52 protein-coding genes, 1 tRNA gene and 1 riboswitch are annotated in these 47,158 nt (G+C 42.9%); of the genes, 20 read left to right on the top strand and 33 right to left on the bottom strand.

Annotated features, from left to right (window positions below; translation table 11 throughout):
* The 3 genes from VM640_RS01125 to VM640_RS01115 all read right to left on the bottom strand — a co-directional run bounded on the left by VM640_RS01125 (position 1) and on the right by VM640_RS01115 (position 2,364).
* Positions 1-75, bottom strand: a tRNA-Thr gene (locus VM640_RS01125).
* A gap of 292 nt (positions 76-367) precedes the next feature.
* On the bottom strand, positions 368-1,081 hold the full coding sequence (locus VM640_RS01120) for an alpha/beta fold hydrolase (protein ID WP_325389052.1): 714 nt from the start codon (positions 1,079-1,081) through the stop codon (positions 368-370).
* A 104-nt stretch (positions 1,082-1,185) separates the two neighbouring features.
* Positions 1,186-2,364 (bottom strand): thiolase family protein, encoded by a 1,179-nt coding sequence (locus tag VM640_RS01115; protein ID WP_325389050.1) that lies wholly within the window; start codon positions 2,362-2,364, stop codon positions 1,186-1,188.
* Between the two features lie 686 nt (positions 2,365-3,050).
* On the opposite strand from VM640_RS01115, the gene VM640_RS01110 reads away from it, so the two are divergent.
* Both VM640_RS01110 and VM640_RS01105 read left to right on the top strand, forming a co-directional pair.
* Positions 3,051-3,743: a response regulator transcription factor gene (locus tag VM640_RS01110; RefSeq protein WP_325389048.1), complete on the top strand. Its 693-nt coding sequence runs from the start codon at positions 3,051-3,053 to the stop codon at positions 3,741-3,743.
* Between the two features lies 1 nt (position 3,744).
* Positions 3,745-5,124, top strand: coding sequence for a sensor histidine kinase (locus VM640_RS01105; RefSeq protein ID WP_325389046.1), 1,380 nt, complete (start codon positions 3,745-3,747; stop codon positions 5,122-5,124).
* 21 nt (positions 5,125-5,145) lie between these two features.
* Here VM640_RS01105 and VM640_RS01100 read toward each other — a convergent pair whose 3' ends face one another.
* The 5 genes from VM640_RS01100 to VM640_RS01080 all read right to left on the bottom strand — a co-directional run bounded on the left by VM640_RS01100 (position 5,146) and on the right by VM640_RS01080 (position 9,110).
* Positions 5,146-5,424, bottom strand: a complete 279-nt coding sequence (locus VM640_RS01100) for a metal-sensitive transcriptional regulator (RefSeq protein ID WP_325389044.1) — start codon at positions 5,422-5,424, stop codon at positions 5,146-5,148.
* Between the two features lie 85 nt (positions 5,425-5,509).
* On the bottom strand, positions 5,510-6,646 hold the full coding sequence (locus VM640_RS01095) for an ABC transporter permease (RefSeq protein WP_325389042.1): 1,137 nt from the start codon (positions 6,644-6,646) through the stop codon (positions 5,510-5,512).
* A gap of 9 nt (positions 6,647-6,655) precedes the next feature.
* On the bottom strand, positions 6,656-7,819 hold the full coding sequence (locus VM640_RS01090; protein WP_325389040.1) for an ABC transporter permease: 1,164 nt from the start codon (positions 7,817-7,819) through the stop codon (positions 6,656-6,658).
* 17 nt (positions 7,820-7,836) lie between these two features.
* The gene (locus tag VM640_RS01085) at positions 7,837-8,511 is read right to left on the bottom strand and encodes an ABC transporter ATP-binding protein (protein WP_325389038.1); all 675 of its coding nucleotides are present in this window, start codon (positions 8,509-8,511) and stop codon (positions 7,837-7,839) included.
* 2 nt (positions 8,512-8,513) lie between these two features.
* Positions 8,514-9,110 (bottom strand): DUF2318 domain-containing protein, encoded by a 597-nt coding sequence (locus tag VM640_RS01080; RefSeq protein ID WP_325389037.1) that lies wholly within the window; start codon positions 9,108-9,110, stop codon positions 8,514-8,516.
* Positions 9,111-9,533: 423 nt separating this feature from the next.
* Between VM640_RS01080 and VM640_RS01075 the strand changes: the two genes are divergently transcribed.
* The 3 genes from VM640_RS01075 to VM640_RS01065 are packed head-to-tail and all read left to right on the top strand — an operon-like array spanning position 9,534 to position 12,275.
* On the top strand, positions 9,534-10,166 hold the full coding sequence (locus VM640_RS01075) for a methyltransferase family protein (protein WP_325389036.1): 633 nt from the start codon (positions 9,534-9,536) through the stop codon (positions 10,164-10,166).
* 21 nt (positions 10,167-10,187) lie between these two features.
* Complete coding sequence (locus VM640_RS01070) at positions 10,188-10,880, top strand: response regulator transcription factor (protein ID WP_325389034.1); 693 nt, start codon at positions 10,188-10,190, stop codon at positions 10,878-10,880.
* Entirely contained in the window at positions 10,881-12,275 is a 1,395-nt protein-coding gene (locus tag VM640_RS01065) for a sensor histidine kinase (protein ID WP_325389032.1), read from the top strand.
* A gap of 83 nt (positions 12,276-12,358) precedes the next feature.
* Here VM640_RS01065 and VM640_RS01060 read toward each other — a convergent pair whose 3' ends face one another.
* The 18 genes from VM640_RS01060 to VM640_RS00975 form a co-directional block, all read right to left on the bottom strand.
* A complete protein-coding gene (locus VM640_RS01060) occupies positions 12,359-12,670 on the bottom strand; it encodes a hypothetical protein (RefSeq protein WP_325389030.1) in 312 nt (103 codons plus the stop codon).
* A gap of 30 nt (positions 12,671-12,700) precedes the next feature.
* Positions 12,701-13,435: a C40 family peptidase gene (locus VM640_RS01055; protein ID WP_325389028.1), complete on the bottom strand. Its 735-nt coding sequence runs from the start codon at positions 13,433-13,435 to the stop codon at positions 12,701-12,703.
* A 6-nt stretch (positions 13,436-13,441) separates the two neighbouring features.
* A riboswitch (cyclic di-AMP (ydaO/yuaA leader) is annotated at positions 13,442-13,579 on the bottom strand.
* 74 nt (positions 13,580-13,653) lie between these two features.
* Positions 13,654-14,406, bottom strand: a complete 753-nt coding sequence (locus VM640_RS01050; protein WP_325389026.1) for a cytochrome c biogenesis CcdA family protein — start codon at positions 14,404-14,406, stop codon at positions 13,654-13,656.
* A gap of 28 nt (positions 14,407-14,434) precedes the next feature.
* A complete protein-coding gene (locus VM640_RS01045) occupies positions 14,435-14,941 on the bottom strand; it encodes a hypothetical protein (protein ID WP_325389024.1) in 507 nt (168 codons plus the stop codon).
* A gap of 62 nt (positions 14,942-15,003) precedes the next feature.
* The gene (locus tag VM640_RS01040) at positions 15,004-15,498 is read right to left on the bottom strand and encodes a 4Fe-4S dicluster domain-containing protein (RefSeq protein ID WP_325389022.1); all 495 of its coding nucleotides are present in this window, start codon (positions 15,496-15,498) and stop codon (positions 15,004-15,006) included.
* Between the two features lie 305 nt (positions 15,499-15,803).
* Positions 15,804-16,022 (bottom strand): hypothetical protein, encoded by a 219-nt coding sequence (locus VM640_RS01035; RefSeq protein WP_325389020.1) that lies wholly within the window; start codon positions 16,020-16,022, stop codon positions 15,804-15,806.
* Between the two features lie 20 nt (positions 16,023-16,042).
* Complete coding sequence (locus VM640_RS01030) at positions 16,043-18,622, bottom strand: heavy metal translocating P-type ATPase (protein ID WP_325389018.1); 2,580 nt, start codon at positions 18,620-18,622, stop codon at positions 16,043-16,045.
* A gap of 51 nt (positions 18,623-18,673) precedes the next feature.
* A complete protein-coding gene (locus tag VM640_RS01025) occupies positions 18,674-19,009 on the bottom strand; it encodes a metal-sensitive transcriptional regulator (protein WP_325389017.1) in 336 nt (111 codons plus the stop codon).
* Between the two features lie 93 nt (positions 19,010-19,102).
* Positions 19,103-19,282 (bottom strand): hypothetical protein, encoded by a 180-nt coding sequence (locus VM640_RS01020; protein WP_325389015.1) that lies wholly within the window; start codon positions 19,280-19,282, stop codon positions 19,103-19,105.
* Positions 19,283-19,304: 22 nt separating this feature from the next.
* Positions 19,305-19,520: a CopZ family metallochaperone gene (locus tag VM640_RS01015; protein WP_325389013.1), complete on the bottom strand. Its 216-nt coding sequence runs from the start codon at positions 19,518-19,520 to the stop codon at positions 19,305-19,307.
* A gap of 211 nt (positions 19,521-19,731) precedes the next feature.
* A complete protein-coding gene (locus VM640_RS01010) occupies positions 19,732-20,331 on the bottom strand; it encodes a class I SAM-dependent methyltransferase (RefSeq protein WP_325389011.1) in 600 nt (199 codons plus the stop codon).
* Between the two features lie 62 nt (positions 20,332-20,393).
* Entirely contained in the window at positions 20,394-20,885 is a 492-nt protein-coding gene (locus tag VM640_RS01005; RefSeq protein WP_325389009.1) for a hypothetical protein, read from the bottom strand.
* A 113-nt stretch (positions 20,886-20,998) separates the two neighbouring features.
* Positions 20,999-21,781 carry a prolipoprotein diacylglyceryl transferase gene (gene lgt, locus VM640_RS01000; protein ID WP_325389007.1) on the bottom strand — a complete coding sequence of 261 codons (783 nt, stop codon included), beginning with the start codon at positions 21,779-21,781 and terminating at the stop codon, positions 20,999-21,001.
* A gap of 277 nt (positions 21,782-22,058) precedes the next feature.
* The gene (locus VM640_RS00995; protein WP_325389005.1) at positions 22,059-23,450 is read right to left on the bottom strand and encodes a 4Fe-4S binding protein; all 1,392 of its coding nucleotides are present in this window, start codon (positions 23,448-23,450) and stop codon (positions 22,059-22,061) included.
* A gap of 13 nt (positions 23,451-23,463) precedes the next feature.
* Positions 23,464-23,826 (bottom strand): hypothetical protein, encoded by a 363-nt coding sequence (locus tag VM640_RS00990; protein ID WP_325389003.1) that lies wholly within the window; start codon positions 23,824-23,826, stop codon positions 23,464-23,466.
* A 316-nt stretch (positions 23,827-24,142) separates the two neighbouring features.
* Positions 24,143-24,436 (bottom strand): SHOCT domain-containing protein, encoded by a 294-nt coding sequence (locus VM640_RS00985; RefSeq protein ID WP_325389001.1) that lies wholly within the window; start codon positions 24,434-24,436, stop codon positions 24,143-24,145.
* Positions 24,433-25,248, bottom strand: a complete 816-nt coding sequence (locus tag VM640_RS00980) for a PepSY domain-containing protein (RefSeq protein ID WP_325388999.1) — start codon at positions 25,246-25,248, stop codon at positions 24,433-24,435. Before VM640_RS00980 ends, VM640_RS00985 begins: the two co-directional genes overlap by 4 nt.
* A 44-nt stretch (positions 25,249-25,292) precedes the next feature.
* Positions 25,293-25,499: an SHOCT domain-containing protein gene (locus VM640_RS00975; protein ID WP_325388997.1), complete on the bottom strand. Its 207-nt coding sequence runs from the start codon at positions 25,497-25,499 to the stop codon at positions 25,293-25,295.
* A 310-nt stretch (positions 25,500-25,809) separates the two neighbouring features.
* On the opposite strand from VM640_RS00975, the gene VM640_RS00970 reads away from it, so the two are divergent.
* From VM640_RS00970 to VM640_RS00900, 15 genes are all read left to right on the top strand, one after another.
* Complete coding sequence (locus tag VM640_RS00970) at positions 25,810-26,226, top strand: BlaI/MecI/CopY family transcriptional regulator (RefSeq protein ID WP_325388995.1); 417 nt, start codon at positions 25,810-25,812, stop codon at positions 26,224-26,226.
* A 224-nt stretch (positions 26,227-26,450) separates the two neighbouring features.
* On the top strand, positions 26,451-27,452 hold the full coding sequence (locus VM640_RS00965; protein WP_325388993.1) for a hypothetical protein: 1,002 nt from the start codon (positions 26,451-26,453) through the stop codon (positions 27,450-27,452).
* Entirely contained in the window at positions 27,445-27,912 is a 468-nt protein-coding gene (locus tag VM640_RS00960) for a cytochrome c maturation protein CcmE (protein ID WP_325388991.1), read from the top strand. The genes VM640_RS00965 and VM640_RS00960 overlap by 8 nt, the downstream gene beginning before the upstream one ends.
* Before the next feature lie 28 nt (positions 27,913-27,940).
* Positions 27,941-29,962, top strand: coding sequence for a heme lyase CcmF/NrfE family subunit (locus VM640_RS00955; RefSeq protein WP_325388989.1), 2,022 nt, complete (start codon positions 27,941-27,943; stop codon positions 29,960-29,962).
* Entirely contained in the window at positions 29,959-30,435 is a 477-nt protein-coding gene (locus VM640_RS00950; RefSeq protein WP_325388987.1) for a cytochrome c-type biogenesis protein, read from the top strand. Before VM640_RS00955 ends, VM640_RS00950 begins: the two co-directional genes overlap by 4 nt.
* A gap of 15 nt (positions 30,436-30,450) precedes the next feature.
* The gene (locus VM640_RS00945; protein WP_325388985.1) at positions 30,451-30,870 is read left to right on the top strand and encodes a hypothetical protein; all 420 of its coding nucleotides are present in this window, start codon (positions 30,451-30,453) and stop codon (positions 30,868-30,870) included.
* A gap of 24 nt (positions 30,871-30,894) precedes the next feature.
* Entirely contained in the window at positions 30,895-31,926 is a 1,032-nt protein-coding gene (locus VM640_RS00940) for a hypothetical protein (RefSeq protein ID WP_325388983.1), read from the top strand.
* Entirely contained in the window at positions 31,923-32,627 is a 705-nt protein-coding gene (gene ccmA, locus VM640_RS00935) for a heme ABC exporter ATP-binding protein CcmA (RefSeq protein ID WP_325388981.1), read from the top strand. The genes VM640_RS00940 and ccmA overlap by 4 nt, the downstream gene beginning before the upstream one ends.
* Complete coding sequence (locus tag VM640_RS00930; RefSeq protein ID WP_325388979.1) at positions 32,624-33,298, top strand: heme exporter protein CcmB; 675 nt, start codon at positions 32,624-32,626, stop codon at positions 33,296-33,298. The genes ccmA and VM640_RS00930 overlap by 4 nt, the downstream gene beginning before the upstream one ends.
* A gap of 5 nt (positions 33,299-33,303) precedes the next feature.
* A complete protein-coding gene (locus tag VM640_RS00925) occupies positions 33,304-33,999 on the top strand; it encodes a cytochrome c biogenesis protein (protein WP_325388977.1) in 696 nt (231 codons plus the stop codon).
* Between the two features lie 54 nt (positions 34,000-34,053).
* The gene (locus VM640_RS00920) at positions 34,054-34,209 is read left to right on the top strand and encodes a CcmD family protein (RefSeq protein ID WP_325388975.1); all 156 of its coding nucleotides are present in this window, start codon (positions 34,054-34,056) and stop codon (positions 34,207-34,209) included.
* Between the two features lies 1 nt (position 34,210).
* Positions 34,211-34,822 (top strand): hypothetical protein, encoded by a 612-nt coding sequence (locus VM640_RS00915; protein WP_325388974.1) that lies wholly within the window; start codon positions 34,211-34,213, stop codon positions 34,820-34,822.
* 37 nt (positions 34,823-34,859) lie between these two features.
* A complete protein-coding gene (locus VM640_RS00910; RefSeq protein WP_325388972.1) occupies positions 34,860-35,495 on the top strand; it encodes a Fe-S-containing protein in 636 nt (211 codons plus the stop codon).
* Between the two features lie 100 nt (positions 35,496-35,595).
* Positions 35,596-36,369 carry a helix-turn-helix domain-containing protein gene (locus tag VM640_RS00905; protein ID WP_325388970.1) on the top strand — a complete coding sequence of 258 codons (774 nt, stop codon included), beginning with the start codon at positions 35,596-35,598 and terminating at the stop codon, positions 36,367-36,369.
* 309 nt (positions 36,370-36,678) lie between these two features.
* On the top strand, positions 36,679-39,384 hold the full coding sequence (locus tag VM640_RS00900) for an FAD-binding and (Fe-S)-binding domain-containing protein (RefSeq protein WP_325388968.1): 2,706 nt from the start codon (positions 36,679-36,681) through the stop codon (positions 39,382-39,384).
* Positions 39,385-39,495: 111 nt separating this feature from the next.
* Here the strand turns inward: VM640_RS00900 and VM640_RS00895 are convergent, their stop codons facing one another.
* The 7 genes from VM640_RS00895 to VM640_RS00860 all read right to left on the bottom strand — a co-directional run.
* Positions 39,496-40,212, bottom strand: coding sequence for a cytochrome c biogenesis CcdA family protein (locus VM640_RS00895; RefSeq protein WP_325388966.1), 717 nt, complete (start codon positions 40,210-40,212; stop codon positions 39,496-39,498).
* 63 nt (positions 40,213-40,275) lie between these two features.
* Positions 40,276-41,184: a M56 family metallopeptidase gene (locus VM640_RS00890; RefSeq protein WP_325388964.1), complete on the bottom strand. Its 909-nt coding sequence runs from the start codon at positions 41,182-41,184 to the stop codon at positions 40,276-40,278.
* Positions 41,185-41,555: 371 nt separating this feature from the next.
* Positions 41,556-42,014 (bottom strand): ferritin-like domain-containing protein, encoded by a 459-nt coding sequence (locus tag VM640_RS00880; RefSeq protein ID WP_325388960.1) that lies wholly within the window; start codon positions 42,012-42,014, stop codon positions 41,556-41,558.
* A 203-nt stretch (positions 42,015-42,217) separates the two neighbouring features.
* Positions 42,218-43,516, bottom strand: a complete 1,299-nt coding sequence (locus VM640_RS00875) for an aminotransferase class I/II-fold pyridoxal phosphate-dependent enzyme (RefSeq protein ID WP_325388958.1) — start codon at positions 43,514-43,516, stop codon at positions 42,218-42,220.
* 25 nt (positions 43,517-43,541) lie between these two features.
* The gene (locus tag VM640_RS00870) at positions 43,542-44,918 is read right to left on the bottom strand and encodes an aminotransferase class V-fold PLP-dependent enzyme (RefSeq protein WP_325388956.1); all 1,377 of its coding nucleotides are present in this window, start codon (positions 44,916-44,918) and stop codon (positions 43,542-43,544) included.
* Positions 44,919-45,531: 613 nt separating this feature from the next.
* On the bottom strand, positions 45,532-46,290 hold the full coding sequence (locus tag VM640_RS00865; protein ID WP_325388954.1) for an MBL fold metallo-hydrolase: 759 nt from the start codon (positions 46,288-46,290) through the stop codon (positions 45,532-45,534).
* Between the two features lie 55 nt (positions 46,291-46,345).
* On the bottom strand, positions 46,346-47,158 hold an 813-nt coding region (locus tag VM640_RS00860; RefSeq protein WP_325388952.1), incomplete at its 5' end, for a radical SAM protein.

The following is a 47,158-nucleotide window of genomic DNA, read 5'->3' as shown; positions in this document are numbered from 1 at the left end:
TGGAGCCGATGGTCAGAGTCGAACTGACGACCTGCTCATTACGAGTGAGCTGCTCTACCACTGAGCCACATCGGCATTTGAGACGAATCTTATTCTACTGTATTTAATCTTGAAAGTCAACAGACCGATTAGGAATTACTCAATCGAGAATCGGATTTTTTCAGCTAGGTTCCAACAAACTTTCAGTAAACCTCAGATATATTTCAGATTCAAAGGATAGAATAACATCGTAGTTAACACGCAACTGGAAAGGAGAATTCGTATAAGTTGGACGGGTCGATAAAGGGAACCAGTAAAAGAAGCGTTCCAGAAATATACTTTCGAAACGCTTCTTTACTGGCTTAGGTCTTTTTAATTTAAGCGAATTTCAAACCTTAATTAAAAACTCCGCAATTGCCCTATTGACGTCCTCTGGGTTTTCTTGCATACTCATATGTCCTGCTTTGGAGATAATCTTTAGTTCAGAGTTTGGAAGAACTTCATGAAGAGTGGTTGAGTACTTAGGGGGGGTCATACGGTCATCCTCTCCACAAATTATACAAGCCCGAATATTGAGATCCTGCAGGTCTTTACTCCGATCAAAGGCATCACACGCTTGGAAATCAGCTAGGTAGACTTTGGTTGAAATACCCTTCATTTCCTCTAAGGCCTGCCTAAGAACCTCCGGCTCAGTCTTCTGGCGATAGAGGTAAGGAATGATCTCATAGGGTAAACTCCCCTGTCTCAGTTGCTCGAGAGTTTCTTTTTTTACCCGAAGACGCGCTCCTGTATCCATGAGGATCATTCCCCGGAGCCATTCGGGATGAGCTAGAGCACATTCCAAAACAATTCCACCACCCATCGAATGGCCCACGAGAATTACAGAATGGAGATTTTGGGTTTGAATGAAATCGGCGATAAAATGACTATTTTCATTGATATTACTTGCGGGACTTCCTTCCGAGTGAGCATGCCCAGGTAAGTCCAACGCTAATAAACGATAACCCTCAATCGGGGAAAGCTGGTTTAACCAAACTTCGCTTGAACCTCCGGCGCCATGAATAAATAGCACCACTTTATCCTCAAGCTTTCCACCTGCCATGGAGCTCTCACGATAAAAGATCTTCTTTCCTTGAACTTGACAGGTCTCAGTTTTGATATGAATCCCTTCTTTTCAAAATGTTCTTATCTGCCTTAGGTATTTTTTTAAAGAAGTTCAACCACAGTAGCAACGGCAGGTCCACCACCGGCACAAAGGGATGCACAGCCGTATCGCGCTCCGCGACGTCGCATTTCGTGCAGCAGACTAACAATTAAGCGTGCGCCAGAATTCCCGACGGGGTGCCCCAAGGAAATCCCAGAACCATTCGCATTTACTTTTTCCATACTTATTTTTAATTCGCGATTCACTGCCAGGAATTGGGCAGCAAACGCTTCATTCAGTTCCCAATAATCAATATCATCCAGACTTAATTGGGCGAACTTTAAAGCCCTCTTTACAGCAGGTACAACACCAATACCCATGATTTTGGGATCTACTGCCGCGGAAGCAGTAGAAAGAATTTTTGCTAAGGGCTTAATCCCAAGCTCAGCCGCCTTTTCCGCAGACATTAAGATTAATGCTGAACCTCCATCATTTAGGCTGGAAGCGTTCCCTGCGGTGACAGTTCCATTTTTCTTGAACGCAGGCTTAAGCTTTGCTAAAATCTCACGACTCGTTGCAGCGTTAGGGTGCTCATCTGTATCAATCATTACAATTCCCTTTTTGGTCTTGACTTCAACTGGCACGATTTCTTCAGTGAATCTTCCTGTTTTTATAGCCTGAAGTGCTCGTTGGTGGCTTAAGAACGCCAATTCGTCCTGTTCCTCACGAGAAATTCCATACTGCTCCGCTAAGTTCTCCGCTGTCATACCCATATGATAGTCATAGAACGCGTCAAACAAGCCATCATTCAGCATAGCATCAATGATTTCGCCATTCCCCATACGATAGCCGCTCCGGGCCTTCGGTAAAAGGTAGGGAATGTTTGACATGCTTTCCATACCGACTGCAGCGCCGATATCCACCTTGCCTAAGGCGATCTCCTGACTTAGAATTTCTGTGGCACGCATTGATGATGGACATAATTGATTAATCGTAACGGCAACCGTTTCCAAGGAACAACCTGCTTTGAGGGCAACCTGGCGTGCGGGGTTTCCTTTTAACCCTGCCTGAAAAACATTACCTGCTACCACTTCTTCAATCTGAAAAGCATCCAAGCCCGTTTTCTCCAGCGCTGCTTCTAAAGCAATCACCCCAAGTTCGATCGCCGAAACATCTTTTAAACTACCCAGATAATCTCCGATTGGTGTACGCTGAGCACTTACAATGACAACCTCTTGCATTATTATTTCTCCTCTCTAACTGTGGCATTTTGAGCTTTAATTTTTCTCGAATTCAAACTTTCCCATTCCCCAAATAACTGGCACTAACCTTCTGTTTAAGCAAAAGACTTCCATCGTCCCAGTGCCTAAAACACTAATTTTACTAAGACCACGAAATTCTCTCCATCTTCTCACATTCTTACTCCGATTAAAAACCGTTTCTCTGCGAATTTAGTCTTTATCCACCTCAATCCACCTAGAAGATATAAATATTTGTTGCAAGAATCGAACCAATATTCTGAAAAGCACCCATAATTTTTAAATTTGTGAGAAAGTGCCTGGGCACTAGGCATTTCCCCAGGTCGAACCTTTTGTTCAGCTTCGCAGAAAATAGTACATTGTGAAACCCTGTCTCCTATTAGAGACAGTTAATCTCATTTCTTTTTATAATTAACCCGCCGCCTCTTAGCACGATAGGCCTTGTGAATTTAACCAATTATGTTTACTTTTGGAGACAGCAAATTCTTTATTTAGCGACACATCTCGTCGCTATCGCGGTAAAAGAGAAACTAAACCGCATTCACGATCAGTAAATAGGGATTTATTGCTAAAGCCTTTTATTAAGATGTTATTAAGCATCAAAAATAAAGTATAATATATGTAAAAAGGTTGACCCGATAACGATCGTTAGAAGGAGTTTAATAACCATGCGTATTCTCTTAGTCGATGATGAAAAAAACATCTTGAAGGTTCTCAAAGCGTATCTTCAGCAAGAAGGGTATAGCGTTACGACAGCAACCAATGGACTTGTGGCATTAACTATTTTTAAAGAAAATAAATTTGACCTTGTCATCTTAGATTTGATGCTTCCAGGTCTTTCCGGAGAGGAGATATGTCAAGAAATCCGTAGGATTTCTCCGACCCCAATTATCATGCTAACGGCCAAGGACGAGGAAGACCAAAAAATCCAAGGGTTAACCCTTGGGGCAGATGATTATATTACAAAGCCCTTTAGTCCAAGAGAGGTTGTCGCACGCGTACGCACAGTATTACGTCGCGCAGGTTCTGAAAATTTTCCTTTCGCTGACGTCGTTTCTTATAACAATGGCTTGATGATCGATAATGTTAAACATGAGGTTCGTCTTAATAAGCAAATCATCTCACTTACAGCCACGGAATTCAAACTTTTAGGAGCACTTGCTCAATATCCAGAAAGGGTGTTTAGCCGTAGCCAACTTATCGAGATCGTACAAGGCTACGACTTTAATGGAGATGATCGAGTGATCGATGCCCATATTAAGAAATTACGCCAGAAAATCGAAAGCACTCCTGAAAAACCCAAAATCCTGCTTACTGTCTATGGCGTAGGGTATAAATTTAACCCGAATTTGGAGGCTTAGGATGCGTCGAAAATTATTCTTATCCACTTTTGCCGTCATATTAGTCACTTTAATCCTCAGTATGATCTCCGTAAATTTAGTCTTTAAGAGCCAATTTACGAATTACGTGACGAAAACTGCGGAATCCTCTCTTTCCCAATTACCCGAACAATTAAGCAGTATCTACAGCAATAGCGGGCATTGGGATGCAGCGAGTCTCAATGCGATGAGCCACTATCTACCGATGGGAACTCAAGTTACCCTTAAAGATCCTCAAGGACAAGTCATCACCACTTTAACCAACCCAATGGATGAAATGATGCAGAAAAGTATGATGGGAATGGGGATGAACTATTCCATAAGCGAGTGGAAAACCCAAACCTTAACTATCACCGGAGCACAAGGCGTCATCGCAACCGCTGAAATTCGCTATCCTTCAAACGCTCGAGTTCTTAATCCTGAGGATTTATCCTTCGTCACTGCCGTATATCGTTCTTTACTTGGAGCGGGAGTGCTCGCTTTGGTTATTGGTTTTCTACTCAGTCTCTGGACAAGCAATCAACTCGTTAAGCCACTTCAAAATCTAACTAAGGCCGTAAAAAGGGTTGGACTAGGGCACTTAGACGAGAAAGTCATGATTTCGAGTCAAGATGAAGTAGGCGAACTTGCCAAAGCTTTCAACTCCATGGCAGACGACCTCAAATCACAAGAAACGCTGCGTAAACAGTTTACTGCCGATATCGTCCACGAATTACGAACACCTCTGACTTCGCTCCGCAGTTACATCGAAGCCTTTCAGGACGGAATTCTCCCTCCAAATCAAGAGAACCTCTCTGCTTTAAGTGAAGAGATTGATCGGCTCGTCTCCTTATCCAGCGATCTCAAAGACTTAAACATTGCTGAAATCGGAAAGCTTCAACCTCAACTTCAACCTGTTAATCTTACTTCCGTATTAGAAAAAGTCATTCACAATCTTTCCCCTTTAATTCAAGAAAAGGACATCGAACTGACGGCACTTTTATCTCCAGAAAATGTTAGCATCATGGCGGATGAACGACTCCTCACGCGTTTATTTTATAATCTGATCCACAATGCCTATAAATACACGGGACAAGAGGGGAAAATCAAGATTGAACTTACAGTTCAGCCGAATTCGGTCGACATCAACATCAGTGACACAGGAATCGGAATTCCCGAGGCGGATCTTCCTTTCATTTTTGAACGCTTTTATCGTGCCGAAAAATCAAGGGCAAGAGAAACCGGGGGCACGGGAATAGGGCTTGCCTTAGTTAAACAAATTCTCCTTCTTCATCAAGGAACCATCGACGTTGAAAGTGTTGTCGGCAAAGGAACAACGTTTCTCGTCAACCTTCCTTTGGAAACGGAAACAGAGTCCCTTTGATAAACTAAACCATCCCTCAGCTCACTGGTTTAATTTCATCAATGTTTCAATCGCTTTATTCATAACTTCCTGCTGATTCTCCCCTTTTTCCAATGCTTCAATCAGACAGATATTCGTATAACGCTGAGCAATAACAACGGAGACCTTTTGAACCGCAGAACGAATCGCAAGCAGTTGATGCAGAACCTCATCACAATCCTTTCCTTCTTCAATCATCCGTTCAACAGCCGCTACATGGCCTCTAACAGTTTTAAGACGAATCAGTATTTTTTGCGTCTCTTCTGGATCGATATTATTCATATTCATTTATGTCCCTACTTTCTCCTAATCTCTTCTTAATCTTCTATGCCTTTATAGAACTCCACTTCGGATGCTCTTTCTCACATTACATTAAATGCAAAGCCTCTTGAGGATCGAGCTTGGTCACTCTCCACGCTGGATAGATCATAGCCATTAATCCAATGAGCATTGCCCCGAGAATGCAAAGGATACCTAATAAAGCAGAAGCATGTAGAGGCATCGTTTTCTGAAAAAGAAGGGGCCCCAAGGCAAAGGGTAAAAAGATACCTAAAAGATAGCCGAGCAAGCTTCCGATGAAACTTATAATTAAAGCTTCCTGTCCCAGTAAGCTTAGGACATGGGACTGTCGAAACCCGATCGCTCGAAAAATACCTAATTCCCTTGCCCTGTCGTTAACGTTTCCGGCTAATGCAGAAATAATCACAAAAGCGCCGATCACAACTAAGACTATCGAGATGGATACCGAAAAGTTCGTAAAACGTTCTACATTTTCTTGGGTGCTTTGAACTAGTTGCGAGACTTGGGCTATTTTGGCCTCCGGCAGTTCCTTGGTAATTGAAGGGAGGATCTTTTGGAGTTCAGCCACATTTAATTCAATCATGGACCAATCGTTTTGGATTCCAGTTAAATCCCTTGCCGTCTGAAAATCAGTAAATACCGCATTATCCTCAGATCCCCCAGTCTCATGCATTACTCCCACGACTTCCAAGCCCTGATTATCGATCCTCAGCAGATCACCGATTTTGAGACTGTTTTGAGTAGCAAGCGAGGACCCAACGACAACTTCTTTAGTCTTCGGAGCTTGACCTTCAATTTTCCACCAGGGCTTCATCTGAAGTTCTTGGGCAAAATCTACGCCGACAATAAGAAACGTTTGCTCAGTTTCCTTAGCACTACCGACTATCTTTGGAGCAACGACATCACCAGGAGCAATAACTTGCTGTAACTTCTCGATTATTCCTGCATCAAGATTTTTGACCTCATAATCAACTCCAGAAACAGCCAATCCCCCGTAGCTTAGAGCCAAATGTTCAGACTTAGGGGTGATGATGATATTAGCTCCATATTGACTCAGACTTTGTTGCAAATCCTGCTTCATATTCGAAGAAAGTATATTTAATGTCGTAATCGTTCCCACAACTAATAAAATGGTTAAAACGAGAAAAAGAGTTTTACCTTTACGTCGTCGCAAATTTTGTAGAGCAATCTGAGTTAGCGTCATAATTTCCTCCTAGAAATACCGGAGCGCCTCGATCGGATCAAGTTTTGCAGCTTTCCAAGCGGGATAAACACTGGCCAAAACACTAATCAATACTGCACCTAAGGTTGCATACACTCCTAGAATAGGCTGCCAGGGAAGGGTGATTGCCATCTTAGCAATCGTCGGTCCGTAGGCTACGGCTAAACCCATGCCTAGGAGATAACCGGCTAGTCCTCCAACAAAGCTGACCAAAGTAACCTCAAGAAAAATAGTTTGCAAAATGTGGCGTTTTCTAAAGCCAATGGCACCTAACACCCCAATATCTCGTGTTCGTTCACGGACTGAAGAGATCATGGAAATTGCCACAACTAAGGCACTCGTAATCAGTAAGATAATTGAAGTAGCAATGGAGAACATGCTGAACTTCTTAACCGTCTGATCTCTCGACTCGAGCGTTGCCCGCAAGGCAGTCACTTTCGTCCCAGGGAGCTTTTCTCTAAGTTGCTTCGTCATTTCCTCAATCGGACAGGTATAGCAAAAAGCGGCAGCTTCGATCATGCTCAAGGAATTGGGCTTATTCTCTATTCCCTGCAGCGTTTTGAGATCGATGAAAATGGCTTGATCGTCTTCGACTGAACCGGTCGGTTGGGTGATCCCTTTGATTAAAAACGACTGACCCTTAACGTCAACGCTTTTTCCTAGGGTAAGTCCTAGAATCCTAGCGACATCACTACCCACGACGATTTCATTCTTTTCGGGCAATTGCCCAAAATTTAAGCCTTCGATTTTCCACCATTTTTTAAGCCTGAGTTCTTTTTCAAAATCAACACCCACGAGCAAAACCTTTTGACCATTAATCTCCGCATCCGCTAAAAGTTTCGGTGAAATGGTCGCCAGATTCTCCTTGTTTTTAATGGTTTGCATCTGTTCGACCATAGACATATTCAGTTCCTCGGCTTGGCCTGTGACCCCAACAGTAATTCCACCAAAGGTTAAAGCTTCACCTGAATCGGGGAGAATTAATATGTTCGATCCATACTGATCGAGTTTATCGGCAACATCCTTTTCCATCGCCTGAGTGGTTATAAAAAGGAAGGTGCTGGACGCGATTCCGATGATAATACTGAACATCATTAAAAATGTCCTGGACTTGCGCCGTCGAAGGTTCTGAATACTAATATGTGTTAACCTCATCTTGTCCTCCTTCGACTTTAGGTTGCCGCGCAAAGTTGCCCGTCCCGAATCGATATGGAACGGGATACCCAAGCCAAGTTTTCTACATTATGAGTAACCATAATTATAGTTAAGCCATCTTTATTCAATGCTTGAAAAAGGTCCAATATTTCCTTGGCTGTCTTACTATCCAGACTACCCGTTGGCTCATCCGCGAAGATAAGTGCCGGTTCGTTAACAATTGCTCTCGCAATTGCAACTCTGTTTTGTTCCCCACCCGATAACTGGTTGGGTAAGCGCATAGATTTTTGACCAAGACCTACTTTTTCCAATACCGTCTGAGCCATTTCCCGTTGTTCCTTGTCAGAACGTTTACTAATCGCCAAGGGTAACATGACATTTTCCAAGGCAGTTAGGTAAGGGATAAGTTGATATTGCTGGAAGACGAAGCCAATGTATTCATGCCTGAAATCCGCTCTCCGCTCACTGTCCAGATCGTAGATGGAAATGCCATCGATTAATACTTGACCCGAGGTAGGCGGATTGAGCGCTCCGAGGATACTCAGAAGGGTGCTTTTGCCTGAACCAGAGGGACCAAGTAGCGCTAGGAATTGACCTTCCTCTATTTCCAAATTGATGTTTTTTAAAACTTCAACCAGCCCCTCGCCTCCGACATACGTTTTCGATACATTTTCAATCTTAATTAAACTCATGGCTAAACTCTTGGTTTCCAGGCATCGAGTTTGGCTTGGTCAATTTCTAAGTTATCTCCATTTTGAGTATATGGGAGTATTTCAGGTGGATACTGTTGACAGCCCCCACTTAGGCCTTTAAAGCTTTCTAGATCCCAGGTCGTCCCGCATACATTACAGATTATCTTATTCCCACTAATGTGGAAGCTTTCACCATTACAGGGTTCACATACACTCACCGCAACAACAACCTTGCCACTGGGCTCGGCAATCGCCGTTAACGGAACTCTTTTTCCATTCGCCTTATACTCTGTCCAGATAAACTTATTCTGTTTTAAATCGGTAAGTGAGGTCACTGAAACTTTTCCATTCTCAACTTTGCTGGCAACTTTGGTCTGTTGAAGTTTGTCATTTGCATTATAGGTAACCGCTTGCCCAATGCTGGCCGTCTCCTTTGACGCTACCCCTGAATTTTTATTACCGAAGAAATAGAAACCACCCACTGCTAAGACAACGACGGCAACCCCTGTAAATACAAAAAAAGGAACGTTATTCTTTTTCTTGGGTTGAGTAAACTTGTCACGTTTATTATTGTTTTTGTTAATTTGCCCTTTCACCATTGTCAACCTCCTAGAATTTAATTTGGTTAAAACTTGTAAAAAAAAACACAATGTAAAATTTGTAGGACTTGGCATCTTTAATATTAGCCACAAGATTGGAATATCTCATGAATTTTTTGTGAACTTCTTGTGAAAATTCCTGGTTATAACTATGAATTAAAGCGTCCTATTTTTTCTTGCAGTTCCTGAATCAACCTTGTGAAATCATATGATTTGAATTATCTTTTGTCCCCGAAAATCATAATAACTCGAGGAATTTCGAAGAAAGAAATCTTTATTCATAGGAAGTTCATAAGATTTTCACGAGTTATGCTTATATATAAGTTAGATTTTAAATAACAGAATAAATTTTATAAGCAATTTTTTGATTGTATGATATGAAATATCAGCTAAATAATAACGGAGAAAAGGTGAGGAATAAACATGTATGATTATGGTAATTGGAATGTCGTTCTGATAAACTCATTGATTTTCATTATCTTTGCTTTTAGTTTTGTCAGACCCAAAAATCTAACGGACTGGCGTGTTTTCGGAACCTTCTCCGCCTTTATCGTGGCCTTATTCACAGAAATGTACGGGTTTCCGCTTACAATTTACTTTCTTTCGGGATGGTTAAGTAAAATGTTCCCTCAATTAACATTGTTTTCCCATAATTCAGGTCACATTTGGTATGATCTGTTTGGATTAAGCGGAGACCCGCACAACAGTCCTATTCATGTTGCAAGCACCTGGCTAATAAACGGTGGACTATTCTTTTTAGCCGTAACCTGGATATTTTTGTATAAGGCACAACGCAAAGGAGTCGTTGCCAAGACAGGTCCATATTTTCTGATACGCCACCCTCAATATGCTGCTTTTATTGTTATCATGTTTGGTTTCTTATTACAATGGCCAACCTTATTAACAGTGATCATGTTCCCCATCTTAGTGGTAATGTATATTAAATTGGCAAAGATAGAAGAAAGCGAATCCATTAAAGCCTTTGGTGAAGAATACATAGCCTATGCTAATAAAACAGGACGTTTTATTCCAAGAGTATTTAGACAGAAGAAGTAAAAACGTTAGGGAGAAGAAAAAATGAAAATATTATTAGTCGATGATGAAAAAAAGATAACGACCGTCCTTAAGGCTTATTTACAACAAGAAGGGTATAGTGTTACGACCGCTGCCAATGGATTGATGGCTTTAGCTTTATTCAAAGAAAATTCATATGATTTAGTACTCCTTGATTTAATGCTACCTGGGCTTTCCGGTGAAGAGATTTGCCGGGAAATACGTAAAATTTCCGCTACCCCCGTCATAATGCTGACAGCAAAGGTTGAGGAAGAGGAACGAATTTTCGGACTGGGATTGGGGGCAGACGACTATATCACTAAACCATTTAGTCCAAGAGAAGTGGTAGCAAGGGTGCGGGCTGTCCTGCGTCGAACAAATACGGATCTCGGCCCCGTTGCCGATACTGTAACTTTTGATAATGGCGTTTCTATAAACACGATCCAGCATGAAGTCCGGTATAATGGAGAAGTAATTCCCTTAACTCCCATGGAATTTAGACTACTTTCCGTCATGGCTAAACATCCGGGACGAGTATACTCGCGTACTCAACTTGTAGGAATGGTTCAAGGTTATGATTTTCATGGTGACGAACGGATAGTTGACGCACATATTAAGAAAATCCGTCAAAAAATAGAGGAAATCCCCGCGGAGCCTAAAATTATCATTACGGTTTATGGGATAGGGTATAAGTTTAATCCAAATGCGGAGGCCTAAATGCGGAGAAAACTTTTTTTATCAACTTTAGCAATCGTACTCCTAACCCTAGCTTTAAGCATGTTTTCAGTGAATTTCGTGTATAAGAAGGAATTTGGTAATTATTTAACCCATACAACTGAAGCTGCCCTCGAACCGCTCCCCCAGCGTTTACTTTCAGCCTATAAAAATACATCCTGGGATCAGATTACGCTCGATAAAATTGGCGAATCACTTCCCTTGGGTACCCAGGTCACACTGCAGGATCCAAATGGCAATGTTATCGCTATACTCAAGAACTCCATGGACTCCATGCACGAGAATATGAGCGATACTCATCTAGAAAATGCTACAGTAGCAGACATGATGAACATGCCTTACTCGGTACAGGGTTGGAAAACCAGAACGATAACTATCGCCAAGGAGCAGAAAACACTGGCTACCGCTCTTCTTCGTTATCCCACTAGCGCAAGAATCCTTAACCCAGCGGATACTTCTTTTATGACCTCTGTTTTTTATTCTCTTATTATGGCTAGTGGATTAGCATTATTGATCGGGATCTTGCTTATCTACTTTACCAGCAAGCAGTTGGTTGCTCCGCTACAAAAGCTAACTCAAGCCGCTTTTCGCATTGGACAAGGTTACTTGGAAGAACGTGTATCCTCATCAACCAAAGACGAAGTAGGACAACTCGCCGAAGCCTTTAACACGATGGCTGATAATCTTAAGCACCAAGAAGAACTACGCAAGCAGTTTACAGCAGATATCGCCCATGAATTACGAACACCGCTAACTTCAATCCGCAGTTACATTGAAGCATTTCAAGATGGTGTCCTTCCGGCTAACTCCGAAAATTTCTCTGCCTTAAACGAAGAAATTGACCGTCTTGTCGGCCTCTCCAGTGACTTAAAAGATTTGAATATTGCCGAGATTGGAGTTCTCAGGGTGAACCCCCTTCCGGTGAATTTAAACGATATTATTGATAAGGTGACACACAATTTATATCCTCTTCTAAAGGAAAAAGAACTTAACTTATCCTGGGCTCCGCTACCCCAACCCACCAATATCTTAGGTGACGAGCGACTTTTGACCCGACTATTCTATAACTTAATCCACAATGCTTATAAGTTCACAGAATCTGGTGGAACAATACAGATTACGATGCAGGCTGGACAAGATAATATCGATGTCCAGGTTAGGGATACTGGCATTGGTATACCTGAAAATGATCTTCCCTACGTCTTTGAACGATTTTACCGAACCGATAAATCCAGGGCCCGTGAAACTGGTGGTAGTGGCATAGGCTTAGCCCTTGTCCGTCAAATTGTCCTCCTTCATAACGGCAAAATATCGATTGAAAGCACAGTAGGCCTAGGTACTACGTTTAAGGTAACATTGCCAAGGAAAAATGGCTAAACTAATATAAATTTTAAAAACAGGTTGGTATAAATAGCCAACCTGTTTTTATTCGATTTATAATCTGAAAAAGCCTTTCTGCCCTACTTTTCTGTTACATTTTCACTTTCCTTGAGTTCACGAGGATTATGCTCCGCTTGCTTATCTTTATTTCCCTTCATCATCATCGGCATCATGAACACCATCATTATAGGGCAAATAAACGGAACTATAGTTATCAAGAGATTCCTTACATTAGGAGATACATTAGTACTAATAACTGGTAAGAAAAGCAAAATTAAAAGGGGTGCACCACAGCATAGTATCATCATCAGCATGTGGGGCATATGGCCCTTATGCTTTTTCTCCTGTTGACTATTATTCTCGCTCTTATCCTCATTATCACAGCAATTCATCTTTTTACCCCTTCCGAAATTAGGATAGGATTACAAAATCCTGCGTGCTCCCACGTAACGACTGGACCAATAACTTTCAGATAGACTATGGATCGCGACTCCATCTCTGGCGGAGCCAATTGTACGTCCACCGCCAATATATATTCGTACATCAGATGCTCCAGAGTTATAAGTACTAAAAAACACGAGATCGCCTGGTTTAAGTTGATCTCTGCTCACGGGTGTTCCTACTTTATACTGTTCAAAGGAAGACCTGGGGAGGGAAACTCCTGAAGCCTTAAATACATACTGAACAAAACCTGAACAATCAAAGCCGGCTCTTGTCGTACCACCCCAGAGATAAGGGATTCCCTGTAAACTCGTAGCCCGCTTAATTAAATTATCCACTTCCGAACTCCCTCTGGATACCTGAGACGAAGCCTTTGGCTCGGTAGAACTACTTGCAACGGATACGTTTTTGGTGTCAGTCCTATTTATAACTTTGGAAGGACTTTCCTCTTCGATTTGGCTTGCTACCTGTGTTGGGTTACTTTTTTTTTCGGGTTCTTCACTTTGCAAACGATTCTCTGGGGTCTTCGTTTGCTCCGATATATTATCCTTAACAAACATTGAGGAAATCTGGGTTTCGCTACGATTTAAACTTTGGACACTCTCTTGCTGCTTAACGAAGGCTTGGGAGGGAACCGTTTGAACAGAAAGGCCTAATACCCATACCATTCCGGATAGAGTCAAAACACTAACCCATTTTGTTTGCGCTGTGCTCACTGATAGTAATCCACCTTTCTTGCTTACGAGGTTAGTTGACGAGTTCGGACTAGGTGTAAGCCCTACACGTAAAAGTACGTGATTCACCCCAAAAAATATCTCCCCCGCTCTGAGTTTCGGACTCAGATTCAGCATCTGTATACTCTTGTAAATCTTACTTTAGTGTACAACCTCAATATGAATTTAGAATGAATAAAACATGAATTTTCGATGAATTGCTACATGCCAAGTGGCAAACGTGGCAGGATTCGCGACAAATAGCCGGTTAAAACAGTTAATTGATTGGTATAAATCAGATAAGCCATATAAAGCATGAGCAAGCCGGCGAGGCGTTCAATAATGCGTTGTTTTTTACGGAGACGTTTAAGTACCTTGATCACCCGGTTAAATGCTAATCCTGTGAGGATATAAGGTATAGCCAACCCTAGGCTGAACATAAGCATAACGAGCATACCATTTGTCGTACTCCGTGTCGCCCCGGCGACAGCAATGATTGAATATAACGTTGGTGCGATACAGTGGGAGCAGGCAATTGAAAACAACAGACCAACCATGAAAGCTGACCAAGGACTACGCGTTGCCTTGGTCCTAAGTTTTTTAAAGAAGGCCGGTTCCCAGGCGATTTTAGCTAAGAAAGGTAAAGCAAATACGCCAAGCAATTTAAGGGCGAGTACGAGGATTACGGTTCCGCCAAGGATATTAAGGAAGCCCTGCCATTTTTCCAGAATTGCTCCTAATTCACCGGCTAAAGCTCCAGCGGCAACAAAAACCAAACTAAAACCAACAACGAAGGCTAACGTATTTTTAAAGACCCGTACACGGATCTCCTGATTCAGCTGGGCTTCTTTAAGTTCGGAAATCGTCTGACCGGTTATAAGCGAAAAATAAACACCGAGCATGGGGATGATACAGGGTGACACAAAAGAGAGAACCCCTGCCGCAAAAGCAATAATCAGTACCGTTGTGCTCACGCATTATCCTTCTTCCTTATAGCCTTTCTTAATAGACAAAGTTAAATTTCCTTTCTGGCGTATCACCCAACTTATTTACTTTTAGTGTAATTTTATCACCTGGTTGTAGCTTTGCTAGAGCTGGGGTTTCAATGCTAATCTCTGAGGACGCGTGGTGTCCGCCGCCCCCACGGTTCAGCACCTTGACTACTGCATTATTCTTTTTCCCTGCGATTTCTAGTTGAATGTTCTGAGCAAAGTCATAATCATCTAAATTCACACTGTGATTGTTAATCTCAATTTGAAATTTTTGGAGAGCTGATGAAGCCTGTTTCTCCCAGATAACTCCCACTTGAATCCCACCTTGATCGTCAATAACTGGCTGAGTTTTCTTCGAGGTATTCGTCGTATTCTCCACTGGAACCGATTGGGAACTGCTTTCCTGAGTAATGTTACTCGACTTGTCTGTTTGGTTAGCCCGAACGTTATCGAGTCCTTTCCATACGCCTAAAATTGCGACCAAAGCAAGGACAAGGACTATAACTTTAACCCTCATGTTATCCTTCTCCTTTCCCTTTTGGTTTAACTGAATATCTTCTTCTAAATTTTACTGAAATGTTACGCTTTCTTAGCATCTTTCGGAATAATGACCAGGTTTGGTTCGCTATATGACGGGGCATGGTAAGGGCAAGCATATAAACAGTATTTACAACCGACACATTTTTCCCTGTCCTGGATAACAATACCGTCTTTTTCGCGCTTTGTGTACGCCTTCACCGGGCAAACTTTCACGCAAGCCGGGTCTTCGCAATGATTACAACTCACGGATAAATTATGTTGCTCACCAATAATAAGCTTACGCCACTCAGTTCCCGCCTCCCATTTCCAGGTCGCTTTACAAGCTCGAACGCAGGCCCCGCATAAAATGCATTTTTCTTCATCATAACTAAAGCCAAGTTGTTTTTTTCCCGCTGAAGCAGTTTCATTTGTAGTTTTAGGACCAGCCAGAACTACTTTTGCTGGAACGATCCCTAGAGCCAGCGTACCTCCCATGAACAGACTGGCTTTTATGAGATTTCTTCGTGTTAATCGGATTTGTTTCACCTTGTCCATCAATGAACAACTCCTTCCAGCTTTCCTTCATTAACTCCTTCCAGTTATTTAAGTACTTAACACTTAAGAATAGTATACTAAGGACTTTTGAAATACTCTTGAAATAAATATGAAGATCCTATGAATACTCAAAGACTTCATAACATCAAAGAAATAGGACGCAAAAAAAATCAGAGGGCAGAAAACCCCTTATGAGTGTTTCTACCCCCTGGCTTTTACTCAAAGCTCGCTAATGTCCGCCTTCGCAATGAGCAACGGCCCGAAGCATCCATTGTTTTCTAAGCATCATTACACCTCCCTTCACATTACCCTACAACTCTTTTCTTCACTGCCGGAATGATGATCGGCATGGAGACAATCATACTTAGGACGAAAATCCAAATCATACCGCCAATTCTTGCAACAAGATTATAGCTCTCGCCGGTAACGAACGTTAAACCCAAGAATAGAAAAGTTATAACCAGTGATATTGCTGTATAAATTAGCGAAGCCTGTCTTGCCGCCTTTGTTTCCAATTCGTTCATGGCTAAAAACCTCCTCTCACTTAACGCGCCGACTGTGCCATGTGCACAGGCATTGTTTCGGATTTGTTCTTATCCTTTTTAAAGGAAGGCTGGAAGCGTTTCAAGAGCAGTGTGTTCATCGTAACCGAGAAAGAACTTAGGGCCATAAAGAAGGAAGCCAGTTCTGGGCTAACGAGTAAGCCTGTAACAGGATAAAGGATACCTGCCGCTAACGGAATTCCTGTGATGTTATAGACGAAAGCCCAGATAAGATTTTGCTTAATCTTACGCATGGTCGCCCGCCCGATTTCAATGGCTCCGACAACATCACGAATGTCATCTTTAATAAGGATGACATCTCCTGTTTCTTTAGCGACATCTGTTCCCGATCCAATAGCGATCCCCACTTCGGCTTGGGCTAAAGCAGGAGCATCATTAATCCCGTCTCCCACCATCGCTACTTTATACCCTTTTGCTTGTAGTTTTTTCACTTCTTCAGCCTTATCCTGGGGAAGAACTTCCGCAAGCACTGTTTTTATTCCCACTTGTCGGGCAATCGCTTCCGCTGTCCGGCGGTTGTCTCCGGTGATCATCGCCACCTCGACCCCCATATGATATAAACGTTCTACCGCTACTTTAGCATTTTCCTTCAAGGTATCCGCCACCGCAATTATACCGGCTGCCTGACCATCGATGGCCATGAGCATGGCCGTTTTACCTTCTTCTTCGAACTGTTCCATTTTCGCATTCAGGTTTCCGATAGCAATCTTTTCCTGTTTCATCAAGCGCCGATTCCCCAAAAGAATCTCTTGCCCCTGATAGCTCGCCCTTATGCCATAACCAGGGATGGCCTCGAAACGCTCGACATCATCAATGTTCAAACCTTTATCTTTGGCTCCACGTACAATCGCTTCCCCCAAAGGATGTTCAGATGGTTTTTCCGACATTGCTGCCAACCTGAGGATGTCATTATGAACAAAGCCTGGACTCACAAATACATCCGTAACCGAAGGTTCTCCTTTGGTGAGTGTCCCCGTTTTATCAAACACAACAGCATTAAGTTTACTGCTTGCTTCAACTGCATCGGCCCCCTTAAAGAGGATTCCATTTTCTGCGCCTTTACCTGTACCCGCCATGATTGCACTCGGCGTAGCTAGACCTAGCGCGCAAGGGCAGGAGATAATTAGCGTCGTGACTGACAACAGAAGAGCGAATCCAAAGACACCGACTTCAGCTAAGCTATAAGGGGAGAGAATAAACTGACTATCGGGTGAAAAGAAGGCATTATAGCCGAAAAAGAACCATATAAAGAAGACAATCAAAGCAAGAACGTGAACCCCGGCGATGAAATGACCGGCGACAAGATCAGCTAGTTTTTGAATGGGTGCTTTAGTTGCCTGGGCATCTTCTACCATCTTAATAATTTGTGCTAACGCTGTTTCACTGCCCACCTTGGTTGCTTTGAATTTAAAAGACCCTGTCTTGTTAATAGTCGCTCCAATTACCGAGGAACCGGCACGTTTTTCAACCGGTATACTTTCTCCGGTGATCATCGCTTCATCTACTGAGGAATATCCTTCGACAACTTCCCCGTCTACCGGTATGCTTTCCCCAGGACGCACAACCACGATATCTCCTATTTCCACCTCGTCGGTGGCGATATCCACTTCCTGACCGTTCCGGATCACGCGAGCTGTTCTCGCCTGTAAACTCATCAGTTTCCGGATTGCCTCAGAGGTTTTCCCGCGGGTAATCGCTTCAAGATAGCGACCTAAGACAATAAACGTGGTAAGCAAAGCAACCGATTCAAAAAATGTAGCTCCCCTACCCCCGAACCCGGCATCTGGCCAGAATGTATTAATCGTAGCAATGATATAGGCTGCTCCAATCCCTGTCGCATAGAGCAGATTCATATCTGTCGCACCCCGTTTGAGGCCGTTCCAGCTATGCTTGAAAAACTGCGCGCCCGGTATGAAGGCGATCGGTGTTGATATGGCCCATAGGACATAAGGGTTTCCTAAAAATTCAGGTACAAAATAGGGGAAGATCCACATATCTCGGAACATACCCACCATAACTATAACCGCCAGAGGCCAGGCAATCCACATGTTGCGGGTCTGATAACGCAGTTCTTTCTGGCGGGCTTCCTTTTCGCTGTCCAATGCGGCCTGACCGGATAGCTTTTCCGAAGCCTCATAGCCAAGAGCTTTGATCTCTTTTTTAATACGGCTTTTGTCGACCGCTCCCGGGTAAAACTTCACCTTGGTAGACTCAGCCGGTAGATTCACGACTACGGAAGTTACCCCCGGTAGACCTTTGACTCCCTTCTCGATTTTAGCAACGCACGCCGCACAACTCATACCACGAACCGTAAGCAAGACTTCTTCTTCCGGCACAACGTACCCAACATCTTGGATGGCCTTGACCATCTGAGGAACTCCAGCTTTATCCGGCATATAGGAAACGGATACTTTACCCGACATCAAATTAACATTGACTTTCTGAACCCCAGTGATACTTTTTAAAGTTTTTTCCACTTTCGCCACACAGGCTGCGCAAGTCATACCTTGCACAGGCAGACTAACCTGTTCGACATTTTCCTTTTCCATTTCTGAATTCATATCCTCACCTCCATGAGAAACTATTGCTAATTAACCTAAGTCTATTAGGCTCTACCTCATCATGCGGAATACTGTATGCAGAACTTCATCAACCACTTGGGTATCGCCGCTATCCAACCTCTCTTTAACGCATGATTTCATGTGCTTGGTCAAAAGTATTTTAGCAACCCCATCGAGAGCAGATTGAGCAGAAGAAATCTGATTTAAAACATCATCACAATAAACGTGCCGTTCTATCATTCCCTTCACACCCCGAATTTGGCCTTCGATCCGATTTAGACGATTGCTAAGCTCTTGTATCGTTTTTTCATCATGATGACTGCTCCGTTCCGATTCAGCATCTTCCGATAGTGGGAAGTTATCAGATTTTACTCCGAGTATTTCCATCTTTTTCCCTCCCTTTGCGCAATATAGGATAGGATCCTACCCTATATTGCGCTTAAAAAAAAACTTTACCTACTAAAGTTGCTTTCTTGAGAACTATTTAGGGTCGTGACCACTGTTATTACTGACACCTCGAAGATTTTCGTCCTGCAAATCCTTCCGTTGACCATGTTCTCGTTCTCCACCGCAACAACCCGCTCCCCCCGAACGGTGCATAACAAACATCATTGCAACGAAGAAAAGGATCCACCAGTTTTGACTGATAAACTCCCACATACCTAACCCTCCTCGATATAACTCATTCACCAACTACCCTATAGCCCGCTTCTTCCACCGCTCGGGCTAACTTTTCACGGTCGACAGACCCTTTGACAACTGCCTCCTTACGATCTAAATTGACTCGAGCCTCTGTTACTCCACTTACACCGATAAGTGCTTTTTCCACAGAAGCTTGGCAATGTCCACAGGTCATGCCCTCGATTTTAAGAACTGTCGTTTGAGAAACATCACACATTATTAATCCAACTCCTTTATTTTTACTTAACCTCTATTCTCAGTATACTAAGAACTTATGAATTCCCCTTGAAAGGATGATGAATAACCTATGAAAATACATAAAACTTTACACCACTATGAGAACACAAAAAGCAGGCGGCAAAAGTGCTTGGTTAAGCGTTTTCTACCCCTGACTTTTAGATTACTGATGACCTCCGTCGCAAGCTATTTTACGCCTCAGCCACAATTAACTTCATGATCTTAAAATAATGGTCTTCCACGTTTTTGATTTTGATCCCGGCAGTTCGAATATTCTCTACGGTTCTCCGGTTGATGTGGGGTCCCATATGCACAGTTAAGGGATCCAAAATATCCATAATCACCCCTAGAATAGGGTTATCGCTCCGAACATGTTCCAAAAGGATGACTTTAGAGTTTGGTTTACATACCCTCTTAATCTCTTGCAGTCCCTTGATAGGATCCGGTATAGAACAAAAGACACACGTTGCGATGACTGTATCGAAGGTATTGTCCGCAAACTTGATATTCTGGGCATCCATTTCCATAAGTTGAACAGGAACTTTGGCCTCCCTGACTCTTCCCTTAGCCTTTTCTAACATTCCCGGACTGAGGTCAATAGCGGTGACTTCACAACCCGGCAGATAGTAAGCAAGATTGCTTCCGGTTCCGACTCCTATCTCTAAGACTTTTCCTGAAGCCTGTCGAATTGCTTTGGTACGCAATTCCGGATTAATCATTCGATCCATCAAGTCGTAAAAGTGGGAGGTCCGGTTATAACGTTTTCGAGTCAATTCAGTTTCTTTATTCATAGTGCGTTTCTTGTTTAACTCCCTTCGGGTTTAGCAGCGCTCCCTTGACCCAAAGTAAGGTATTATTGCCAATTCACTGTGTTACGAGCACCAGAACCCATCATGCTACTACCTTGAGCACCAGAACCGTGCATCGCATTGATATTCACATTACTCATCATTTCATTCATTGAGTTGACCGTATCCTCGCCGAGTTGGGCTTTAATCTCGGGAGAATTCATAGCATCCTTCATTTTATTAGTATCTCCAGAATTCATTGCTTCTTGCATGGCAGTTGAATCATGCATGCTTTGCATGTTTTCAGCACTAATAGAATTACTACCATTAGGATCATTTGGGGTTGCTTGAGTATTTGGAGTATTTTGGTCTAACTTAGGATTGGCAGGGGTATCAGCTACAGTTTTGATGTTCTGGCTTGTAACAGTCACAGGCGGTACATTAACTTGGATCTCTGTTTTCGAGTCAGTACCAGCGAGAACTGGAACAGCCAAAATTCCAAGAGCTAAGACGACACCGCTAATGACTAACCCCGTTTTTTTGTTAATTTTCTTCATTGTTTTTCCTCCTTTAATTCACAATTATTTGAGATATATTTCCTTGATGATTTTAATTATAACAATCGAATTTGATGATATGATGAATCAGCGATGAATAACTCATGAAGTTTTTATTTAGCATTAGTTTGGGCAGAACGCAAGTGAAGAACCACCATGCAAATCAACGCAACACCAATGGCCGCAATGCTCCCCCACTGCCCTGAACTTAGATTGAGGAAGTAAGTGGTTACATCTCCACGTAAGAATTCCAAAGCAAATCTTCCCAAAGAATACAGAATAATATACGTGAGGAATAAAGTTCCTTTTGTCCATTTTCGCCAACGTGAAAGAATAAGAATGATAACAAAGACGATAATATCCCATTGTCCTTCCCAGACTTCGGCAGGCCATAACGGTTGATTCCCATAAACATCATAAGCAGGGGTTCCTGGTGGATAGACCAACCCAAATCCTGAATTCGTAGGGATTCCATAAGCATCGCCATTCAGAAAACAAGCAATTCTTCCAATTCCTTGTCCGAGAATTAAACCTGGAGCAGCTATATCTGCTAACCGCCAAAAATCAAGCTTCTTAAGGTGAGTATAGAACCAAGTGACAAGAACCGCTCCTACCAGAGACCCTTGGATTGCGAGTCCGCCGTGCCAGATTTTTAAGATTTCACCCGGATTTGCGGAATAATAACCCCATTCATAGAAAAATACCTGCCAAAGACGAGCTCCAATTATTGCTCCGATAATTGCGTATACCAAAACATCGAGTAAATGATCGCGGTACTCCTTTTCATCTGAGGCTAAAACATAAGAAACTGCAGCTCCAAGCGCGATGGCCAAGGCTAAAATCACTCCGTAGGAACGTAGAGAATAACCATTAATCGTAAATAGAATTTGTACCACATATACTCCCCTTTCTAAGACTATCAACTAGTAAGCCAAGCTTTATTTTATATTAGACTTTGGAATAACTCATAAAAAAGTTGTGAAGAACTTATGAAATTAACTTCTGGTTTCATAAAGTTAATATTTTATCTTAACGTGGGCTATTTCTTATTCTATCTGGAGGGTTTTAGGTTTAGAGAGTGATATTTAGAAAGTAATCTTATTTTGTTCAAGAATTTCACCTCATTTTTAAAAAACCGGCGACTAAATGTCACCGGTTTGAAGTAATCCTTAATTACATCCGCATTGCCATAGGAAGAGCAAACAGATAAATGTTAGCAGCTGCAAGAACCAGGCTCAAGATGGCAAAAGGCATTAAGCTTCCCATAGTCTTGCCTTCGGCTTCAAAGTTACTCTTCGAAATCTTATACGCTGTAAAAATAGATCCAAACGTACCAATTACGATAAGCGTATATTGCAGAATTTGAATCGTCGAAGTACTGACAATTGCAGTGGATTGTTCATGAATCTGCATGCCGAATAACCCCATAAAAGTAAAGATAACCGACTTTCCTTCTGCTAATAAGTGAAAGAGGTTGTGAGCAATATGCCCCGCTAAGTCTAAAGGAATTAAAGCATAACCAAAACGGGCGAAATTCTCAAATGTACTTCTCTGATTCGCTAATTTCGAGGCATAACTACTGGCAAATAGAGCGAGTACCGGGATACCCATTGCAATGATAAACGTAATCGTAAACGTGATAAAGTAATTCGTTGTACCTACGAAATTCTCCAGCTGAGTCAGGATGCTTTCCCATACTTGTAACATAGTAATGTTTTGGACAAAAACGATCCCCATAATGACAATCGCTAAGAAAGATTCTTCGAATTTAGGTTTTCTGATAAACCATAATCCTTTCGTTGGAACGCGAGGCGATAATTGAATAGAATCGTTAGGGCAGGCCTTAATACAGTTCGCGCAGAGATTACAACTGGCCATACTATCCATGGCCCGGGGAAATTCAAACATCGGGCATCCTGCTATTTTTCCATTCCCCTTATAGCAGGATTGAGTCGTGCATTTAGCACACTTCTCAGGTGTAGCATGTAGTTCAAGACTTCCGGAACGAGCATAGTTACCCGATAGACCGCCTAAGAAGCAAACATAACGGCACCAGGTTCGACGTTCAAAAAAAGCCCCACTCGCAATAACCCCGGTCGTAATCAGCAAGAGTAGAAATCCGGATCCCCTAGGATTTTCAACGACACCAAAGGTATGATCAGACCATGTAATTAGAATAAAAGTGATATCGATAATCCAGATTCCATACTTCTTCAGGAATTTTGGCACCGGGCGTTTATTCCCGACAAACTTTTGCACCCAATCACTTACGGTTCCGAAGGGACAAACAGCGCACCAGAAACGCCCTAGAAATAAGAAAGCAATAGGTATTATCGGCCACCACAGAACCCAGGTTCCGGCAGTTCCAAAGTTATCATGAGCAGCGCTCGGTCCCGCCATAAGTTCAAAGACGATTAGAGAAAAAACGATAAGAACGGGGATCTGAATAATTCCGGGATACCAACGACTTTTAAGAATTGATTTTAGAGCCTTGTTCTCCAGAAAATTCTTTTTTTGTGGCTCCGGACTTTGTGGACGATTATCTGGCATTTTAGCTAAAGACATTCACTTTTCTCCTCTACTCTAGTATCTCAAGCTTAGGTTTTCTTGTAAATTTCAGTACGCCTGCAGTTCCGATCACGAGAAGATTGACAGCCAAGAAGCTGCCAACAACTGTCCAGTTAACTCCTTCTGATCCACCATTTTCACCGTGTCCATCCGTACTTGGATTACTTTCCATACCCGGCATATTGGGGTCCATCCCTGGGGTAGCTTCATGCTGAGTATTTGGCGCTGTGCTTGCTGAAGCACCCATGTCCATGCCCTGCATATTGGGATCCATTCCATCTATAGACCCTGCTGCTAGCGTAATACTCGTTAAACTCATAACTAGGCTTAGGCTCAGCAGACTAACCATAACCCCTTTCTTTAACGTGCTCATAGATACCTCCTCAATTTAAATTGCACTCGTCCTTTTTAGACTGTCACATTGCTTATCTTAAACAAAAAATTAGACAATCTTATGAATAAGTTATGAATTTCTTATGAATGGGGATAAAGAAAACTTGGCTTGCGCCAAGCCTCTAGCGTAGGCGGAAGCCTTAGTTGCACTTATGCTATCTGCCCCCAGACTTATACTTTCTGTTAGTATAAAAAATAGAGAAAGAGATCAGAAGTGTTATTCTTCCGATCTCTTTCTCTGCTTAGATACATTAATTTTCAATAATTCGGGCTTAAGATTTCTAAAAAATACTCAGTTAATGCAATAAACTCTCTTTACGTCGGGTATATTCTTCAGTATCAATCTCTCCCTTTGCAAATCGTTCGTTCAGGATGTTAAGCGCATTGTCGCTATTTGAATAACCTACAGAGCTCTTGGAACTATGTCGGCTAACCAAACGCCAAACAATGACAATTACGGCGATCCAAAAAATAACTTGGAGCGCCATTCCGATTAAACCCATCCACCAGTAGTTTCCAGTCCCATAGTTACCATAATAACCTTGACCATATCCGCCCATCATGTTACCCCAGTTACCCCAACCCATCATTTCGTTGTACCTCCATTATTTATTGATTTAATAATCGGGCCATGCCAGCTCTCAAACCATACCTGACCCGTATAACCATTAATATCCAGTTCCGCATAGTCTTTGCCCTCTTTTAAAATCATGAATTCATAATAGCCGGGAGCCACTTCAGGTTGTTCAATAGAATAACCGATCCCCATTTGCTGATTCACGAAATCTTGGGCTGTCTTGGTAGCCTGTTCGGCGGTAACCGTGGGATTACCGGGATTACCGCTGTTTCCCCCGTTCATATGTCCATATTGGGTATTCCACATCACATTTGGACCCATCTCAGAGGAGATGTAACCCCCGTTTTTATAAATCAAGAACTCAAAAGCTTTATTGTCTGTTTTGGACTCATTAAGCTCAACTTCATAGGAATCATTAAATTCATGGATCTCGTCGATGCTTAAATCTTGATTAAGCACTTGAACATACGCTTTGGCAATAGCCAACGCCTGATCATCCGTGGTCACTTGGCCATTGGTCAGGTTTACCCCCAGACTGGCTGCATTATACCCTCCACCCATCATGCCATATCCGGAGCCATTGTTTGCTCCACCACAACCCCCACCGTAACCGCTATAGCCCGGTGCTCCATTCGAGCTACCAAGACTACCCATCATGCCGTACCCAGCTTGGGAGACATTTCCTTGATTCTGAGCAGTTCTTATAAAGCCTGGAGTTTGTCCAATAGCACTGGTGGATGTACCAGAATTAAATGCGTATGCGGTACCTGAAACAGCTAATACACCTACTAGTGAGAGCCCGAGAGCCCATTTCATCCTTTTCATAAGTGTGTTACTCCTTTCGTTATGAGTCTTGTTTCCTAGAAAGTTTACCGTTGCTCGAGTACGTTCTTCCGCTCCTTGAATTCCTGTTCATCAATTTCTCCACGGACATACCGTTGCCGAAGAATCTCTAACGAATCGCTAGAACTACTCGGCGCAGGCATAGTTTGTACTGACCGATAATCAATAGGCTGATCTTGCAACCGGAAAAAATATAGAGCGGCGATAATCAAGATAATTAGGAAAATAAGCATATCTCTTTGAATTCCTCCTTTAATACTTCCCCACTTTTTACTTTAAATTCATCAACTAACTACAATACAAGTATAAAACCCAATCTTGAAAAACTTATGAATAAGTCTTGAACTTTTCGTGAATATCCCCGGGGGTATGGGGGATTTGTAAATTATTTTCCTTTCTTTGATTGATAATAGAATTGGAGAGAGTTATAATGTAATTACTACATCATGTAGTACCATAGTATGTAGTATTACCGATCATCGTAGGCATGATAATAGATGATAATAGATAATAGTAGAAATTAAAGAAAAGAGGTGATTTTTCATGACTCCTTTTGGTTTTGACTTTAGAACCGGGAAACAAGGCTTGGAAAAGGTATTGGGACCGTTGGAAAGTGAAATCATGGACCTTATTTGGTCCAAAGGCAGGGTAACCGTACGAGAAATTCATAAAGCCTTGTTAGCTAATTCGGACAAGAGTATTGCTTACACGACAGTAATGACAACAATGACTCGCTTGGCCAAGAAAGATATTCTCAAAGCTTTTAAAGAGGGAAATGCTTATTCTTACGAAGCGGCCTACCCTAAAGAAGAATTTTTAAATACGGTCGTAGGCGAAGTGGTTGACGGATTAATTGACGATTTTTCCGAACCCGCTGTAGCACATTTCATCGAGAAGATAAAATCTGTCGATCCGATCAAACTAAAGCAACTTGAGGATCTCCTTCGTAATCAGAAATAAAGTAAACTCGGCCAGTACCCGACAGAACCATTGAATCTGCTTTTTTTAAGCATTTGCTCTGGTAGTAGTGATTTATTTTTCTTTTCATTTGTTAAAATTATACTTTTATGTTAGATAAATCTAAAACATATTTGCAAATAATCCAAGAATTTTTCTTATGTTAAAAAGTTAATTTCTTTACTAAGAAGTTCAAATGAAAATTACACAATAAGAGGTGAACACTCATGATTAATATGCTAACGAAAATCAAGTCACTTTTAATCATCCTCGTTCTTACCCTTCTCCTTCCTGTTGTTTCTCCTTCATCCGTTCTCGCAGAGACACCCGGACTTAAGGCAACAAGTTTCGATGTTTCCGTTAAACCGGAGTACGATGATCCAAGAACCCTGGTCATTTATGAAGGGAATTTCGTCAATTCAGGGACAGCGGTTATTAAAAAGGACACCCCCATTTCCTTTATCATTGTGAAGGACGCCGAAATCGGCATGGCGTGTGAGCTAAACGCTCAAGGTGGGCATGAGTGTCAACCCTATACGACAAAAGACCTTGCTGATAACAAGGTCGAACTCAGTTGGAAAATCACGAAGGATCTTCAGCCCAATCAAAAGTACCCCGTCTTCCTTGAATTTTATTACGACAACAAAGCTACGGCACCGAATAAAACGTTCGATTACACTTTCACTCCAACTTACAATTTGGATAGTTTGAAGCTCACCATAACTGCTCCGAAAACGGCTACAAACTTTACAATTTCTCCTTCTGCTTCAACGACTCAAACCGATCAGGAGCAGCTAAAAAACTACGTTTTCAACTACTCCAATAAAACACCCAACGATCCTGTGACGTTTAAGATAAGTTATACCAAAAACGATAACAAACCCTCATTTGATAAACCTCAAACCGGCAACGCCGACGCAACTGCCAGTAAAAAGAGTACAAGTTCCCTCAACAATCCGGCGCTTTTAATTGGCATGCTTGTCTTCGTCGGACTATTGGTTGTTTTGTTAGTGTACAGTTTGAAAAAATCGGGTAAACCTCCCGTACCCCCCAAAGGAACCTCGCATAAGAATCAATCAAGTCACAAAAACACAAATACAAACATCAATGCCAATAAAAATCAGGACAGCATCGCGGATAAGAAGAAAAAGATTCGCCAGATGCTTTTGGACGGCAAAATAAGTGAAGAAACCTACAAAGAATTGCTGCAGGATCTAAAAAATGAATAAAGGAAAAAATTTAAAAATTATATTGGGCATGAGCCTCATTGTCCTGGCCATTGTTTATCTTATTTTCTCCAGTATGCAAACGGCCACTGCAGCTTATTACATGACCGTAGAAGAGGCTTTGAACGGGAATATCGAACCAGATAAGTACTACCGCGTCGAAGGAAAAATTAATCTTGACGAAGTTAATTATGATACTACGAAGACACCCGTTGAGCTTAAATTCCAGATTTACGAAGAAAAAGACCCGAGCAAAAAAATCACCGTTATCTACAATGATATAAAACCTGACAATTTCGAAGAAGCGATATCTGCCGTCGTCCAAGGCAAATTCGATTCAAAGGGAATTTTACGAGCTGACTCGTTAAACCTTAAATGTCCCTCTAAATACGAACAAAAAAACTCCACTCAAGATGAAGGAGTCGTTACAAAATTCTTAAGATCGCTAGGACTTAAACGCTAATTAAATTGCAAAGAAGGAGCGCTTACGAATGGCTGAAGCTGGTTATTTTTCCCTAGTCCTCGCCCTCATGCTAAGCCTCTATGGCATCATCGTCTTTATCATCGCCGCCCGTCGGGATAATCCCATCTTCCTGGCGAGCGCCAAAGGGGCTTCCCTTGGAGTTGCTTTTTTCAGCTCAGTTGCAACATTCATCTTACTTTATTTTTTGATGACAGGGGATTATTCGATCAAATACGTATATGAGTATACGAGCAATGACCTCCCCTTATTTTATCGTTTCTCTGCCTGGTGGGCTGGTAATGCCGGTTCCCTACTTCTCTGGCTTTTCCTACTTACCTGGTATACCCTAATAGTCGCTTTCTCCAAAAAAGCACGCAACCTCACACCTTACGCCAGTGCAATCCTACTCTTCAACTCTGCCTTTTTCCTCTTTGTCTTAACTTTTGTCACCAATCCGTTTGAAAAAGTGGCGGGCTGGTTTCCAGGCGCCGTCATTCCTGATGGCGCCGGAATGAATCCCCTGCTGCAAAATCCAGGCATGGTCTTTCATCCGGTGACGACTTACTTGGGATATGTTGGTTTTGCTGTTCCCTTCGCTTATGCCATGACCGCCCTCCTGACCAAAACGGCCAATGATCAATGGATCAAGGTAACAAGACACTGGACTATTGTTGCTTGGCTGTTCTTAACCCTGGGTAACCTTTGGGGTGCCCAGTGGGCTTATACGGAATTGGGCTGGGGTGGATACTGGGGTTGGGATCCTGTCGAAAACGCCTCATTCATACCTTGGCTCACAGGCTCAGCCTTTCTGCACTCGGTCATGATTCAAGAACGAAAAAATATGCTTAAAACGTGGAATGTCGTCCTCATAACGGTTACTTACGTACTCACACTTTTTGGAACCTTCCTTGTGCGCAGCGGCGTTCTTACGTCTGTACATGCATTTGGGGACAGTGCTCTAGGTAAGTACTTCCTTATATTTACGCTGATCATGCTCTTCTTCGCTCTTGACCTCATCATCCTCCGACGGGATTTATTGGTGCAGGATGGAAGTTTTGAGTCTTTCCTCTCCAAAGAGAGCAGTTTCCTTATTAATAATCTAATTCTTGTCGGCCTCGCCGTCGCCGTCTTCTTTGGAACGATCTATCCCCTTGTTTCTGAAGCCGTCAGGGGTGTTAAGGTATCTGTTGGCGCCAGCTTTTTTAACCCTGTCGTTGCTCCGTTGGGCATCGCCCTTTTCTTGCTCATGGGTATATGTCCTTTGATCGCTTGGCGAAAGGCTTCGCTGAAGAACCTGATTGATAACTTCCGTTGGCCGCTCCTCACCGCTCTCCTTTGCGCTATATTCCTCTTTTTCTTCGGTGTTAGAAAGGGCTACGCTTTGGTGGGTTATGCTACAGCTACTTTCACCCTCAGCGCTATTATCCTGGAAATCCTCCGCGGCACCAAAATCCGGCACAAATTAACGGACGAAGGATATCCCAAGTCTTTCCTCGGTCTGATACTTAGAAATCGCCGAAGACATGGTGGATATATCATTCATATTGGGGTAATACTCATGCTCCTCGCCATCGTGGGCTCCCATACGGCCAACCAAGACCTCATCAAAACCCTAAAACCCGGAGAAAGTGTGGATATAGGGAACTACCATCTTACCTTTAACCAATTAGGGGAGAAATCGGTCGGTACCTCCCTTGATGCTGTATTTGCTGATATCTCAGTTTCGGATAAAGCGAAGGGTATAGATCTCGGTAATGTAGAATCGCAGAAAGTGTTCTATCCAACCAGTGATCAACCCATGACTGAGATTGGCCTCCGTTCGACCCTTAAAGAGGATCTCTACATCATCTTGTCCACTTGGGGACAAGATGGGTCAGCGACCTTCAAAATTCTTATCAATCCGCTCGTTAGTTGGCTTTGGATCGGAGGATACGTCGTGATCCTTGGTGCGATTTTTGCCCTTTGGCCCGGTCGCGGCAGCCAGACCGGTTCCAAGTACCTAAGCACCGTGAACCTACCCCAGCCCTTAGAAGGAGGCCGGGAACGATGAGGAAATTATTCCCCCTCCTGACCTTAGTCCTGCTGCTTCTTGCTCCCCAATCTCTCTCTGCTCAGGAAAGCTGGGGAACCCAACCCATCCCTACAGATGTTGAGTCAGGCGTTATCTGTGTCCTTGATGGCTGCATGATGAACCTCAATGCTTGCGAAACTCCGGCTGCCGAGAAACTGCGCCTCAACATCCGCGAAAAAATGTTTAAAGAAGGTCTTAACAAAGAACAGACCTATGCCTATCTTGCCCAAACGTATGGTGAAAAGGTCCTCGCTGCCCCTCCCAAAAGAGGCTTTAATTGGACAGTTTGGCTAACCCCCTTTGTGGTGACAATTGGCGGAGGAGCTTTAATCTATCTGGGTCTCGAAAAATGGGTCCTTTCCGCTAAGCCTAGTGAGGAAGAAACGAACCCCATACCCATTGAGCCTGAATACGAAAAGAAACTTGAGGAAGAAATTAAAAAGTACCTTTAAGGGAGGAGGATCGTCTTGAACATCTTTATCATGATCCTGATGACTCTGATTGCACTGTTCCTGGTAGGTTACCCCTTTATCCGGGGGAGTCGAACCACTAAACCTGCATTCTCCGGTCCAGATGAACCCAGCGTACCGGACCGAGAGATCATAATGAGTACTTTAGGAGAGATCGAATTTGATTATCATATGAATAAACTCTCCCAGGATGATTACCAGAACCTTAAAAATGTTTATTCTGGAGCAGCCATTTCCATTTTACAATCCGAAGAATTATTGATTCCTGCAAAGCAGGTAAGTCCTGACCTTGAAGCTGAAATAGAAGCCGAGATTGAAGCAGAATTACAAACGCTTAGTAACGAATGTTTATTTTGCCATGCGAAATTGAAACCGGGTCAGGAACATTGCCATAACTGCGGTGAACGACAATTTTGAATTGACAAGAAAGGCGGGCCAGCGATGGGCAGATTGCTCTTGAGTCTATTTTTGATTCTCTCCTTTACCTTCGCCCCGATTTCTGCTGTGAATGCCGCCGACAGCCAAGCCGGGGGAGCACAGCAAATCGAGCTTGTTCAAGATCATCTGGTTCTCTTTCCCCAAAACGGAGGCATCGGAATCCAAGAAATTCTCCAATTGAAAAACGCAGGGACAGAGCCTTTCAAAGGCAGCTCTCTTAAAGACTCTTCTGGTCAGGAAAAAAAAGGCTGGCTCTTTCCTCTGCCCAAGGGTTTTAGCGAAATCCAAATTGATGGATTGTCCAGTAATGAGTTTTCAATGGTAAGCGAAGGAGTCCAGATTTATAAATCTCTACCACCAGGCGAAACCCAAATGATTTTATTCTACAACCTCCCGTCCTCTTATCCTGTCTCTTTGACGAAAAATATCTCTTTTCCAACCCAGTCTTTCTTTTTGGTCTCACCTGATTCCTCCCCCATACAGTCAGACACCCTGAAAACCGAGGGTACGTTCCAAGCCAACGGGACGACCTATGTTCAAATGTCGAGCAAAAATGTTCAAGCCGGGAAAAGCATAAACTTTACTGTAGTTAAAGAGGCAAGTTCTCCAGTTCTGAAGGGAAATCGATTGGCTAATGGGTACAAGGTCACGGGTCACCCTGCTGCCCATCTCGCACTATTCACTTCCGAACCGCTGGTCTACACGAATCCCCATATTTGGGCTATCTATCTTATCCTCATGCTGGGTATGGCTGTTGCAGCCTCGATTCTCCTCTTCCGGCAAAAACAAAAGGAAAAAATGGTGGCGAATACAGCCTCAAATTCTGGAGTCGATCAAGAGGATCTTCTCTTCTTGAAACTTAAACATAAGCAAGATCGTCTCTTAGAACGCATCAAGGCCCTCGATGAAGATCATCAGTCCGGTAAAATTCCTACAGACGAATATGAAGAAGGTCGGAATAACTATAAAAAGCTTCTTGTCCAGGTCAAGCTTCAACTGCGTGAATTGACGAAAGGTAAGGAGGTCAATTCATGATCGTTGCTCAAGGCCTCACAAAACGCATCGGCTCTAAACAAATCCTGAAAGGAATCGATTTCGAGATCAGGCCTGGCGAGTTTGTCAGTTGTTTTGGGCCCAATGGGGCCGGCAAAAGCACCACTTTAAAGATTCTGGCTCTTCTCAGTAAACCGACGGACGGCGAATTATGGATCGACGGTCAGAAAGCGGATACCGCCAACCCCGTTTTGCGGCGTAAAATTGGTGTCATTTCTCACAATTCTCTTCTATATAATAATTTGACAGCGCGGGAAAACCTTCTTTTCTATGGGCAAATGTACGAGGTACCCCATTTGAATAACCGGGTCGCGGAACTGCTTGAGGATGTCGGCTTAGTTCACGTCGCTAACGACCTTGTTGGTACCTTTTCCCGCGGTATGCAACAGAGGCTTTCCATTGCCCGCTCGCTCATTCATGACCCGCCCATCCTGCTTATGGATGAGCCTTTTACCGGTCTAGACGAAATGGCTAAACATATCTTGAACAGCATCTTAGGTAAGCTCTCCGCTAGTAAACATACGGTTTTTCTCATCACCCACAACTTTGATCAAGGCCTTGAGCAAAGTGATCAAGCGCTTATCCTTGTCAGTGGCAAAATCGTTTTCCGCTGCCAACCTCAAAACATGACTCAGGAAGAATTTAGACAACACTACTTAGCTTCGCAGGGGGCTTTTAAATGAAGGTTGTTCATAAACTTTACATCCTGCTCTGGAAGGAATTAAAAACTGAGTCCCGGGCCAAAGAAGTCCTCACTTCCATGCTCGTTTTTTCCCTGCTCGTTGTGACCACGTTTGGGTTTGCCCTGGAATTACCGCGGGACGAAGTGGGCAAGATTCTGCCCGGTCTCATCTGGGTTACCTTGATCTTTGCCGGTCTTCTGGGACTTAATCGTTCCTTTGTGGCCGAGAAGCAAAATGATTGTCTTTTAGGATTAATGCTTTGTCCGATTGACCGTAGTCTCATCTACTTTGCCAAAACCATCACCAACCTAGTTCTCATGGGAATTGTCGAACTGGTCAGTGTCCCCCTCTTTTTTATCATGTTCAATTACCCCATGCCCCAAAAAACAGGCCTGTTTCTGCTTATCTTGGCCTTAGGTACCTATTGCTTTATCGCTGTGGGTACCTTTCTCTCAGCCTTAGCCGCTGGAACACGCACCAGTGAAATTTTACTCCCCGTTCTTCTCATTCCCTTAATCATACCGGTACTTCTTAGTGCTGTACTCGTCACGCAACATGCTCTCGGTTCGAGCATAGCTGGTGTGAGCTTATACCTTAAACTTCTCGCCACTTATGCGGTGATCTTTACTGTTTTACCCGCCCTTTTGTTTGACTATCTACTGGAGGTGTAGCCCATATGACTCAACCTAAGAATCGCCTGTCGGAAAAACTTCTGGCTTGGTTCACCTTTTTCTCTGTATGGATTGCTCTTTACCTTGCTCTGGTTTATGCGCCTACGGAAAAAACGATGGGTGATATTCAAAGAATTTTTTATTTTCATGTGGCTTCGGCTTGGTTAGGCATGTTTGCCTTTCTCGTCGTCTTTGTGGCAAGTATCCTCTACCTGGTCAAGAAAGAATTCAAATGGGATATCATGGCCCAAACTTCCGCTGAAATTGGGGTTATCTTTACTACCATTGTCTTAGTCACCGGTCCCTTATGGGCTCGGCCGATCTGGCAAACCTGGTGGAGTTGGGATCCCCGGCTCACGACGACGTTAATCATGTGGTTCCTGTATTTGGCTTATGGCCGCATCCGTAAAGCCATCCCCGAAGAAGAAAAGCGGGCTCGCTATTCGGCGATTTATGGTATTCTCGCCTTTACTGACGTACCTATCGTCTTTTTCGCGATCCGTTGGTGGCGAACCATGCATCCTGGCGCCTTAATCACAAGCAGTGGAGTTGGTTTAGCCCCGGACATGAAACCTGCATTTTTCCTAAGCTTGATTGCCTTTACCGTGCTTTATTTCTACCTGATGAATAAGAGTTATCGAGTTGAACGACTCAGAATAGAACTTAAAACCTTGCGTGAGCATTTCATTGGGGACCGCTAAAGAAAACTGACTTCAATTCATCGGATAAAAACCACAAAATGGAGGGGAATCATTTTGGATAGCTTATTCTATCTGTTTATAGCCTACACTTTCATTTGGATCCTCATCTTCTGGTATACCCGGCGCTTAGACAACCGCCTTAAAACAACTCAGGAAGAACTCACCTTATTGAAAAAGTCCCTTCAAGACCGCTTCCCTACTGGAGGTTGACATGGAGAAAAAAGAGTTAAGACTCCTTGGCGCAATCGCCGTGATATTGACACTTCTCATGTTCGCCTATACGATGACAGCGGCACTTAACGGAAACCGTTCCAGTAAACCCCAAGCTCAAGCGTCAACGGCTCAAAGTTCAACAAATAATCAAAGTTCGTCAAACACAGCTCAGCAAACCGGCGAGCCTCTTGACCCAGTAACAGAGAAGCTATTTCCCGCTAAGGTGTCCGAAATGAACAGAATAGAGTTAATCGCAGGCGAGCAAGCCCTGAAATCCGTCTCAATGCTCCATGGCAAAGATATCCCATTGAAGCAGGCTTATGTCGCCAATTATCAAGGTCAGGGGAATAAAAAAATGACCATTTGGTACTCTGAAACCAATAATCTCCAAGATGCCCAGCTTCTTTTCCAGGCAATGGATCAGAAAATGCCCAACTCAGACGCTTTCAAGGATTATAAAACAATTAAGCTCAAGGATCAGGAATATAAATTTATTACAGGTATGGGTCAAGAGCACTATTATTGGCTCAAAGGCAACCGCGTACTCTGGATTGCTGTTCAAGGAAGCGATAGTCTGAAGGTCCTGAAGGAAATCATCCCCTTATATTAAATTAAACTGAAATTAGTTGACCTCTGGAGGTGAACTCATGGCTAACCTAGAAGAAAAAAGAGCCCGTTTAGAACTCAATAACCAACGGAGCAAAAAGCGTAAAAAAATCGTCCTTGGCTCCCTATTAGGTGTGTTAATTTTAGGGATCGCCGCGATCGTACTCTCTACCCAAGAGAGTATCCCGGGCTTTGATGACAAATACTCAATTGGTCGCAGCATGAAATATAAAGATAATGTAAAAATCGAGATGACGGAAATCAAAGCGGAAATCGCGAATGGGCAAATTAAAATTCCCCTCGCCAGTCTTGAAGAAAACTCAATCATCTATACCATGGTTAACCCTAATCGGGAAATCGGTAACGGTCAAAAGGGCTTACCCCTCATGGCCTACCTGACTCCAGCCGGGAGAGTGATAGTTGCCTCCAGTTTTTGTGAGCCCTGCTATTCTCGCAAATTCCATATTGAGGGCGATGTTTTAGTCTGTAATGTCTGTTCTACGCGTTGGGCTTTGGCGGATCTTACCGGCTTAGGAGGCGGTTGTGTTAAATACCCTCCGCAAGAAATCAAATATACAGTTGATGAAACGACAAAAAACATCGTAGTTAATGAAACGGATTTAAAGAACTGGAAACCACGTGACTATGATGCCTCAATCACATCAGAGATGCAGTAAAAATAATTGACTTTTTTAGGCCTATGTTCTTGACTAATATTCTCTCATTAAAATTCGTGCTATAGTAAACCTAAAGTTAGATTGCGGAGGAAAATAGCAAATGGGAATTGGCACAACGATCCGAGACTTTCGTAAGCAAAGAGGATTAACTTTACATGAACTTTCTGAACAATTGGGAATCTCCAGTTCGTTTTTGAGTGCAGTCGAGCGTGAAACAAAAAAGCCTTCGGTAGCTATGGTTCGGCGATTATCTAATGTTTTAAATATTTCACCGACATATTTATTCGGCATAGGAACTGAAAAGGTTTATGGAGAGAAGATCCAGTTTATTCGAAGAGGACGAAGCTTAAGTATTGAAGAATTAAGTGAACTTTCCGGAATTCCAACTGAAAAAATTAAAGCATATGAAAGTGGAACTGAAGAACCCGATTTAGAAACATTGGATCGCTTAGCAGAAGCACTCAGTGTTACCGTTCGCTATTTTCTGGAAAAGTCAGCGGACACATTTTCCGTCGGAACCCGAGTTCGCCATGAACGGGAAAAACAAGGACTAACTGGAGTGCTCTTGGCTGATAAAGCCGGAATTTCTTCAGCGATGGTCAGTCAAATCGAAAACGATCAGGCGGAACCTTCCTTAGATACACTTGAGAATATAGCCCAAGCACTCGGCGTTTCCATATGTTACTTTTTATTAGAGCAAGAAGATGTCGAAAATCTTTTATCTTCTTTAAACTCCGAAGTCTTAAGTTTATTGGGGGATCCTCGTGTACAGGCTGTTCTACGAGCTGTTCGAGATCTCGAAGCTGGAGATCTGAAATTCATTTTAAACTATATCCAATTCTTTAGAAGGAATCGAAGTCTACTTGATCACTGAGGACTATCAAAGATAGTCCTTTTTTTTTAAATTTGTGAAGGAAAATCTATCATTCTGTCGAATTCATTCAATATTAAATAATAGTTTATTTTTTTCAACCAATGGTTCAAAAAATACGGTTATTCGAATATCGGGAATCCTTTAAATGCAAATTTTTTTAAACCAATTTTAAGTATTTGTACATGTTTTGTTAACTAGGAGGTTAGTGAATGTGTTCATTAGGGTAAGAGGACCGACAGGATATTTTCGAAAACAGCAGCTTCTGATTGAGTGTCTGAATAATAGTTGGGAGAAAGAAGGAGAATACCGATGAAAAATAATTTAACGACTCAACAAATGAAAAAGCTTAAAGAGATTTTCGAAGATCGGGTCCGCTTTAACAAAGTCGAACGTATTGTCTATTCCCATGACCAAGGGATCATGCCAGAACAAATTCGCTCGATGATTCAGTGCACACCGGATGGAGTCGTTCAACCTATATCGGCTGATGAGGTATCCTTGTTGGCTAAAGTAGCCCGTGAGGAGAAACTTCCGCTTGTTCCTCGAGGCGCAGGAAGTGCAGGTTTCGGCGGGAGTGTACCGGCTAAAAGCGGTATTGTCGTTGATTTTGTCCGCATGAACAAAATCAATGATATCAACATAAGTCATCAAACTGCTACCGTCGAACCGGGTGTCATTTGGAGTAATCTCGAGAAAAAATTAAGTGAACAAGGGCTAACGCTTCGGGCCTACCCATCCAGTTCCAATAGCTCAACCGTTGCAGGTTGGGTAGCCCAGGGGGGAAGCGGATATGGAAGTTACGAATACGGAAACTGCCTCCAAAATATTGAATCCATTCTCATGGTCTTCCCCGATGGTCATTTAGAGAAGGTTGAAGGAGACGATCTCCAGCAAGTATATAGCCTTTGCGGCATTACAGGGATAATTGTTGAAGTAACTGTCAAAGTGCAGCCCAAAGATGAAGAGAGTGTAGTTCTAGCTGCGTTCCCGAATTTACCTAGTGCCTCAGATTTTTTAAATGCTCTGAATAATGAGAATGTACTTCTTTGGAATGTTAGTTTAACAACTCCAGCCTACACAGCATTGAAACAGAAAGCACTTGAGCACTATGTCTTACCTGAAGATGAGTATTTAATAACTATGGTTTTTCCCAAACCCCGACGTTCTGTTGTGGAAAATAAAATCAGCAAATTAGTAACCCGTTATAATGGGAAAATCATGCGTGATAAGTTGGCCAGCGAAGAGTGGGCAGATAAGTTCTATCCCATGCGTTTTAAAAAACTAGGACCGACTTTAGTCGCCAGTGAAGTCGTCATTCCCATTAAAGAAGTTGCTCAATTTGTCGGAGAAATCGAGAAAAAGTTTAAAGGTGAGTTTGCCCTTGAGGGAACTATGGTTGGTCATGATCAAATCTCCATTTTGGGATTTATGCTGGCTGACGAAAGAAAATTAGGCTTCCCAATGGCCTATGCTTGTTCCTTAGATGTGATTGATGCCGGGGAAAAACATGGGGGTAAAGTTTTTTCAATAGGGATGTACTTTACTGATCGTGCGAAAACCTTTTTCGGAGAAGACCGCCTTAGAACCATCTGGAATTATAAGCAGTTTGTTGACCCAGACGGTTTAATGAACCCAGGAAAAATTATTCCCCCTTCGATGGACAAACAATCTCCAACCAAAATGTTATCGGCTACGATGAAAGTTGCCAATGCTGGATGTGAGTTAATCGGTTTGGCTGGTCGCCTTTTGAGTAAATGGCAAACCAATAATTTTAGCTCTCCGCTCGATGAACAACTTACAGATGATACATTCTCCTGCGCCATGTGTGGCTATTGTCGAAATGTCTGCACAGTTTTTGATGCTGTTCCTTGGGAAAGTAACTCTCCTCGTGGAAAATACTATATTCTGAATCAATATATTAAAGGTAAGCTCCCGTTAGACGATGAAGTCGGCAAGGCTTTATACCCCTGTACAACCTGTAAAAAATGTGATACCGTTTGTCAAATTCGAGCTCATAATGCTCATCATTGGATGAATCTCCGCTATGAGTTTGATAAGCATAAGCTTCATAATACTGGTTTGGAAATCATCCGCAATAACGTGCTTACAACAGGTAACTTCTGGGGAGTACCCGCAGAAGAACGGCTTAAATGGTTAGATGTGCCGACTCAAACTCATGGGAAACTTGCCTATTGGTCTGGATGCTGGGCGGGAACAATTATGGACAATATGGCTCAAAATGCGACCCGTATTCTCCATCAGCTCGATATCCCGTTTGTTCACTTTGGAGAAAAGGAAAGATGTTGTGGCCTTTATCTATCTCTTGGGGGGTATAAAAAAGATTTCCAGGCGTTAGTTAAACGCAATCTGGAAATGTTCAATGAAGCAGGGGTCGAGACAATTATTTTTTCATGTCCAGGGTGCTATGCAACCTTTAATGAAAATTATCCGCAAATGGCTCTGGAGTTGGGAATCGAATGTAATATTCGCTTTAAACACATTGTAGTCTACCTCAGTGAATTGATTGCCGAAGGTAAGATCAAATTCACTGAACCCTTTAATCATTCCGTTACTTATCACGATTCTTGCCATGTTGGACGGTGGTTTGGTCACTATGATGAACCCCGAAATGTCCTTCGCTCAATTCCAGGAGTCGAACTTAGAGAAATGGAACATATCAAAGAAGAGGGGCTTTGCTGCGGTTTAGTTGCAGCCTTTGACTCTTTACCATCCGTTGCTCATAGTGGTATGAAGCGCGTAGAGGAAGCGGTTACGACAGGCGCAGAATATTTAGTCACCAACTGTGCAGGATGTGGTTCGCAGTTTAACTCTACCTGTCACGCAATGGGAACTCAAGTACAACAGATGGACTTAACCGAAGTAGTTGCCCGTGCCTTAGGGATTTCTACAAAAGATCCTTCCGAGAAGGTCGGTGCCTATATGGCTCAGTGTGTGGAACTTCTCAAAGATAGTGTTCTTGAACCCATCGTTGTTCCTGCTGAGGCACGTAAGTAAAACTTAAGCGCTCTCATTAACAACAATCGTTTAATAATCATTCATCAACGATGATTATAGTAAATGGTAAGGTGTAGACCTTGCCATTTTTTTATTCTGATTTGTTTTAATTTAGTGTAGATGCCCCGTCAAGGATGCATGATCGAACAGCTCCGGCCTAAAAACCAAAAAATAACCCGCCAAGAGAAGGAGAACCACCCCAAAGACGGGACGCAAATACCGTGTAAAATTATTGACTCTAAATAACTGACGCACACCGGGTAAAAAAGCCAAAGCAAGCAAAATACTATGTCCAAGGCCAAATAACCCCAAGGCTAAAGACGCCAAAAGGATCTTTCCGCTGGCAACGGCTACCCCGCTGATCACTAGGATAACCGGCGTTGTGCAGGGTGAAGGGGCCAGCGCAAAGAAGATCCCTAAGAGACCTGGACTTAAACCTTCGCTAGAATTGAAATATTGGCTTGGTAATCTTCTCCGGCTGACATAAAAGCCGGAGATTTTAATGGGCAATCTAACCTGTAACAAGGCCATACCCGCTATCAAATATAACAATCCAAGAAAAATGGTCCAAAACCAGCCCGGTAAGGTGAGCATTCGCCCCAATCCTGCAACCAAAGCACCCATGAGCATCAGTGTTCCTGTAAACCCAGCAATAAATTGCAAAGATCTAAGGTACCCTGTTTTACGCGTTCCTGCTAATACTAAAGGAGCCATAGCACCCATACAAGGATTTAAGGAAAGTAGAACCCCTGCCGCAAACATGGACAGTAGAATCGTCCATGAACCGCTTTGCAACCCTAAATGTAAGGAATGGACAAGTGGATCCAAATAAATAACCCCCTTATGTGCATAGTCAAACTATTCCTATGCGCATAAGGGGGATTAAAGAACTTATAGATATGTAAGATGACAAAGATAGGTTGGATGACACGATACGGAGACAAAAGATTGATTATAAGTTATGGTCATATACACTACTACGAGTAGAAAAGCAACATATCCTCCCAGAATAGTCCAATCTTGTGGCTTTAGTGTCAGCTTAGGCAACCAATCGTGGTTTAAACAGTGTTCAATTCTTGCCTCCAGTACGGACGTTACACCCACAGCGAATCGTGGAGGTGTGACTTCGAATTTTATAAGTTTTAATAAGGCTGAGGCTAGAAATTGCTGTTCTACCCCTAAAATTCTTTGTGCATATTTGTCGGCTTGCAATTCCATGGTTACAGAAAAATCTTGCATTAACCGAGTAATTAACCCTAATGAAGAAACTTTATTAAATAATGCTCTTAGCAAGAAAATCTTAAAGGGGTCCTTCTTCATGACATGGCATTTTTCATGAAACAAGACGGCTTTTAATTCCTTGAGTTCAAGCATTTCAACTAAACAATCTGAGATCACTATCTTTGGTTTAAATAATCCAAAGGTAAAAGCAATGGGATTCGTTTCGGTAACGAATAGCAGCTTATTTAAAACACCAATCTCCTCAGCTGTTTCTTTCAAACCTTCAGGTAACTCTTCTTTCCGGGCTATCCCTTTCCTAAAACTTTGGAAAACTCTCTTTTGATGTATACAAAACCCTATTACATGCTTTAGCCAGAGCAGGAAAAAGATACCCGCTAATAAACCCACCCCCCTATAAACTGGAGATAATGTTATGAGTTGGGTGCATTCACGTATAAACTTTGCTATCGGCGCAACTGCTAGATAAGAACTCAAGATTCCTAAAAAGAGCAGAGAAATTATCCCAAGGGAACCTAAAAGCAAAAAAGTTCTATTGTTAAGCTTAGAAAGCTTAGACAACACCATCTCCTCCTTATCAACAGGCTAATTAAGCTAACCCTATTTTAGCAAGATTTACTCTGAATATCCATTATTTGTTTATTTTTTTAAATTAGAAATAAATCTAAAGCCCTCGGCACTGCCGAGGGCTACTTTCATACTTCTTACCGAACTCTAATACTTTCACCAGGATAAATAAGATGCGGGCGATGCCGAAGGTGGGGATTCAAGTTAATTAAATGATGAATATGGGTATGATGACGTCTAGCTATAATATGAAGTGATTCTCCATGACGTACAATGTGATGCATTTTGGTTTTTCCTCCCTTTACTACCAGTATACTCCACTATATGAGAGGACAAAATTTCATTGTGCACGTACTTTTTTTATATTACTCGCCTTCAGTTCCAATCAGCTTAGCAAACTCTGCCGCATGCAGATCCTCATCAACATAGTTATATTTAAGCAGCTTGCAAAGCTCACTTTCCGGACTTTCGCCCTCTTTTTCGACGCTTGCGATGAGTTGGCTGTAGTCACTCATTGCCTTTTCCTCTAATTTAATGTTAATCCTTAGGGCCATATCGAGACCGGTCATGGATAGGATTGTACCCATAGAAGCCCCAATAATAGTTGAGATAACTTCACCTAATTGGGTTGGAGTCCCACCGAGTTCCTTGATTTTAGCACTGATTAAGTCACCATGGCCCTGTTCAATTTCTGCGACCCGTTCGAATACCATTCCACCATATTGATCTTTGAATTTTCTACTTTGGGCAGTATACAATTCAACCTGACTTGTTTCTAGGCTATAAAACCAGTTTAAGGAGTTTATAAGTTCTTCTTTGTCCATACGTTATTCTCCTTACTTTAACTTTCGATTTAGCTATTACTTTGCACTAAAGCTCAGAAATTAACCCAAGTTAAATAAAATCTAACCTGGAGACTCCTTAGTAATCTTATCCTGCCGCATAGAAATTCATGCATCGCAGAAAAGATAGGGAGCTGTCTTAAAACAACTCCCTATCTTTTAAATTTAGATTACACCTGCATTTTTTATTCGGCTACCTCTAAATCCTTCGCCCCTTGGTAAATACGCTCAAAGAGTTCTTCAAGCTGGTCTTCCTCAACACAGGAGAAGGCAACCCGAATATCCGTCTGGCCTAGAGCAATCACCCCAACTTCATATTTTTCGAGGAGATGTTGGCGCAAGGGCTCAGCACTCACACGTTTTAATTTTAGGCACATGAAATAACCGGAATTGAAGGCGTAGTCCTTCCAAACTTCCTGATACCTCTCAACCTTAAGTATCTCTTTGACTTTTAAAGCCCGTTTCTTCATGATCTCAAACTTCTCTTGCTTTTGATCCCAGAAATCTGGTGACTTCAACGCATCCAAGACGAAGGTTTGAGAGGGGTGCGCAACATTAGAAATGGTTCCCCGGATAATTCCCATCGTCTTACTTTCCAAGGCACTCAAAACTTCCGGATATTCGGACGTAAATGTAATGAACCCAACTCGGAATCCCCAAACGAACTCTTCCTTTGTCGCTCCATCCACTTTTACCGGTAAAACTCGCGGATGAAGATTAGCAAGACGTCCAAATAAAGATTCTGTGATGGAATCCCCATAAAATAACCCAAAATAAGCATCATCCGTAATCACTACGAGATTTAGCCCTTCTTCGGCTACTTCGCGGATTGCTTCAACTAAAGCCGTTGCCTCTTCTTCAGTAGGCGTGTACCCTGTTGGATTATTCGGGAAGTTTAACAATAATATTGCCTTGCCGTGAGCTTTTTGCGTGAGTAAGGCCTCTTTCATTCCGGAGATATTGAGCCCCCCATCCTCGGTGTAAAAGGGATAAGTTACCGTCCGAGCTCCCCGGCGTGTTCCAAAAATCATATTATAATTTCCCCAGAGTTTATCCGGTAGAATAAGCGGATCTCCAGAGTTCATAAATAAATCGGCAGCTATGCTGAGACCATGGGTCAGCGCATTCGTCACGATCGGAAGACTGATCTCTTTTCCTTGTAAAGAAGGATTCTCCTGGAGCATTTTTTCCTTCCAAAGCTTTCTCAGTTCCACTTTTCCAGCGGGTGGGGCGTAGTCATAAAGATCAGCAGGATCGAACCTGGATAAATTTTCCTGGATAACCGATAAGTACATTGGATGCCCATCTTCTATGGCAATCCCGATCGTAGCATTAAAACGGGATGCTTTTTGCTTGGCCTCTGCAGATTGAGTCAAAATCCCTTTCGGGTAATAAAGTTCCTTACCTAAATCAGACAAAAGTTCGTAAAAGTATGGGTTAGCCTCGCGAATTTGTTCATTTAACTTCTGAGCTGTTTCATGCATCCTGGTACTTCCTTTGCAGTTAATATTAATTATTATTATAATACGAGAGTGTTTTACTCGTATACCCTAGTTTTCCCGAACTGGACAAAAACTTAGTTTTATTTCGCTCCGATACCGTGATTTCTTGAAGAAGCGTAAGCAACTGATCCACTTCTTCACAGGTATTATATAACCCGAAACTTATTCTGACCATCCCCGGACGGGGCAGCAGTGGATTATCCATAAATTTCCCCATATCTTTGTCGGGAATACGTAAAAGCTTTTGGACATAAGGTTGAGCACAAAAGCAACCGTTTCTAACGGCAATTCCACCTTCCCTGGAAAGGAGCTGAGCGACCCGTTCGTGATGTATTCCCACTATGTTAAAGGGAATAACCCCAATCCTTGGAGACGTTGTCAAAGAGGCATACAGCTCAACGTCTACCATCTTCTCCAACTTTCTCTGGGCATATTGAAGCAGATGTTCTTCCTGCTTAAAAACCGTTTTCATCCCTATTCCGCTCAACGTTTCAATTGCGGCTACAAGTGCCACGACCCCTAGAATATTAGGCGTCCCCGCCTCTTCCTTATATGGCGGATCATCCCAGATCACGCGGTCTTGCGTCACCAACCTAACCGTCCCACCTCCACTATGTTCAGGGCTTCCCTGCTCAAAGACTTGTCTCGGCCCAATCAATACTCCAATTCCAAACGGTGCATACATTTTATGAGCGGAGAAGGCGAGAAAATCGATATGTTCTGGCGAAGAAATGGGGCGCATCTCAATCGCGGCATGAGGAGCCAGCTGGGCGGCATCCACGAGTATTTTTGCCTGATAACGATGAGCCATTTCGGCAATGCGGTGGATCGGATTCATAATTCCCGTTACATTTGAAGCACCCGATACAGTCACCAGTTTAACCGCTCCTTGATGACGTTGCAGTTTTCGTTCGAGATCCTCCAGATTTAGACTTCCCTGCTCGTCAAGCTCCACATAATCAACCTGAAATTTATCCCTCCACGGGAGAAGATTTGAATGATGTTCCATCCAGGTTGTCAGGATGACTTCCTTTTTTCGCGGGTTCCAAAGTCGATAAGCAAGTTTGTTGATAGCTTCAGTCGTATTTTTAACGAAAATCACAGTATTGTAATCAGATAAACCTCCTACAAAATTAAGGACAGTTTTACGTGCCCGTTCGTAGACTTGCGAAGAAAGAACAGATTTATATCCTGTTCCTCGATGAATTGAAGAATAAATGGGTGCGAACTGATTGATTTCCTGCATCACCTTGTAGAACGGGGGTGTTGTTGCTGCATTATCAAAATTAACTGCAGGGGCTGAACCACCTTTACCCTGCGGAACCAAGTTCTCGAGTCCTACAAATAATTCACGGTAATTCGGACGAAACGGAAATATGTGCATAGAGAGCTCTCCTCCCAACCTTATATCTCTGCATTATATTTTCGCAACTCAAGTAAGGTTCCATCCTAACAGATGACCCCAGATTCCTGCGTAAGAAGGACAAATTTCCAGAGAAACCGTGTAATCAGGGCATATTTTCCTTTCCGGCATAAAATTACTTCTTGATGTTCGACATGATAAATGGTACTTTGACATAGTCAGGATGATAAGTCGCACCCAAAACCCTGACATTGCGTAATGAATTCTTGGACGCAAGGATTCAATTTAAGTCTACTTCGTTTCCCTAAATGAGAGACGAAGTTGAGCATAAGTGCTCAGCTTCGTCTCTCATTGTTATTCACGCTCCATTTCGCCGCTATAACTTTCGCAGAGCGAAAATTGAGTGATTTATAAAAACATATCCATCCTTGAAAAAATAGAAGACCTTTGGCGCGCCTAAACACGCCAAAGGTCTCGTTACGCTGCTTGCGAAAAAGTACCAGGCTCATAGCCAGTATGTTGATACTTTTTGGTCTGAACACCCTCTTGCCAAAGCCATATTCGGCGAAAGTAGAAACGATTAGAGAAGGGCGGAATTTATTGAATGATTATTAAGAACTTCTATGAATCTCGCTTATATCACTAGGTCATTATCTGGCAGATATTGACCGGTCAGGTTGTCAAATACACGGTCATGACCCGGAATAATAATATCCGGGAAACGGGCAATTGCCTCAGCAGTTTGCTGAAACTGACGGGCATCATAGTGAATAGCAGCCATCATATCTTTCTGCCATAGGTCACGATGGTAGAACGCATCCCCAGCTGCCACCACTCTGCGTGTTTTGCCCTGGAGCAACACGGCCCGACTGTCAACCGAGTGTCCCGGAACCTGCAGGAGATCAATCGTCTTGGGTAGATCCGGTTCATCCTCAAAAAATTCAATTTGGGCCTGATCCCCTATCCAAGCCGCTGCAGGATATTGATTGACCAGCTTGATGAGATGATGCGCCAATTTATGGGAATTATCCTCGACATACCGACCCCAGGAATGCAAAGCTGCTAAGGGGTCGGTGCTTTCCCCTAATAACCGAGCTAAATTATTTTCAAAATCAAGTTCCCTTCGGCTGATTAGGATTCTGGCATTGCTAAAGAGTCGGTTTCCTCCAATGTGATCAACATGCAGATGGGTATTAATGACCAGACTGAAATCTGCAGGAGTATAACCTAACTGTTCCAATTCTTCCAGCAGATCCAGATTATCAGGAGAACCCGTATCAATGATAGCCAGACCACAGTCTGGAATATCAACGATGGTAGAACTAACCGGGACATCTCGGATGATTAGATTATCCGTATCATGCCTCACCGTGGTAATGGTCTCGATTTTCAAAGGATTTCATCCTTTCGGAACGTTTTATTCACACTGGCATGAATTCCCGCTTTGATTATTTTGAGATGTTTCTCACGATTAAACTGCAGCATTCTTCGGAGAACAGGGTTCGTAAACCTTTACTTTGAGCATAGACAACCGTAGCCTCATCCGGATACGCGATGCCGTTGACCCCACAATTAACCGCCTGAATTTCCACCTGTCGTTTATATTGTCCCGGTGGTCTTGCACAGCCCAGAGTTATGGGGGTATCGGGGTTTATCACCCGGGCGGTCGCGATAACCTCACCAACTTCTGCCAGGGTCGGAGGCTGTACGACCGCCATAGCCGTCCCGCAGGCAGGCGTTAAGATAACCAGAATAATCGTTTCCGGCTCGGCTTGCCGGATCATCTCCAACGCCTGCCTTTCCCCCCGGATTTGACCATAGTGCAAACCGATGACCACATGGGGGGCTATATTTAAACCTGCTTCGCAGCAGAAGAGCATGGCTCGCAGATAATCATCAGGCCGTTGATCAAGATGGTAAACCTGGCGAATTGTGTTTTCATCGCCAATCACATCCATTAATACCTGATCCACTCCCGCTGATTTCAAGCCAATGGCCGTTTCGCGGTTAATAAGCCCACTATGAACCAGTACCTTCAAGCCCATCTGGCTGGCATAAGCCATTGCTTCCACAAAAGACAGCAAAGGTACTTCGCCTTGAGAATTTGCTCCACCGCTAACGAGTATCCCCCGGCAGCCTTTGTCCAGAAGCTGGTCGACTACCCGGCGCATCTCAAGGGGAGTGGGCGTCCCGATCATACTCTGCAAAAGTTTACCGTCGCAATGATCACAACGGCAGGCACAAGCCTCACCGGTCACGCT

The sequence above is a fragment of the Desulfitobacterium sp. genome, from assembly GCF_035539115.1.
In the GTDB taxonomy this organism is placed as follows: Bacteria; Bacillota; Desulfitobacteriia; order Desulfitobacteriales; family Desulfitobacteriaceae; genus Desulfitobacterium_A.
The sequence above is the reverse complement of the archived record's forward strand: the minus strand, read 5'-3'. Positions and strand labels throughout refer to the sequence as shown.

Coding starts and splice junctions, on each gene's coding strand:
- VM640_RS01120 (WP_325389052.1), bottom strand. CDS start 1,081: ATGGCAGGTGGAAAGCTTGAGGATAAAGTGGTGCTATTTATTCATGGC.
- VM640_RS01115 (WP_325389050.1), bottom strand. CDS start 2,364: ATGCAAGAGGTTGTCATTGTAAGTGCTCAGCGTACACCAATCGGAGAT.
- VM640_RS01110 (WP_325389048.1), top strand. CDS start 3,051: ATGCGTATTCTCTTAGTCGATGATGAAAAAAACATCTTGAAGGTTCTC.
- VM640_RS01105 (WP_325389046.1), top strand. CDS start 3,745: ATGCGTCGAAAATTATTCTTATCCACTTTTGCCGTCATATTAGTCACT.
- VM640_RS01100 (WP_325389044.1), bottom strand. CDS start 5,424: ATGAATAATATCGATCCAGAAGAGACGCAAAAAATACTGATTCGTCTT.
- VM640_RS01095 (WP_325389042.1), bottom strand. CDS start 6,646: ATGACGCTAACTCAGATTGCTCTACAAAATTTGCGACGACGTAAAGGT.
- VM640_RS01090 (WP_325389040.1), bottom strand. CDS start 7,819: ATGAGGTTAACACATATTAGTATTCAGAACCTTCGACGGCGCAAGTCC.
- VM640_RS01085 (WP_325389038.1), bottom strand. CDS start 8,511: ATGAGTTTAATTAAGATTGAAAATGTATCGAAAACGTATGTCGGAGGC.
- VM640_RS01080 (WP_325389037.1), bottom strand. CDS start 9,110: ATGGTGAAAGGGCAAATTAACAAAAACAATAATAAACGTGACAAGTTT.
- VM640_RS01075 (WP_325389036.1), top strand. CDS start 9,534: ATGTATGATTATGGTAATTGGAATGTCGTTCTGATAAACTCATTGATT.
- VM640_RS01070 (WP_325389034.1), top strand. CDS start 10,188: ATGAAAATATTATTAGTCGATGATGAAAAAAAGATAACGACCGTCCTT.
- VM640_RS01065 (WP_325389032.1), top strand. CDS start 10,881: ATGCGGAGAAAACTTTTTTTATCAACTTTAGCAATCGTACTCCTAACC.
- VM640_RS01060 (WP_325389030.1), bottom strand. CDS start 12,670: ATGAATTGCTGTGATAATGAGGATAAGAGCGAGAATAATAGTCAACAG.
- VM640_RS01045 (WP_325389024.1), bottom strand. CDS start 14,941: ATGAGGGTTAAAGTTATAGTCCTTGTCCTTGCTTTGGTCGCAATTTTA.
- VM640_RS01040 (WP_325389022.1), bottom strand. CDS start 15,498: ATGGACAAGGTGAAACAAATCCGATTAACACGAAGAAATCTCATAAAA.
- VM640_RS01035 (WP_325389020.1), bottom strand. CDS start 16,022: ATGAACGAATTGGAAACAAAGGCGGCAAGACAGGCTTCGCTAATTTAT.
- VM640_RS01030 (WP_325389018.1), bottom strand. CDS start 18,622: ATGAATTCAGAAATGGAAAAGGAAAATGTCGAACAGGTTAGTCTGCCT.
- VM640_RS01025 (WP_325389017.1), bottom strand. CDS start 19,009: ATGGAAATACTCGGAGTAAAATCTGATAACTTCCCACTATCGGAAGAT.
- VM640_RS01020 (WP_325389015.1), bottom strand. CDS start 19,282: ATGTGGGAGTTTATCAGTCAAAACTGGTGGATCCTTTTCTTCGTTGCA.
- VM640_RS01015 (WP_325389013.1), bottom strand. CDS start 19,520: ATGTGTGATGTTTCTCAAACGACAGTTCTTAAAATCGAGGGCATGACC.
- VM640_RS01010 (WP_325389011.1), bottom strand. CDS start 20,331: ATGAATAAAGAAACTGAATTGACTCGAAAACGTTATAACCGGACCTCC.
- VM640_RS01005 (WP_325389009.1), bottom strand. CDS start 20,885: ATGAAGAAAATTAACAAAAAAACGGGGTTAGTCATTAGCGGTGTCGTC.
- VM640_RS00995 (WP_325389005.1), bottom strand. CDS start 23,450: ATGTCTTTAGCTAAAATGCCAGATAATCGTCCACAAAGTCCGGAGCCA.
- VM640_RS00990 (WP_325389003.1), bottom strand. CDS start 23,826: ATGAGCACGTTAAAGAAAGGGGTTATGGTTAGTCTGCTGAGCCTAAGC.
- VM640_RS00985 (WP_325389001.1), bottom strand. CDS start 24,436: ATGATGGGTTGGGGTAACTGGGGTAACATGATGGGCGGATATGGTCAA.
- VM640_RS00980 (WP_325388999.1), bottom strand. CDS start 25,248: ATGAAAAGGATGAAATGGGCTCTCGGGCTCTCACTAGTAGGTGTATTA.
- VM640_RS00975 (WP_325388997.1), bottom strand. CDS start 25,499: ATGCTTATTTTCCTAATTATCTTGATTATCGCCGCTCTATATTTTTTC.
- VM640_RS00970 (WP_325388995.1), top strand. CDS start 25,810: ATGACTCCTTTTGGTTTTGACTTTAGAACCGGGAAACAAGGCTTGGAA.
- VM640_RS00965 (WP_325388993.1), top strand. CDS start 26,451: ATGATTAATATGCTAACGAAAATCAAGTCACTTTTAATCATCCTCGTT.
- VM640_RS00960 (WP_325388991.1), top strand. CDS start 27,445: ATGAATAAAGGAAAAAATTTAAAAATTATATTGGGCATGAGCCTCATT.
- VM640_RS00955 (WP_325388989.1), top strand. CDS start 27,941: ATGGCTGAAGCTGGTTATTTTTCCCTAGTCCTCGCCCTCATGCTAAGC.
- VM640_RS00950 (WP_325388987.1), top strand. CDS start 29,959: ATGAGGAAATTATTCCCCCTCCTGACCTTAGTCCTGCTGCTTCTTGCT.
- VM640_RS00940 (WP_325388983.1), top strand. CDS start 30,895: ATGGGCAGATTGCTCTTGAGTCTATTTTTGATTCTCTCCTTTACCTTC.
- ccmA (WP_325388981.1), top strand. CDS start 31,923: ATGATCGTTGCTCAAGGCCTCACAAAACGCATCGGCTCTAAACAAATC.
- VM640_RS00930 (WP_325388979.1), top strand. CDS start 32,624: ATGAAGGTTGTTCATAAACTTTACATCCTGCTCTGGAAGGAATTAAAA.
- VM640_RS00925 (WP_325388977.1), top strand. CDS start 33,304: ATGACTCAACCTAAGAATCGCCTGTCGGAAAAACTTCTGGCTTGGTTC.
- VM640_RS00915 (WP_325388974.1), top strand. CDS start 34,211: ATGGAGAAAAAAGAGTTAAGACTCCTTGGCGCAATCGCCGTGATATTG.
- VM640_RS00910 (WP_325388972.1), top strand. CDS start 34,860: ATGGCTAACCTAGAAGAAAAAAGAGCCCGTTTAGAACTCAATAACCAA.
- VM640_RS00905 (WP_325388970.1), top strand. CDS start 35,596: ATGGGAATTGGCACAACGATCCGAGACTTTCGTAAGCAAAGAGGATTA.
- VM640_RS00900 (WP_325388968.1), top strand. CDS start 36,679: ATGAAAAATAATTTAACGACTCAACAAATGAAAAAGCTTAAAGAGATT.
- VM640_RS00880 (WP_325388960.1), bottom strand. CDS start 42,014: ATGGACAAAGAAGAACTTATAAACTCCTTAAACTGGTTTTATAGCCTA.
- VM640_RS00875 (WP_325388958.1), bottom strand. CDS start 43,516: ATGCATGAAACAGCTCAGAAGTTAAATGAACAAATTCGCGAGGCTAAC.
- VM640_RS00870 (WP_325388956.1), bottom strand. CDS start 44,918: ATGCACATATTTCCGTTTCGTCCGAATTACCGTGAATTATTTGTAGGA.